General features: G+C 67.4%; 55 protein-coding genes, 1 tRNA gene and 1 other RNA gene (2 of these 57 only partly in view). 27 read left to right on the top strand and 30 right to left on the bottom strand.

The genetic code is table 11. The features are described from left to right. The 5 genes from ACMGRF_RS14850 to ACMGRF_RS14830 all read left to right on the top strand — a co-directional run. On the top strand, positions 1 to 631 hold the 3' portion of the coding sequence (locus ACMGRF_RS14850) for an ion channel (RefSeq protein ID WP_049439493.1). Its footprint begins 41 nt before the window's first position; the window shows 631 of its 672 coding nt (coding positions 42–672); its start codon lies beyond the left edge, outside the window; it ends in the stop codon at positions 629 to 631. 259 nt (positions 632 to 890) lie between these two features. Then, positions 891 to 3,209 carry a winged helix-turn-helix domain-containing protein gene (locus tag ACMGRF_RS14845; protein ID WP_414485358.1) on the top strand — a complete coding sequence of 773 codons (2,319 nt, stop codon included), beginning with the start codon at positions 891 to 893 and terminating at the stop codon, positions 3,207 to 3,209. A gap of 115 nt (positions 3,210 to 3,324) precedes the next feature. Beyond that, positions 3,325 to 4,224, top strand: coding sequence for a helix-turn-helix transcriptional regulator (locus ACMGRF_RS14840; protein ID WP_049435641.1), 900 nt, complete (start codon positions 3,325 to 3,327; stop codon positions 4,222 to 4,224). A 49-nt stretch (positions 4,225 to 4,273) separates the two neighbouring features. Beyond that, positions 4,274 to 7,120 carry a TonB-dependent receptor gene (locus ACMGRF_RS14835; RefSeq protein ID WP_049413682.1) on the top strand — a complete coding sequence of 949 codons (2,847 nt, stop codon included), beginning with the start codon at positions 4,274 to 4,276 and terminating at the stop codon, positions 7,118 to 7,120. A 169-nt stretch (positions 7,121 to 7,289) separates the two neighbouring features. After that, a complete protein-coding gene (locus ACMGRF_RS14830; protein ID WP_049413684.1) occupies positions 7,290 to 7,499 on the top strand; it encodes a hypothetical protein in 210 nt (69 codons plus the stop codon). Positions 7,500 to 7,558: 59 nt separating this feature from the next. On the opposite strand, the gene ACMGRF_RS14825 is transcribed toward ACMGRF_RS14830, so the two are convergent. Next, entirely contained in the window at positions 7,559 to 8,680 is a 1,122-nt protein-coding gene (locus ACMGRF_RS14825) for an HDOD domain-containing protein (RefSeq protein WP_049413685.1), read from the bottom strand. A 152-nt stretch (positions 8,681 to 8,832) separates the two neighbouring features. Further along, positions 8,833 to 9,369, bottom strand: coding sequence for an inorganic diphosphatase (gene ppa, locus ACMGRF_RS14820; RefSeq protein ID WP_005410935.1), 537 nt, complete (start codon positions 9,367 to 9,369; stop codon positions 8,833 to 8,835). A 184-nt stretch (positions 9,370 to 9,553) separates the two neighbouring features. On the opposite strand from ppa, the gene ACMGRF_RS14815 reads away from it, so the two are divergent. From ACMGRF_RS14815 to ACMGRF_RS14795, 5 genes are all read left to right on the top strand, one after another. Then, on the top strand, positions 9,554 to 10,045 hold the full coding sequence (locus ACMGRF_RS14815; protein WP_049413686.1) for a hypothetical protein: 492 nt from the start codon (positions 9,554 to 9,556) through the stop codon (positions 10,043 to 10,045). Further along, positions 10,045 to 10,536, top strand: a complete 492-nt coding sequence (locus ACMGRF_RS14810) for a hypothetical protein (RefSeq protein ID WP_238378515.1) — start codon at positions 10,045 to 10,047, stop codon at positions 10,534 to 10,536. The genes ACMGRF_RS14815 and ACMGRF_RS14810 overlap by 1 nt, the downstream gene beginning before the upstream one ends. 84 nt (positions 10,537 to 10,620) lie before the next feature. After that, positions 10,621 to 11,121, top strand: coding sequence for an RNA polymerase sigma factor (locus ACMGRF_RS14805; RefSeq protein WP_049413688.1), 501 nt, complete (start codon positions 10,621 to 10,623; stop codon positions 11,119 to 11,121). A gap of 99 nt (positions 11,122 to 11,220) precedes the next feature. Then, positions 11,221 to 12,153 carry a FecR family protein gene (locus tag ACMGRF_RS14800; protein ID WP_111190961.1) on the top strand — a complete coding sequence of 311 codons (933 nt, stop codon included), beginning with the start codon at positions 11,221 to 11,223 and terminating at the stop codon, positions 12,151 to 12,153. A gap of 220 nt (positions 12,154 to 12,373) precedes the next feature. Beyond that, the gene (locus tag ACMGRF_RS14795; RefSeq protein WP_414485357.1) at positions 12,374 to 15,292 is read left to right on the top strand and encodes a TonB-dependent receptor domain-containing protein; all 2,919 of its coding nucleotides are present in this window, start codon (positions 12,374 to 12,376) and stop codon (positions 15,290 to 15,292) included. Positions 15,293 to 15,387: 95 nt separating this feature from the next. Here the strand turns inward: ACMGRF_RS14795 and ACMGRF_RS14790 are convergent, their stop codons facing one another. After that, positions 15,388 to 15,645: a DUF2789 domain-containing protein gene (locus ACMGRF_RS14790; protein ID WP_049413695.1), complete on the bottom strand. Its 258-nt coding sequence runs from the start codon at positions 15,643 to 15,645 to the stop codon at positions 15,388 to 15,390. A gap of 108 nt (positions 15,646 to 15,753) precedes the next feature. Between ACMGRF_RS14790 and ACMGRF_RS14785 the strand changes: the two genes are divergently transcribed. Both ACMGRF_RS14785 and ACMGRF_RS14780 read left to right on the top strand, forming a co-directional pair. Continuing rightward, the gene (locus tag ACMGRF_RS14785; protein WP_049438802.1) at positions 15,754 to 16,341 is read left to right on the top strand and encodes a biliverdin-producing heme oxygenase; all 588 of its coding nucleotides are present in this window, start codon (positions 15,754 to 15,756) and stop codon (positions 16,339 to 16,341) included. Positions 16,342 to 16,372: 31 nt separating this feature from the next. After that, on the top strand, positions 16,373 to 16,840 hold the full coding sequence (locus tag ACMGRF_RS14780) for a YbaN family protein (protein ID WP_049413699.1): 468 nt from the start codon (positions 16,373 to 16,375) through the stop codon (positions 16,838 to 16,840). Between the two features lie 96 nt (positions 16,841 to 16,936). Here the strand turns inward: ACMGRF_RS14780 and ACMGRF_RS14775 are convergent, their stop codons facing one another. After that, positions 16,937 to 18,964: a sodium-translocating pyrophosphatase gene (locus tag ACMGRF_RS14775; RefSeq protein WP_111096652.1), complete on the bottom strand. Its 2,028-nt coding sequence runs from the start codon at positions 18,962 to 18,964 to the stop codon at positions 16,937 to 16,939. A gap of 308 nt (positions 18,965 to 19,272) precedes the next feature. On the opposite strand from ACMGRF_RS14775, the gene ACMGRF_RS14770 reads away from it, so the two are divergent. Then, positions 19,273 to 19,776 (top strand): hypothetical protein, encoded by a 504-nt coding sequence (locus ACMGRF_RS14770; protein WP_049438804.1) that lies wholly within the window; start codon positions 19,273 to 19,275, stop codon positions 19,774 to 19,776. A 67-nt stretch (positions 19,777 to 19,843) separates the two neighbouring features. Here ACMGRF_RS14770 and ACMGRF_RS14765 read toward each other — a convergent pair whose 3' ends face one another. Together ACMGRF_RS14765 and ACMGRF_RS14760 are read right to left on the bottom strand one after the other, a co-directional pair. After that, entirely contained in the window at positions 19,844 to 20,233 is a 390-nt protein-coding gene (locus ACMGRF_RS14765) for a DUF488 domain-containing protein (RefSeq protein WP_049413703.1), read from the bottom strand. Between the two features lie 117 nt (positions 20,234 to 20,350). Next, complete coding sequence (locus tag ACMGRF_RS14760) at positions 20,351 to 21,607, bottom strand: 6-phosphofructokinase (RefSeq protein WP_262223004.1); 1,257 nt, start codon at positions 21,605 to 21,607, stop codon at positions 20,351 to 20,353. A gap of 136 nt (positions 21,608 to 21,743) precedes the next feature. Between ACMGRF_RS14760 and ACMGRF_RS14755 the strand changes: the two genes are divergently transcribed. The 3 genes from ACMGRF_RS14755 to ACMGRF_RS14745 all read left to right on the top strand — a co-directional run bounded on the left by ACMGRF_RS14755 (position 21,744) and on the right by ACMGRF_RS14745 (position 24,575). Beyond that, complete coding sequence (locus ACMGRF_RS14755; protein WP_005419045.1) at positions 21,744 to 22,307, top strand: adenylate kinase; 564 nt, start codon at positions 21,744 to 21,746, stop codon at positions 22,305 to 22,307. Positions 22,308 to 22,635: 328 nt separating this feature from the next. Continuing rightward, positions 22,636 to 24,000 carry a UDP-N-acetylmuramate:L-alanyl-gamma-D-glutamyl-meso-diaminopimelate ligase gene (gene mpl, locus ACMGRF_RS14750; protein WP_049413707.1) on the top strand — a complete coding sequence of 455 codons (1,365 nt, stop codon included), beginning with the start codon at positions 22,636 to 22,638 and terminating at the stop codon, positions 23,998 to 24,000. Then, positions 23,997 to 24,575: an LON peptidase substrate-binding domain-containing protein gene (locus ACMGRF_RS14745; RefSeq protein WP_005419042.1), complete on the top strand. Its 579-nt coding sequence runs from the start codon at positions 23,997 to 23,999 to the stop codon at positions 24,573 to 24,575. The genes mpl and ACMGRF_RS14745 overlap by 4 nt, the downstream gene beginning before the upstream one ends. A gap of 121 nt (positions 24,576 to 24,696) precedes the next feature. Here ACMGRF_RS14745 and ACMGRF_RS14740 read toward each other — a convergent pair whose 3' ends face one another. After that, the gene (locus ACMGRF_RS14740; protein WP_049413708.1) at positions 24,697 to 26,694 is read right to left on the bottom strand and encodes a bifunctional DedA family/phosphatase PAP2 family protein; all 1,998 of its coding nucleotides are present in this window, start codon (positions 26,692 to 26,694) and stop codon (positions 24,697 to 24,699) included. A gap of 85 nt (positions 26,695 to 26,779) precedes the next feature. Between ACMGRF_RS14740 and ACMGRF_RS14735 the strand changes: the two genes are divergently transcribed. Together ACMGRF_RS14735 and ACMGRF_RS14730 are read left to right on the top strand one after the other, a co-directional pair. After that, positions 26,780 to 27,442, top strand: coding sequence for a serine/threonine-protein kinase (locus tag ACMGRF_RS14735; protein WP_049413709.1), 663 nt, complete (start codon positions 26,780 to 26,782; stop codon positions 27,440 to 27,442). Further along, complete coding sequence (locus ACMGRF_RS14730) at positions 27,439 to 27,945, top strand: DUF2867 domain-containing protein (RefSeq protein ID WP_134709804.1); 507 nt, start codon at positions 27,439 to 27,441, stop codon at positions 27,943 to 27,945. Before ACMGRF_RS14735 ends, ACMGRF_RS14730 begins: the two co-directional genes overlap by 4 nt. Positions 27,946 to 27,996: 51 nt before the next feature. Here ACMGRF_RS14730 and ACMGRF_RS14725 read toward each other — a convergent pair whose 3' ends face one another. Further along, positions 27,997 to 28,680: a hypothetical protein gene (locus ACMGRF_RS14725; RefSeq protein WP_049413712.1), complete on the bottom strand. Its 684-nt coding sequence runs from the start codon at positions 28,678 to 28,680 to the stop codon at positions 27,997 to 27,999. 108 nt (positions 28,681 to 28,788) lie between these two features. Here ACMGRF_RS14725 and ACMGRF_RS14720 point away from each other — a divergent pair, with 108 nt between their 5' ends. From ACMGRF_RS14720 to ACMGRF_RS14710, 3 genes are all read left to right on the top strand, one after another. Then, entirely contained in the window at positions 28,789 to 29,607 is an 819-nt protein-coding gene (locus ACMGRF_RS14720) for an SDR family oxidoreductase (protein ID WP_049413715.1), read from the top strand. Positions 29,608 to 29,699: 92 nt separating this feature from the next. Then, on the top strand, positions 29,700 to 30,692 hold the full coding sequence (locus tag ACMGRF_RS14715; RefSeq protein WP_111096659.1) for a YiiG family protein: 993 nt from the start codon (positions 29,700 to 29,702) through the stop codon (positions 30,690 to 30,692). Between the two features lie 160 nt (positions 30,693 to 30,852). After that, positions 30,853 to 31,794, top strand: a complete 942-nt coding sequence (locus ACMGRF_RS14710) for a YiiG family protein (RefSeq protein ID WP_262257065.1) — start codon at positions 30,853 to 30,855, stop codon at positions 31,792 to 31,794. A 102-nt stretch (positions 31,795 to 31,896) separates the two neighbouring features. Here ACMGRF_RS14710 and ACMGRF_RS14705 read toward each other — a convergent pair whose 3' ends face one another. After that, the gene (locus tag ACMGRF_RS14705) at positions 31,897 to 32,769 is read right to left on the bottom strand and encodes an ion transporter (RefSeq protein WP_049413719.1); all 873 of its coding nucleotides are present in this window, start codon (positions 32,767 to 32,769) and stop codon (positions 31,897 to 31,899) included. 63 nt (positions 32,770 to 32,832) lie between these two features. Between ACMGRF_RS14705 and ACMGRF_RS14700 the strand changes: the two genes are divergently transcribed. Continuing rightward, positions 32,833 to 34,059, top strand: coding sequence for an acetylornithine transaminase (locus tag ACMGRF_RS14700; RefSeq protein WP_414485356.1), 1,227 nt, complete (start codon positions 32,833 to 32,835; stop codon positions 34,057 to 34,059). Between the two features lie 53 nt (positions 34,060 to 34,112). On the opposite strand, the gene ACMGRF_RS14695 is transcribed toward ACMGRF_RS14700, so the two are convergent. Beyond that, complete coding sequence (locus ACMGRF_RS14695; protein ID WP_049413721.1) at positions 34,113 to 34,715, bottom strand: HAD-IA family hydrolase; 603 nt, start codon at positions 34,713 to 34,715, stop codon at positions 34,113 to 34,115. A 122-nt stretch (positions 34,716 to 34,837) separates the two neighbouring features. Here ACMGRF_RS14695 and azu point away from each other — a divergent pair, with 122 nt between their 5' ends. After that, positions 34,838 to 35,287 (top strand): azurin, encoded by a 450-nt coding sequence (gene azu / locus ACMGRF_RS14690; protein WP_049413722.1) that lies wholly within the window; start codon positions 34,838 to 34,840, stop codon positions 35,285 to 35,287. Positions 35,288 to 35,360: 73 nt separating this feature from the next. Here azu and hemL read toward each other — a convergent pair whose 3' ends face one another. Continuing rightward, on the bottom strand, positions 35,361 to 36,650 hold the full coding sequence (gene hemL / locus ACMGRF_RS14685) for a glutamate-1-semialdehyde 2,1-aminomutase (protein WP_049417097.1): 1,290 nt from the start codon (positions 36,648 to 36,650) through the stop codon (positions 35,361 to 35,363). Between the two features lie 18 nt (positions 36,651 to 36,668). Then, positions 36,669 to 37,295, bottom strand: coding sequence for a thiamine phosphate synthase (gene thiE / locus ACMGRF_RS14680; protein WP_049440074.1), 627 nt, complete (start codon positions 37,293 to 37,295; stop codon positions 36,669 to 36,671). A gap of 34 nt (positions 37,296 to 37,329) precedes the next feature. On the opposite strand from thiE, the gene ACMGRF_RS14675 reads away from it, so the two are divergent. Beyond that, positions 37,330 to 37,554, top strand: coding sequence for a rubredoxin (locus tag ACMGRF_RS14675; RefSeq protein ID WP_014038358.1), 225 nt, complete (start codon positions 37,330 to 37,332; stop codon positions 37,552 to 37,554). Between the two features lie 59 nt (positions 37,555 to 37,613). On the opposite strand, the gene ACMGRF_RS14670 is transcribed toward ACMGRF_RS14675, so the two are convergent. From ACMGRF_RS14670 to ACMGRF_RS14635, 8 genes are all read right to left on the bottom strand, one after another. Next, positions 37,614 to 38,459, bottom strand: a complete 846-nt coding sequence (locus ACMGRF_RS14670) for a SirB1 family protein (RefSeq protein ID WP_005419007.1) — start codon at positions 38,457 to 38,459, stop codon at positions 37,614 to 37,616. Positions 38,460 to 38,603: 144 nt separating this feature from the next. Continuing rightward, positions 38,604 to 39,047, bottom strand: coding sequence for a DUF192 domain-containing protein (locus ACMGRF_RS14665; protein ID WP_099495440.1), 444 nt, complete (start codon positions 39,045 to 39,047; stop codon positions 38,604 to 38,606). A 21-nt stretch (positions 39,048 to 39,068) separates the two neighbouring features. After that, positions 39,069 to 39,716 (bottom strand): ribose-5-phosphate isomerase RpiA, encoded by a 648-nt coding sequence (gene rpiA, locus ACMGRF_RS14660; protein ID WP_014648291.1) that lies wholly within the window; start codon positions 39,714 to 39,716, stop codon positions 39,069 to 39,071. A 22-nt stretch (positions 39,717 to 39,738) separates the two neighbouring features. Next, entirely contained in the window at positions 39,739 to 40,218 is a 480-nt protein-coding gene (locus ACMGRF_RS14655; RefSeq protein WP_005419001.1) for an EVE domain-containing protein, read from the bottom strand. Beyond that, positions 40,215 to 40,808, bottom strand: coding sequence for a 5-formyltetrahydrofolate cyclo-ligase (locus tag ACMGRF_RS14650; RefSeq protein WP_049440069.1), 594 nt, complete (start codon positions 40,806 to 40,808; stop codon positions 40,215 to 40,217). Before ACMGRF_RS14650 ends, ACMGRF_RS14655 begins: the two co-directional genes overlap by 4 nt. Positions 40,809 to 40,891: 83 nt before the next feature. Beyond that, a non-coding RNA gene (ssrS, locus tag ACMGRF_RS14645) (6S RNA) lies at positions 40,892 to 41,077 on the bottom strand. Positions 41,078 to 41,230: 153 nt separating this feature from the next. Next, on the bottom strand, positions 41,231 to 41,527 hold the full coding sequence (locus tag ACMGRF_RS14640; RefSeq protein WP_049417102.1) for a cell division protein ZapA: 297 nt from the start codon (positions 41,525 to 41,527) through the stop codon (positions 41,231 to 41,233). Beyond that, on the bottom strand, positions 41,524 to 41,745 hold the full coding sequence (locus tag ACMGRF_RS14635; protein WP_005418996.1) for a TIGR02449 family protein: 222 nt from the start codon (positions 41,743 to 41,745) through the stop codon (positions 41,524 to 41,526). The genes ACMGRF_RS14640 and ACMGRF_RS14635 overlap by 4 nt, the downstream gene beginning before the upstream one ends. Before the next feature lie 154 nt (positions 41,746 to 41,899). Here ACMGRF_RS14635 and ACMGRF_RS14630 point away from each other — a divergent pair, with 154 nt between their 5' ends. Beyond that, on the top strand, positions 41,900 to 42,448 hold the full coding sequence (locus ACMGRF_RS14630) for a UPF0149 family protein (protein WP_049417103.1): 549 nt from the start codon (positions 41,900 to 41,902) through the stop codon (positions 42,446 to 42,448). A 5-nt stretch (positions 42,449 to 42,453) separates the two neighbouring features. After that, positions 42,454 to 43,776, top strand: a complete 1,323-nt coding sequence (locus ACMGRF_RS14625) for an aminopeptidase P N-terminal domain-containing protein (RefSeq protein WP_099486189.1) — start codon at positions 42,454 to 42,456, stop codon at positions 43,774 to 43,776. A 484-nt stretch (positions 43,777 to 44,260) separates the two neighbouring features. Here the strand turns inward: ACMGRF_RS14625 and pepQ are convergent, their stop codons facing one another. The 7 genes from pepQ to rph form a co-directional block, all read right to left on the bottom strand. Next, on the bottom strand, positions 44,261 to 45,592 hold the full coding sequence (gene pepQ, locus ACMGRF_RS14620; RefSeq protein WP_180881164.1) for a Xaa-Pro dipeptidase: 1,332 nt from the start codon (positions 45,590 to 45,592) through the stop codon (positions 44,261 to 44,263). A gap of 75 nt (positions 45,593 to 45,667) precedes the next feature. Then, the gene (locus ACMGRF_RS14615) at positions 45,668 to 46,042 is read right to left on the bottom strand and encodes a PilZ domain-containing protein (RefSeq protein WP_005418979.1); all 375 of its coding nucleotides are present in this window, start codon (positions 46,040 to 46,042) and stop codon (positions 45,668 to 45,670) included. After that, positions 46,039 to 48,318, bottom strand: a complete 2,280-nt coding sequence (locus tag ACMGRF_RS14610; protein WP_414485355.1) for a DUF1631 family protein — start codon at positions 48,316 to 48,318, stop codon at positions 46,039 to 46,041. Before ACMGRF_RS14610 ends, ACMGRF_RS14615 begins: the two co-directional genes overlap by 4 nt. Before the next feature lie 201 nt (positions 48,319 to 48,519). Continuing rightward, positions 48,520 to 49,746 carry a radical SAM family heme chaperone HemW gene (gene hemW, locus ACMGRF_RS14605; protein ID WP_258391384.1) on the bottom strand — a complete coding sequence of 409 codons (1,227 nt, stop codon included), beginning with the start codon at positions 49,744 to 49,746 and terminating at the stop codon, positions 48,520 to 48,522. 56 nt (positions 49,747 to 49,802) lie between these two features. Then, positions 49,803 to 50,399, bottom strand: coding sequence for an RdgB/HAM1 family non-canonical purine NTP pyrophosphatase (rdgB, locus tag ACMGRF_RS14600; RefSeq protein WP_134709396.1), 597 nt, complete (start codon positions 50,397 to 50,399; stop codon positions 49,803 to 49,805). Beyond that, a complete protein-coding gene (locus tag ACMGRF_RS14595; RefSeq protein WP_111191240.1) occupies positions 50,396 to 50,785 on the bottom strand; it encodes a VOC family protein in 390 nt (129 codons plus the stop codon). The genes rdgB and ACMGRF_RS14595 overlap by 4 nt, the downstream gene beginning before the upstream one ends. Beyond that, positions 50,782 to 51,507, bottom strand: coding sequence for a ribonuclease PH (gene rph / locus ACMGRF_RS14590; protein WP_111191241.1), 726 nt, complete (start codon positions 51,505 to 51,507; stop codon positions 50,782 to 50,784). Before rph ends, ACMGRF_RS14595 begins: the two co-directional genes overlap by 4 nt. 124 nt (positions 51,508 to 51,631) lie before the next feature. On the opposite strand from rph, the gene ACMGRF_RS14585 reads away from it, so the two are divergent. Further along, positions 51,632 to 52,492, top strand: a complete 861-nt coding sequence (locus tag ACMGRF_RS14585) for a YicC/YloC family endoribonuclease (RefSeq protein ID WP_111191242.1) — start codon at positions 51,632 to 51,634, stop codon at positions 52,490 to 52,492. Positions 52,493 to 52,549: 57 nt separating this feature from the next. Here the strand turns inward: ACMGRF_RS14585 and selD are convergent, their stop codons facing one another. The 3 genes from selD to selB form a co-directional block, all read right to left on the bottom strand. Next, a complete protein-coding gene (gene selD / locus ACMGRF_RS14580; protein WP_099486130.1) occupies positions 52,550 to 53,629 on the bottom strand; it encodes a selenide, water dikinase SelD in 1,080 nt (359 codons plus the stop codon). Positions 53,630 to 53,655: 26 nt separating this feature from the next. Beyond that, positions 53,656 to 53,751, bottom strand: a tRNA-Sec gene (locus tag ACMGRF_RS14575). Positions 53,752 to 53,775: 24 nt separating this feature from the next. Then, on the bottom strand, positions 53,776 to 54,708 hold the final stretch of the coding sequence (gene selB, locus ACMGRF_RS14570; protein ID WP_414485354.1) for a selenocysteine-specific translation elongation factor. 999 nt of this gene lie beyond the right edge of the window; 933 of the gene's 1,932 nt are visible here — the last part of the coding sequence; the start codon falls outside the window, past its right edge — the gene reads right to left on this strand; it ends in the stop codon at positions 53,776 to 53,778.

The following is a 54,708-nucleotide window of genomic DNA, read 5'->3' as shown; positions in this document are numbered from 1 at the left end:
CCGTCATCCTTCGGCCTGGCTGCTGGGCGCCCAGTTGATCGCGGTGCTGCTGTACCCCGCGCTGGATGACACCGCTGCCGGCCGCGCGGCGCTGGGCGTGTTCGGCATGGCGGTACTGGGCCTGGCGCTGTGGGTGGTGCAGCGCAGCCCGCTGGGCACCTGGCTGGCACTGGTGCTGGCCATCCCGTCGGTGGTGTTTTCGCTGGCCGGTGCGCTGCTCGACCGCACCACGCTGCTGACCACCGCGCAGTTGCTGGAAAGCCTGCTGTATTTCTATACGGCCGGCGCACTGATCGCCTACATGCTCCAGGACCACAAGGTCACCCGTGACGAGCTGTTCGCCGCCGGCGCGACATTCACCTTGCTTGCATGGGCATTCGCGTTCGCATTCTCGGTATGCCAGCAATGGTACCCGGGCAGCTTCCAGGGCACCGGCGGAGGCGCGCAGCGCAGTTGGATGGAGCTGCTTTATCTCAGCTTCAGCTTGCTCTCCGGCGTCGGTCTGAGTGACGTCGTGCCACTGCATCCGCAGGCACGCGCACTGGTGATGCTGGAGCAGTTTTCCGGCGTGATGTACGTGGCTTTGGTGGTTTCGCGGCTGGTCGGATTGACCATGTTGCGGCGCATGTGAAAATGAACGCCAGATAAAAATTTCGCGCCCGAAAGGGCGCGAATGATGTCGCAAATTATGTGAATGCGTCGGCGAGAGAGAGCCTGATGTCGACCACGCGATAGGCGAGGTAACTTGCATAGGCTAGTATTCGCGCGCTCAATTGTTTTTGCGGTATGCGCCGATGCTTTGTGCGGAGTCTGGCTTTTCGCTGTTCCCAGGACGGGGCGGTATCGAAGGCAAACACTGCCCGGGACCTGTCTCTACTGTGTAGCAGAAAATGAACAGCAGCGAAATCCAGCCCCCGGTATCCGATCGGATACGGATAGGAGAGTGCACCGTCACTCTGTCCTCGCGCGAAGTCGAGGTCGTCGGCGCGCGTCGCCCGCGCCGGCTGACGCCGAAGGCGCTGGGCGTGCTGCGCGTGCTGCTGCGGCAGCCGGGCCGCGTTGTCACCCGCGACGAGTTGTTCGCCGAGGTATGGCCGGACACGCTGCCGACCAACGATGTGCTGACCCAGGCCGTCACCCAGCTGCGCAAGGCGTTCAGCAACGACGACGACAACGGCCAGGCCTACATCGAAACCATCGCCAAGACCGGCTATCGGCTTCTGGTCCCGGTACAGGTGCTGGACGATGCCGAGCCCGTGGCCGCAGGCGTCCCTGACGACGAGGGCATGGCCGCGCAGCCGGTGACCACTGCTGCGTTGCCTGCGCATCCACAGGCGGCGCGCCGCCGCTGGCGCCATATCCGTCGGCGCGTGCTGCTGGCGTTGGGCGTGTTGATGCTGGCCACGCTGCTGGTGTTGACCACGCTGCTGCTGCGTCGTGCACCGGCCGGCAGTTCGCCGGTGGAGGCTGCCGTGGAGAACGGTACGCGGGTGATCGGCAGCCCGCAGCGGCCGTATCGGTTGATCACCGCGACCAGCGGCTTTGAAACCTATCCCACGCTGTCACCGGACGGTTCTCTGGTGGCCTATGAGGGCGCCAACGAGGATGGCAACGGCGGTGGCGCGATCAAGCTGCAGACCTCCGGCAACGCGCCGGCGCGCCAGTTGCTGGCGCCACCGGCCGGTGCCGTCGATCGCTTCCCGAACTGGTCGCCGGATGGTCGCGAAATCGCCTTCGCGCGGTTCTACGCCGACGGCGGCTGCCAGGTACTGATCGCCAGCGCCACCGGTGGCGCACTGCGCCAGGCCACACGCTGCGATGGCACGGAGCTGCTCAGTTTCGACTGGACGCCAGATGGGCGTGGCCTGGTGTTCGGCAGCATGGTCGGTCGCTACGCGCACCGTGGCATCCGTGTGCTGGACCTGGCCAGTGGCCAGTGGCGCGCGCTGGCCTACAGCGTCGATGAGGATGACTTCGACTACGCACCGCGGTATTCGCCCGATGGGCAATGGCTGGTGTTCGTGCGCAACCCGCAGCTGGGTGATCTGTGGCGGGTGCCGGCCGCAGGCGGTACGCCCGAGCAGTTGACCGATGAAGCGGCAGAGCTGCGCGGCTGGGCCTGGCTGGACGATGGCCGCACCATCGTCTTCGGTCGTCGTGTCGACAGCGAGGCGCGGCTCTATTACCTGGATGTCGAGCGGCACACGTTGCGCGATGCCGGCCTGGATGATGCGCAGTGGCCAGCAGTGTCGCGACGCGGTGGCATGCTGGCTTTCGTCCACCGGCGCGCGCAGTTCGGCGTGTTCAAGGTGCCGATGCAGGGCAGCGGCACGCCCGAGCGCCTGTTCGCCTCCAGTGGCCGCGATGGACAACCGATGGCAGCGCCTGATGGCCGCCAGCTGGTCTTCACCTCCGATCGTTCCGGCAGCTTCGCCCTGTGGTGGGCGGACATGCAGCGGCCGGATTCGCTGCGTCCCATCGAAGGGCTGCGGCCGGAGGCGCGGCAGGCACCGGACTGGTCGGCCGACAGCCGGCAATTGCTCGTGGTTGGCCGCGATGCGCATGGGCGCACGGTGGTCTATGAAATCGCGCCACGCGATGAACGCCTGCAACCCTTGCCGGTTCCGGCCGAACAGCCGTTGCAGGCACTGTATGGCGCCTCGCCGCAGCAGCTGTTTGTGGTCGAGCGCAATGCCGACCAGCGCACGCGGCTGAGCCTGTTCGATCGCAGCGTCCAGCCCTGGCGCCGCTTGGCCAGCATCGATGGGGTGTCGCAGGCGCGCTTCGACCGGAGCAGTGGCCGCGTGTTGTTCACCCGCTTGGCCGCCGGAGGCCTGTGGTCGGCGGATGCCGCGCTGTCTCCGGCCAGTGTGCAGCAGATCAGCGATGACCGGCCCAGCCGCTGGCGATACCGGGCCTGGACCGTGGCCGGCAACAGCGGCATCGGCTACCTCGGTACCTCGACCACGTGTGGCACCACCTTCGTGCGCATCCAGCCCGGCCGCGAGGAGCCGGAACGCTGCCTGGACGCCGAACGGCTCAGCGCCGGCAACGGGCTCAGTGCCAGCGCCGACGGAAAGGACCTGTTCGTGGCGATGGCGGTCAGCGATGGCGCTGACATCGGCGTGATGCGGTTGCCCGAGCGCCCGCCTGCGCTGTTCCCCGCATTCTCCAAGTTGTTGTTGTTCAAGGGAAATGGGCCTTCGTAATTTCTTCGTCGGGATCTCGTTGCGAATTCGTGGCGATCTCGTCGGACCTTCCTGACGCAGTGCCGCCTGATTTGGCAAAACGGAGTCCTGTACTAGGCAAATCCGTGGTGCCCCCATGCGTCAACTCTCGCTGGCCGATCGCGGCCAAACTGTTTCCCTGGACCGGTCGCTCGACGACGTCGCACCGACCTGCCTGGGCGTGGCCCGGCTGGGCAGCCTGCAGACCGCCGGCTCCAGCTTCACTGTCTGGATGCAGGTGCGTGGCAGCTCGTGGGTCGAGGCCAAGGAAGGGCGCTTCCGCTTGCGCCAGGGCGAGTGGATCGCCTTCGAGAAGGAATCGCGGCCGCTGGTGCAGGCCGGTCGCAACGGGTTGTGCGTCGGCCTGAACCTGAACATCGAAGCGCTTCGCGTGCTGACCGAGATGGCCGACTGCGGCCTGTATGCAGGTCGTGGCCGGATGAACCGCACTGATGCCCGCGTGGCGCTGCGCCTGTGGCGCGATGCGCTGGCCAGCGGCCAGCCGGCGCAGACCCTGCGCCCGCTGCTGCTGCACCTCGCGGGCCTGCAGCGCGGCCTGGCCGACAACGTGCAGCGCTGCCCGGGCCGCTCGCGCAGCCGCAAGCGCCAGGTGTTCGGCCGCATGCAGCGCGCGCGCCTCTATCTGGAAGGCAACAGCCACCGGGTGGTGCGCATCGGCGAACTGGCCGAGCTGACCAACTTCTCCAGCTGGTACCTGTCCAAGACCTTCCAGAGCCTGTACGAGGAAAGCCCGCAGTCGCTTTCGGCACGACTGCGCCTCGAACGCGCCGCTGATCTGCTGCGCGACACCGACATGATGGTGGGCGAGGTCGCTGCCGCCAGCGGTTTCGACAACTGCTGCAGCTTCGCGCGTGCGTTCCGCGCCCGCTACGGCCAGTCCGCATCGCGCTTCAGGGAGAACGGCGGCTTGCTCCCGCCACAATCCGCAAAGTCTCCGGTTGGTTCGCGCAAATACAGCGCTGCAACGCAATCGTAACGTGCTGGGGTGTTTTAACACGCTGCTAACACGTACCTTGGAGAGATAGATGAACGTTCGTAATCCCGCAGTGCGGTTCGGCCTGCTGCCGGCCGGCATTGCGCTGGCGCTGGCGCCGGCCTTTGCTTCCGCCCAGGAAGCAAAGGGCACCACCGACCTGGACCGCATTTCGGTCACCGGCTCGCGCATCCGCGGCGCTTCGGTGGAGACCCAGCAGCCGATCCTGACGATGACCCGCGAATCCCTGGAAAAGCAGGGCTTCTCGAGCGTCGCCGACGTGCTGAACAACCTGACCTCGGCCGGTTCCCCGGCCATTTCGCGTTCGGAGTCGCTGGCTTCGGGCGAGAACGTGGGCGGCTACTACGTCGACATCCGCAACCTGGGCGCCCAGCGCACCCTGGTGCTGATGAACGGCAAGCGCCTGGGCGCAACCACTGCCGGTTACCAAGATCTGAGCCAGATCCCGATGTCGGCCGTTGAGCGCATCGAAATCCTGAAGGACGGCGCCTCGTCGATCTACGGTTCCGACGCCATCGCCGGCGTGGTCAACGTGATCACCCGCAAGAACTTCGACGGCGGCGAAGCCAACGTCTACGTCGGCCAGTACGGCAAGGGCGACGGCGACACCGAAACCTATTCGATGACCCTCGGTGCCCGCGGCGAACGCGGCAGCCTGACCCTGTCGGCCGAGTACTCGAAGCAGGACCCGGTGTGGGCCAAGGACCGCTGGTACAGCCGTGACGGCTCGCTGGGTCCGAACTCGACCTCGGCCACCTGGAGCCCGATCAGCCAGAACGGCAGCTGGTGCAACCCGACCCAGGTCGACTGCGGCGACTCCAAGCAGGCTGTCTGGAAGACCCTGAACGCCGGCGGCAACCCGAAGAACCCGAATGACTACCACGTCATCACGGCAGACGAATTCGCCAACTCCAACGAGCAGATGACCCTGCTGACCGGTGTGAAGCGCAAGTCGGTCTACATCAACGGTACCTACGACTTCACCGATTCGATCAGCCTGAACACCGACGTGCTCTACAACGAGCGCCAGACGTTCCAGCAGATCGCCGGCTATCCGTTCCAGTCCAACTCCTTCGGCACCCCGCTGGAAGGTTCGAGCGCCTTCAACCCGGTCGGCCAGGACGTCAGCTTCCGTCGTCGCCTGTGGGAAGTGCCGCGTACCACTGACAGCCAGCTGAAGACCCTGCGCTTCGCTCCGACCCTGACCGGCTTCTTCGAGCTGGGCGGCAAGACCTTCGACTGGGATGTCGGCGCGCTGTGGAACCGCAACGAGTCGATCAAGAGCAACCGCGGCGACATGAGCCTGATCGCTGCAGGCCAGGCCCTGGGCCCGTCGTTCATCGACGCCGGCGGCATTGCCCGCTGCGGCACCTCGGCCAAGCCGATCCTGGGCGACTGCCGCCCGTGGAACCCGCTGCTGCCGTACGGCGTTGATGGCCAGGGTTCGCTGGCGAACCAGGAGCTGCAGGACTTCCTGTTCCCGACCTTCACCACCCGCGGCGTCACCAAGACCACCAGCTTCACCGCCAACCTGTCCGGTTCCATCGTGACCCTGCCGGCCGGCGACCTGGGCTTCGCGCTGGGTGTCGAGCACCGCAAGGAAGAAGGCAATTACGTGCCGGACGCCTTCGCGCAGTCGGGCCAGTCCACCGGCCTGGGCCAGAAGCCGACCCGCGGCCAGTACGATCTGAACGAGGTCTACCTCGAGCTGAACGTACCGCTGCTGGCCGACATGGCCTTCGCCAAGGAACTGACCCTGAACGTTGCCAGCCGTTACTCGGACTACAGCAACTTCGGTGGCACCACCAACAGCAAGTTCGGCCTGACCTGGCGTCCGCTGGATGAACTGCTGGTCCGCGGCACCTACGCCGAGGGCTTCCGCGCTCCGACCATCAGCGACCTGTACGGTGGCCTGAGCTCGAGCTTCGAGTCGTACATCGATCCGTGCGGCGTGAACGCCCCGGGCAGCGTTGCCGGCAATGCCGCGTGCACCGCCGCTGGCGCTCCGGCCAACTACGTGCAGCTGGGCCAGGGCAACCTGCCGTGCTCGACCCTGCCGTGCCAGTCGGGTGACCAGTTCGTCTCGGGTGCCAACCCGAACCTGAAGCCGGAAACCTCCAAGAGCACCACTTTCGGCCTGGTGTGGAGCCCGCGCTGGGTGCAGGGCCTGGACGTCTCGCTGGATTGGTACAAGTACGAAATCAGCGACATGATCATCGCTGACAGCGTCGACCGCATCCTGCGTGACTGCTACGTGCTGGGCAACTCCGAGCGTTGCTCGAGCGTGACCCGTGCGGCTGACGGCCACGTCAGTGCGATCACCTACGGCACCGCCAACCTCGGCAAGATGGAAACCGAAGGTTACGACCTGGGCATCAAGTACCGCCTGCCGGAACTGGCGATCGGTCAGTTCAGCATCGACTGGACCACCAGCTACACCGCCAAGTACGACGAGCAGGGCCAGAACAGCGCGGGTGACAACATCATGATCGGCCGCGTCGGCGAGCCGGGCCTGTTCCGCGTGCGTTCGAACCTGGGTGTCAACTGGCAGTACGGCGATTTCGGTGTGAACTACACCGCACGCTACTACTCCGGCATGAAGGAAAGCTGCATCTCGCTGGCTGACGGCTGGTGCGATGCGCCGAACCACATGGCCAATGGCGAGACCGATCCGCTGCGTCACACCGGCTCCAACACCTTCCACGACCTGCAGGTCAGCTGGAAGGCGCCGTGGGATGCGACGATCGCCCTGGGTGCGAACAACGTGTTCGACCACAAGGGTCCGCTGCAGTACTCGGCTCCGAACTCGGCGTTCGCCTACTACGGCGGCTTCGATGTGGGTCGCTTCCTGTACATGAAGTACACCCAGCGCTTCTGATCCATCGAAGTGCGGTAGCAACACGGGGAGGGCGGGCCGCAAGGTCCGCCCTCTTTTTTGTAGGGGAATTCCGGAAACTGTTGGAAGGTGAGCGCAGTCACGGTCCTGTCGTGTCGCAATCGACACAGTCAGGAGGTCCAATACCGGACGCTTGCATCTGGAGAGGGATATGAAGGACACGTTGCTGCGCCAGGCATCAGCCGCTGTACTGATCTATGCGACGCTGGTAGGCGCGGTGTTCGCGCAGGGCCTCGGGGTCTGTGGTGGCGGGCTTTATTGCGAAGCGTTCCGCCAGCAGTGCCTGGCCAGTGGCAAGTCACCGGTCATCTGCGAGTCGCAGTACCGGCGTTGCGTGCAGGATGCCTGCGGTACCCGCTGACATGGAAAGGGCGCACCGTGTGGGTGCGCCCTCTGTCGTCCGGACAACATCCAGCACGCTCAGGCGTCGCTGGGCACCAGTCCCATCAGTGCATTGGCGTGCTCGCGCCATTGCGGCAGTTTGTTCAGCACGCCTGCACGCTGCAGGTAGTCCTCGTCCACCGGATCGCCATTGACCAGCGCCAGGGCCACGTGCACCGCGCCGGTCACCCAGAAGCTGCGGGTGTTGGCGCGCTGCGGCTGCAGGTGGAAGGCCACCGCTTCGATGATCGGCATCGGCAGGCCCCACAGGCCCAGCAGGTAGGCGCCGGCCTCGGCATGGCCTGGGCGGGTATCGCCGGCCAGCGCGGGCTCGCTGCGCTCGTTGCGCACGCCGGGCAGCAGCAGGCCGATGTCGGCCAGCAGTGCGGCGGTCGCCCCCAGTTCGGCGCTGGACTCGGGCAGCAGGCGTGCGGCCAGCCGGGAGGCGAGCAGGGCGCGCTGCTGCAGTGAGTTGCGCTCGGCAGCCGACAGCGTCGGCGCGGAGAACACTTCGCTGGCCAGCACCAGGTCACGCAGCGTGGCCAGGCCCAGCCGGGTGACGGCGGTGCGCAGGTCGGCAATGGTGCGGCCCTGGCTGAAGAAAGCCGAGTTCGACAGCTGCAGCACCTTGGCCGCGATGGCCGGATCGGCGGCGACCAGCTTGGCCACATCGGCACTGTCGGTATCGTCGTCATGTTCCAGGGCCTGGGTCAGGCTCAGGTACAGGTGCGGTGGCGATGGCAGTTTCTCGATACGGCCGATGGCATCGCGCAGGCGCGGGCTGTCCAGCACTTCGCGCAGTTCTTCCAGGCTGGTCAATGCCTCCAGCAGCACTTCCGGCGCCAGCGGCAGCGGCAGGAAGCGGTGGGCGACACCGATCAGGCGCGCCGGCGGCGGGCGGTTGCCATGGTGCGCATCGACCAGCGCGATGCGGATGGTTTCCGGGCGCAGTGTCCGGATCTGGCCCAGCAGCGTGGTGGCATTGAGATCGGGCAACTGCGGGCAGACGATCACCGCGTCCACGCCCTGAGTGGCCACCGCGGTCATCGCGGTCTGACCATCGGCGGCGGTCAGCGGCTGCCAGTCTTCCCCAAGATCGGCAATGAATTCGGTCAGCTCAGCCGGCAGGCTGGCTGCATCCCCAACAAGCAGAATACGCACGACACGTTCCCCTGGCTGTCTCGACGATGGATGTCGATGACGTGTGAAGTGACGCAATTTACCTAATACGGCAGCAAGAGTGATGTGCCGTCGTCATGAAACGTGACCCGCATCGCTCCGGCAGGGTATCGCCGGAGCGATGCGGTTCAGGCTCAGGCCTTGCTGTCGAGATGGCGCTGGTGCGCCTCGATCAGGATCTGCTTGGCCTCAGCGGCGCCACCCCAACCGTCCAGCTTGACCCACTTGCCCTTCTCCAGGTCCTTGTAATGCTCGAAGAAGTGGCCAATGCGCTCCAGCCAGTGGCTCGAGACCTGGGCGATGTCTTCGACGTGGGCGTAGCCGCTGAAGATCTTCGAGACCGGCACGGCCAGGATCTTCTCGTCGCTGCCTGCCTCATCGCTCATCTTCAGCACGCCGACCGGACGGCAGCGCACGACCGAGCCCGGCACCAGCGGCAGCGGCAGCACCACCAGCACGTCGGCCGGATCGCCGTCGCCACACAGGGTGCTCGGCACGTAGCCGTAGTTGCACGGATAGCGCATCGGGGTGGACAGGATGCGGTCGACGAAGATCGCGCCGGTTTCCTTGTCCACTTCGTACTTCACCGGTTCCGAGTCCTTCGGGATCTCGATGATGACGTTGATTTCTTCCGGCGGGTTCTTGCCGGGCGAGACGAGTTCCAGGCCCATGGTGTGCTCCAGGTGGGGATATAGACGGATAGCTCACCATTTTATGCCTTTGCCGGGCGCTGTGCAGGGTAGGGCTGGACCGACCTGCGCGCCCGCCCCTGGCGGAGCGAATGGGGCGGGGTTTCCCGATGGGTTCCACCCGGTCCCCCCGGCAGGCTGGACGTACTTGCCAAGGAGACTTGCCATGAACTGGAACCGCTTGGGCTGTTGCGCCTTGTTGCTGCTGGCGCCGTTGCCTGCGCTTGCGCGCGGGGCGCATGTCAACCTGATCGACTATCCCTCCGACGAGGCCGGATGGGACCGGGCCTTTGCGCTGGAGGACGCGGTGGCCGGCGAATTCGCCGCATGGTGTGCCGACACCTTGTGTGAAGGTGATTACAGCAACTACCGGGTGATGGAGTTCCGCTGCGCCGTGCTTGCCCACCGCGGCACCGTGCAGCGCTGCGTCCTGGTGGTGGCGGCCAGCGAGCTGGAAGTGCATCCCGATACGGGCCAGGTGCGGGTCGACAACGGCAGCTGGGTCTGCCCGGTCGAATTTCAGCCCGGCGTGCCCGTCGAGGCGTTCTATGCCTCACTGGAAGCGCCGGGCGGCCTGACCGCGCCTTTGCCCGGGCTTGACCACGGCATCTTCGATGGGTTGCCTGAATGCCTGCGCACGCAGGGGAGGGTGGGCTGATGGGGAGCTTCTACAAATGCTGGCTGTTGTGTGGCGTGCTGTCTGTCAGCCTGCCGTGCGCCGGTGTCGCGCAGGCCGCGCCTGCGTTCGTCGATGCGCGGGATTACTCCGGCCCGGGGGGCGGCCACGAGCGTTTCCTTGCTGCCGAGCGGCAACTGGTGCGTGGCTTCGATGAGGTGTGTGGCGATACCTTCTGCGAGGGGCAGTACATCAATCTGTGGGCCATGCGCCTGCGCTGTTCCGTGGAACAGGTCACAGGGGTGGTTGTCCAGTGTGTATGGACCTTCGCCGGCAGCGACACCAGGGTAAAGCCCAGCGGCCTGATCAAGGTCAACCGCGGACGCTATGCCTGCGTGCTGCCGCTGGCAGCCGGGACACGCCTGGAAACCCTGCTGCAGGTGTGGGAAACGGGTGACGGATCCGATGCGTTGCACGCGCCGCTGCCCGGCACGACAGCCAATACCTACGACGCACTGGTTGATTGCCTGTAGTCGGGGTGTTTATAGGAATGTGACGTATTCGCATTAACGGAGTAGCATGCGCGGCGCCTTCCGTCTGTCGTCCCGGCTCCGCGCATGTCCTCCAATGCCGCCACGCTCACCGAACTGCTGATCCGCGAGCGGCCAGCGCTGCTGCGCCGGGTGCAGCGCATCCTCGGGGGTGACAGCGGCGCCGAGGACGTGATCCAGGCGGTGTGGTTCAAGGCCCGTGGGGTCGATGACAGCCAGGCGATCGACAATCCGCGGGCCTATCTGTATCGGCTGGCCGCCAACCTTGCCACTGACCACGGCCGCGAATCGAGCCGCCGCAACCGGCTGCTGGCCGACCACTACCTGTGGGGGGCCGACGAGGTGATCTCCACCGAGGAGCAGGCCATGGCACAGGATGAGCTGCAGCGGGTGCTCGATGCGGCGGGTCACCTGCCGGAGCCGACCCGCACCATCTTCCGGCTCAACCGCCTGCAGGGCCTCACCCAGGCCGAGATCGCACGCCGCCTGGGGGTGTCGGTGACCACCGTCGAGAATCATGTGCGCTCCGCGCTGCAGCGCCTGGCTTGGGCGCGCAGTGGCCGATGATCACGCCGGCTTGGGGTTGGCGCGCGCACAGACGTCTTGATCATTGACCGTGGATGCGGTCCAGTTCCCCCGCGCTTGAATGCGCCTGTCCGCCAGCCGATGCGCCCGCCGAACATGCTGCCCGCCGCCAATGACGATAACCTGGCCGAACAGGCCCGGGACTGGATCGCGTGGCTGGCCTCGGGTGACATCAGCGATGTACGCATGCAGGCGTTCGAGCACTGGCTGCAACAGCCGGGGCACCGCAGGGCCTTCGAGCACGAGCGCGCGCTGTGGCGCAGTGTCGGGCCGCGCCCGCAGGCCGGGTCCAGCGGACGGCGTCGGCCGCATCGACTGCGCTGGGCGATGGCAGCGGCGGCAATGCTGGCAATGCTGGTTGCATGGCCGGAGGCGTGGCTGCGCCTGCAGTCCGATCATCGCAGCACGCATCAGGTGCAGCACGTGCGGCTGCCCGATGGCAGTCGCGCGGTGCTGGATGCGGACAGTGCGATTGCCGTGCGCTTCAATGCGAACGCCCGCGAGGTCGAGCTGCTGCGCGGGCGCGCCTGGTTCGAGGTCAGCCCGGATGCACAGCGGCGTTTCAGCGTGCGCGCCGACAATGGCCTGATCGAGGACATCTCCACCGCGTTCACCGTCGCGCGTGGCGACGACGGGGTGGAAACCCAGGTGGGGCAGGGCAGGGTGCGCGTGGCCAGCCCGGCCGACGGTGGCTGGACCTACCTGCAGCAGGGGCAGCGTGCCGTCTACACTGAACATGGCGGAGTCATGCGACGGGCTGACGTGACCGCCGACAGCGTCGGCGCCTGGCGCCAGGGCGAGCTGCTGCTGGAGCAGGTCCCCGTTGCCGATGCGGTGCAGTGGGTCGGGCGCTATCGCGCGGGGCCGACCTTCGTGCGCGGCGATCTGTCACGTCTTCCTGCAGTGAGTGCTGCGTTGCGCATCGACCGCCCGGAACAGGCGCTGGACGCGCTGGCGGCAACGGCGGGTCTTCAGGTTACTCGTCTTCCCTTCGGCGTCGCCATCGTGCAGTAGCTCCACGCCACGCGTGGATGAGCGTCTCTGTGCCGACCAACGGTCGGCAACCACCGCGCACCGTCGGCATCCCCCGCGACCGCAAATCGCTCTTGGGGTTGTCGCGCGCCCAGCCGTCTTACCCGGCGAACGTACCCGCCGTCGCCACGTACGTCGCCGTGTCCGCCCGTGTTGCGGATGACGCCGCGTTCGCGGCACCGATTACCTGACAGGTTCCTCCATGTTCGACTCCCACCGCTCGGGCCACGTACTGCGCCCGTCCCGTCTGTGCATTGCGTTGCTTGCCGCCGGGCTGGCCAGCACGACGCCACCCGCACTGGCGCAGAGCGCCCGCAGCGACCACGCGGCCGTACTGCGCTTCGATATTCCTGCACAACCGCTGGATGAGGCGCTGCGCAGCTACATGCGCCAATCCGGCGTGCAGGTGGTGTACCCCGCATCGCTGGCACACGGCGTAACCTCCCACGCGGTCAGCGGCAGCCTGTCGGCCGACCAGGCGTTGCAGCACCTGCTGCAGGGCAGCGGCGTGGCGGTGCGCCGGGTCAGCGCCGATGCGGTCACTCTGGAGTCAGCAACGCCGGTGCAGGCCGACAGCGGTGTGATCGTCACCGGCACGCTGCGTGTAGCCGGCGACCGCGTCGACAGCGGTGCGAACAACGATGAAGCGCGCCTGCTCGACAGCTACCGCAGCGTGGGTTCGACCACCACGCTCGGCCGCGCGCATCTGGAACGCTTCCGCGGCACCTCCAACGGTGACATCGTCAAGGGTGTGGCCGGTGTCACCGCCGGTGATCCGCGCGTCGGCAATGGCTTCGACGTCAACATCCGTGGCATCCAGGGCCAGGGCCGCGTACCGGTGATCATCGACGGTGGCCAGTCCAGCATGGACACCTACCGCGGCTATGCGGGCCAGTCACAGCGCACCTACCTCGACCCCGACCTGATCTCCAGCCTGACCATCACCAAGGGCCCGAGCCTGCAGGCCAACGCCTCCGGTGGCATCGGCGGTATGGTAGAGATGGAGACGCTGAAGACCGGTGACGTGCTGCGCGAGGGGCGCGACTTCGGGGTGCGCGTGCGCGGTGGCCTGGCCAATGGCAGTGCCAACAACCTGCCGTCCTACAGTGCGACACCGCGCACCGATCGCAGCGCCACCGGCAGCCAGTTCTTCAACGTGGCCGCCGCCGGTCACTGGGACCGCTTCGATCTGGTCGCCGCCTACGCTTACCGGGACAACGGCAACTACTTCTCGGGCCGGCATGGCTACGATGATTTCCCGCAGGCCCGTCGCACGCTGGCGCCGCTGAATCCGCCGCGCAGCGAAGTGTTCAACACCTCCTCGCGTTCGAAGTCGGCGCTGCTCAAGGGCACCTGGCGCATCGACGACGCGCAGACGCTGGAGGCCGGTTACCGCCGTTACGAAGGCACCGCCGGCGAGATCATGGCCTCGCAGATCATCCGGGTGGATCGTGACCGCATCCCGCAGTGGGATCCGGGCCACGTCGACATGGACAGCTACAGCCTGCGCTACCGCTTCAACCCGGACAGTGAGCGGGTTGACCTGCGCATCAATGCCGCCTACACCGACACCGACAGCGTGATGTACAACAGCCTGACCGGCATCACCCCGTGGTACTTCGATCGCCGCACCGAGTGGTACGACGCGCCCAGCTTCAGTGGCGATCCCGGCTACAAGGATGCCTACCGGAACCCGCTGCGGCAGAAGCGCTTCAACCTGGATGCCAGCAACACCTCGACGTTCGACACACGCGCCGGTGCGTTCACGCTCGACTACGGCCTGTCCTACAGCGACGAAGACATCGCCCCGGGCAGCTCGGGCCCGATCAAGCACGACGACCTGGTCAACAACCGCTTCCTGCGCAACGCCGAGCGCAAGGAATACAGTGCCGTGGCCTCGCTGAAGTGGCAGCCCGACGAACACTGGGAGCTGCTGGCCGGCGGCCGCTGGAACCGGGTGGAGGTGCATGACCGAAACCGCCTGGCGACGCCTGATACGTATGAGGTGCAGGGCCAGTACCGCTACACCGAGCTGCTCAACGGCAACCCGGCACTGCCGTCGTGGCGTGCAAAGCGCATTGCGCTGCTGAACTGGTATCCGGATGCCAATGGCAATTTTACCCAGGAATCGCTGCTGGCCTCGCCGTACAAGAAGGGCACGGTGGGCGACATCGGTGGGTGGAACTTCTATGACGCCGGCAAGCCGCAGGATCTGGAAGTGCCGGTCAGCTGGACCTGGTCGCAGCCGATCCGCCGCCGCGACTCCGCGTTCTCGCCGACCGCCAGCGTGGCCTACCGCTTCAGCGAAGACACCCTGGTCTACGTGAAGTATGCCGAAGGCACCAAGCTGCCGAGCCTGTTCGAGACCACGCTGGGCCTGTTCACCGCCGCCAGGCCGGTGGGTGAGCTGAAGCCGGAGCGCGCGCGCAGCTGGGAAATCGGCGCCAGCACCCTCCGCTACGACCTGTTCACTGCCGGCGACCGCCTGGCGCTGAAGCTGGCGTATTTCGATACCCGTATCGACGACCTGATCACCCGTGACTACCGCACGCTGTCGGCCGGCCTGATCCGCAACGTCGATCAGTTCAAGGTCGCGGGCATGGAGTTCCAGTCCAGCTATGACAGCGGCAAGGTCTTCGCCGACCTGTCCGCGCACTACTACTTCAAAGCCAAGACCTGCGCGCCGGACATCGCCGCCGAGCGCCGGGCCTATGGCGCACAGCGCAGGAACGATGAGCTGGCCCACACGCCTAACTGCGTGGACGGCGGCTTCGAGGGGTCGTACACCAACACCCAGAACCCGCCGCGCTACATGGTCAACCTGACCCTGGGCTCGCGCCTGTTCGACGAGCGCCTGACCTTCGGCACCCGCGTGGTCCACAACGCCGGCCCGATCAGCACGCTGGACAAGGACTGGAACGTGGGCCTGTCGGCGATCCAGCAGCTGTACCGGCCAACCACGCTGGTGGATCTGTTCGCCAGCTGGCGCTTCAACGACCAGCTGTCGGTCGACGCCGGCGTCGACAACCTGACCGACCGCTACTATCTGGATCCGCTCGCCCTGGGTGTGATGCCGGCCCCGGGCCGCACCGCACGGCTGGCCTTGACCTGGAAGTACTGATCGGCGGGGTCGGATCCCTTTCCTGCGGAAAGGGCTCTGACCCAGGGTGAGGCGACGGTAGCGCCGGGCCTTGCCCAGCGCCTTCCGCCAGGCACTTAAAGCCCGGTCGCCGCCTTCACCGCATCTTCGTGCAGCGACTCGTTCAGCTCGTCCACCACGGTGGTCCATGCCGCATCAGCCTGCAGCGACTCGGACAGGAACTGGCGCTGGGCATCGTTCCAGTACGGCGCTTCGAACACTTCAACGTCGGTGGCCAGCTGGTGCTCGCGGATGAAGCGGGCGATGCCCTCGGCGCTGGCGTCCAGGCCCAGCTGCAGGAACAGGTTGGTCATGCGCGGTTCGGTGGTGATCATCATCGGTTCCGGGTGGAAGAAGGGGATGGCCCATTATCGGCGCACATGGGCTTGGGGAAACCCCTGCGGCGGACGTCTACAGCAGGACGACCCTCCTGGCATTCCCCCATGAACGCACACATCGCTCCCGAAGACAGCCGCAGCCTGCGGCTCAAGGCCGCCACACGCGACAGCCACGGTGCGCTGGACAAGCGCATCATGGCCGGTGACATCTTCGCCGACCGCAGCAACTTCGCCCGTTTCCTGCGCGTGCAGTATCGCTTCCACCGCAGCATCGATGCGCTGTATGCCAACCCTGCCCTGGACGCATTGCTGCCCGATCTCGGAGGGCGCCGGCGCCTGACACAGGTCGCACGCGACCTGCAGGACCTGGAGCAGACCCTGCCTGGCGCGGACATCGACGCGCTGCCCTCGGACCTCGCGCTGCCCACTGCGTTGGGTTGGCTGTACGTGGCTGAAGGTTCCAATCTCGGCGGCACCATTCTGTACAAGATGGCGGCCACGCTCGGCCTGCACCGTGATTTCGGCGCTCGCCACCTGGCCGCCCATCCCGATGGCGCAGCGCGCCACTGGCGCGAGTTCACCGCCGCGCTGGACGCGGTGCCGCTGAGTGGCGAGCAGGAGCAGCAGGTGATCGATGCGGCCGACGCCGCGTTCCGCAGCGTGCACGGCCACGTCGAAGTGGAATTCGCCTGATGCCCGGCGCGCGCCCACAGGTGCAGCGCTGATGCGCTGGCTCTGGTTCGCGCTGGGCTGGGCGATGGTCGGCCTCGGCGTGATCGGCGCGTTGCTGCCGGTGATGCCGACCACCATCTTCCTGATCCTTGCGGTGGGCTGCTTCGCACGCAGCTCGCCGACGTTCGAGCAGCGCCTGCTGGCGCATCCACGCTACGGCCCGTCGCTGCGGCTGTGGCGCGAGCAGGGTGCCGTGTCGGGCAAGGGCAAGGCGTTTGCCAGTGCAGGCATGGCGGTGGGCTTTGCCCTGTTCTGCTGGGGTGCGCATCCGTCGTGGCGCCTGTTGCTCGGCGTGGGCCTGTTCTTTGCCGCCAGCGCCGGTTACGTGCTCAGCCGGCCGGCACCGCGACTGGAGCCCAATCCGGTCGTGGAAGTGGACGACGCCAACGATCCTCGCGCGGCCCGCCGCCGCACCGCATCCCCCGATACCGCTGGAACCCGAGACGATGCTGCCTGCTGACCGGGCCCGGGCGGTGATCGCCAGCGGGGTGGGATCCCTTTTCCGCAGGAAAGGGATCCCACCCGGTCAAGCCTGCCATCCGCGCGTCGCGTGGCTCTACAGCAGCGGCACCAGCAGCAGCGCCACGATGTTGATGATCTTGATCAGCGGGTTGATCGCCGGGCCGGCGGTGTCCTTGTACGGGTCACCAACGGTATCGCCGGTCACCGCGGCCTTGTGCGCTTCGCTGCCCTTGCCACCGAAGTGGCCATCCTCGATGTACTTCTTGGCGTTGTCCCAGGCGCCGCCGCCTGTGGTCATCGAAATGGCCACGAACAGGCCGGTGACGATCGTGCCGATCAGCAGGCCGCCCAGTGCGCGCGGCCCCAGCAGCAGGCCGACCACCACCGGCACGGCGACCGGCAACAGCGAGGGCACGATCATTTCGCGGATCGCCGAGCGGGTCAGCATGTCCACCGCCTTGTCGTACTGCGGCTTGCCGGTGCCCTGCATGATGCCGGGGATCTCGCGGAACTGGCGGCGCACTTCTTCCACCACTGCACCTGCCGCGCGGCCGACCGCTTCCATCGCCATCGCACCGAACAGGTAGGGAATCAGGCCGCCGATCAACAGGCCGATGATCACCGTGTGGTCGCTGAGATCGAAGCGGAACTCCTGGCCGGGATGGGCTGCCTGCAGGTTGTGGGTGTAGTCGGCGAACAGCACCAGTGCCGCCAGCGCCGCCGAGCCGATCGCATAGCCCTTGGTCACGGCCTTGGTGGTGTTGCCCACCGCATCCAGCGGATCGGTGATGTCGCGGATCTCCGAAGGCAGCTCGGCCATTTCGGCGATGCCACCGGCGTTGTCGGTGATCGGGCCGTAGGCATCGAGGGCGACGATCATGCCGGCCATCGACAGCATGGCGGTCGCGGCGATGGCGATGCCGTACAGGCCGCCCAGTGCGAACGCACCCCAGATCGCCGCACACACCGCCACCACCGGCAGCGCGGTGGATTTCATCGAGATGCCGAGTCCGGCGATGATGTTGGTGCCGTGGCCGGTGGTCGAGGCCTGTGCTACGTGTTGCACCGGCTTGTACTGGGTGCCGGTGTAGTACTCGGTGATCCACACGATCAGGCCGGTCAGGACCAGGCCGATCAGCGCGCAGCCATACAGCGCCATCGGTCCATGCACGTTGTCGGACATCAGTCCGGTGGTGATCGGGTAGAAGGCGATGGCGGCCAGCACGCCGGAAACGATCACGCCCTTGTACAGCGCACCCATGATCGAGCCGCCTGGCTTCACCTTGACGAACAGCGCGCCGATGATCGAAGCGATGATCGACACGCCGCCCAGTACCAGCGGATACAGCACGGCATTGGCACCGGCTTCGGCCAGCATCAGGCTGCCCAGCAGCATGGTGGCGATGACGGTGACTGCATAGGTTTCAAAGAGGTCGGCCGCCATGCCGGCGCAGTCGCCGACGTTGTCACCGACGTTGTCGGCGATCACCGCCGGGTTGCGCGGATCGTCTTCGGGAATGCCGGCTTCGACCTTGCCGACCAGATCGGCGCCGACGTCGGCGCCCTTGGTGAAGATGCCACCCCCCAGCCGCGCGAAAATCGAGATCAGCGAGGAGCCGAAGGCCAGGCCGACCAGCGCATGCAGCGCCTGTTCCATCGGCAGCCCCATCTGCAACAGCAGTGCGTAGTAGCCGGCCACGCCCAGCAGGCCCAGCCCGACCACCAGCATGCCGGTGATCGCGCCGCCGCGGAAGGCGACGTCCATCGCCGCGCTGATGCCGTTGCGCGCCGCCTCTGCGGTACGCACGTTGGCGCGTACCGACACGTTCATGCCGATGTAGCCGGCGGCGCCGGACAGCACCGCGCCGACTGCAAAACCAATCGCGGTGTACCAGCTGAGGAAGATGCCGACCAGCACGAACAGCACCACGCCGGCGATGCCGATGGTCAGGTACTGGCGGTTGAGATAGGCACGCGCACCTTCCTGGATCGCGGTGGCGATCGCGACCATGCGTGCATTGCCGGTGGGTTGGCGCAGGATCCAGCGCGCCGAGACGATTCCGAACAGGATCGCGAGAATGGCGCAGCCCAGCGCCAGTGACAGCCCGTGACGTTCCAGCATTAGACCCCTCCGCAGAATGGATGTAGGCATCCAGTGGCGATGAACGGCACCACGAGGGGGACGACGGGCTGCAGCCTGGAACCAACCCGTACCGACCTTGGCGGTCGTCCGACGTATGGCGGTGTTCAGCATTCCCTGGTGCCCGCAGTATGCGTGCCGCCACTTGCAGAGTCGAGCCATGCTCGACTGGCTCCTCGGAGCCGCGGCGCATGCCGTCGGGCCATGGGCATGATTCGCGAGCCAACGGCCTTTGCACCCCGTTAAGCCAGTCTCTGCAAGCCTGCGCACAGTCCCGTAGGAGATCCCCCATGCGCCTGTCCCTGTTGATGCTTGCCGCCCTGGTCCCGGCCGTGCCGGCCTTCGCCGCGGAAACCCCGGAACTGCAGCGTGCCGTGGGCGCGCCGCAGGCGGTGGGTGCGGTGCATACGTTGCGCCAGATCCCCGAGGCCTGCGCGCGGCTGGAAGGTGCGTTCACCGGCGACGCCGCCGCGCCCTACCGCTTCTCCGCCGTGCGTACCAGCGAACAGTGCCAGCCACGCGCGCGCTTCGTCGATTACACCAAGGCGCAGCCAAGTGCGGACAAGGGCTGGAAACTCAACGATGTGATCCGCGTGCCGAACGCGGCGTGCCCAGCCCAGCAGGCAGTGGTGCGGGTGTGGCGTCTGCCGTCGAGCAACAAGGTTGAGCTGGACGGCCAGGGCCAGTCGCGCATTTACCTGGAGGAGGCGAAGAAGCAGGCCGCCGCCGGCCAGATTCCGCAGGTGACGATGTTCGCCGCGCAACTGCAGATGGAAGGCAAGGCCTGCAATTGAGATGGCGCCGGCGCTGCGCCCAGGCATCCACGGGGGTAGTGCCGGCCGCTGGCCGGCAACCGGCTGATCAATCCGCCAGCATTGCTCCCCGCGCCACCAGAAGCTCGCGCAATGCCTTGCGGTGGCAGTGCGCTTCATCCTCGCAGTAGCAGCCCACGCTGATGTCGCTGTGGTGCGACATCGCGGCCAGAAGGTCCAGCGCGTGGGCAGCATCGGCCGCCTTCATCTCGGCCTTGTAATGGCGGAAGAAGGCGGTCCAGTCGGCCGCCGTCGTTGCCTCATGCGCCCGCTTCACCAGCTCCGCGCTGGGGGACAGAGTCGGAAACCAGACGTCGTACCAGTCCTGTCGGGCGAACTCGCTGCGCGGCACGCCGCGCGGTGGGCGCCGAACGGTGCCGATGCGCAGCCCCTCGCCGGGTTGGCGCGGCGTACCGAGTCGAACAACACGCAGTGCCATGATGATCTCCATGAAAAGGGGACGGAGGGGATTAAGTCGTATCCGACCCACTGCTGATGCTGTTGGAGATGACAGAGGGGCGTATGCGACTTAATCCCCTCCGTCCCCTTTTTCAGGTCAGCCTTCGAAGGCCGGTAGTTTCTGCTTCACCGCCACGTTCTTCAGGGTGACGTACTTCGGCAGGCCATCGGTGCCATAGGGAAGCGGTGCTTCGCCCCTGATCAGTGGTGACAGGTAGGCGCGCGCCCTGGCCGTGATGCCGAAGCCATCGCGGCGGATGAAACCGGCCGGCATCTTCTTCTCGTGGTTGGCGATCTTCGACAACGGCGCGGCTTCGATCTTCCAGCGATACGGTGCATCGCTGCTGCGCACGATCACCGGCATCACGCCATTCTGGCCCTTCAGTGCCAGCTGCACCGCGGCCTTGCCCACCGCCTGCGCCTGCTCCCAGTCGGTCCTGCTGGCCAGGTGGCGGGCCGAGCGCTGCAGGTAATCGGGCAGGGCCCAGTGCACCTTCAGGCCCAGCTGATCCTTGACCCGGCCGGCCAGGTGCGCGGCCACGCCGCCCAGCTGCGCGTGCCCGAACGAATCCTTGCCACCGCCGGCATCGGCAACGAAGCGGCCATCAGCGGTGGCGATGCCTTCCGACGCCACCACCACGCAGTAGCCGACACGCTCGACCACCGCCTTCACCTTGGCCAGGAAGGCGCCCTCGTCGTAGGCGCGCTCGGGCAGCAGGATGATGTGCGGCGCTTCGTCATCACCGTTGCCGGCCAGGCCCGCGGCGGCGGCCAGCCAGCCGGCGTGGCGGCCCATCGCCTCGTAGATGAAGACACGGGTGGAGGTTTCGGCCATCGCCGCCACGTCCAGTGCCGCCTCGCGCACCGAGACCGCGGTGTACTTGGCCGCTGATCCGAAGCCGGGGCAGGTGTCGGTCACCGCCAGATCGTTGTCGATGGTCTTGGGCACGCCGATACAGGTCAGGTCGTAGCCGGAGGCTTTGGCCAGCTGCGAGACCTTCAGCGCGGTATCGGCCGAGTCGTTGCCACCGTTGTAGAGGAACCAGCGCACGTCATGCGCGCGCAGCACCTCCAGCAGGCGGTCATAGCGGGCGCGGTCGGCGTCCAGCGACTTCAGCTTGACCCGGCACGAACCGAAGGCCCCGCCCGGGGTATGGGCGAGGGCGCGGATCGCGGCCGCACTCTCTCTGCTGGTGTCGATCAGCTCCTCGCGCAGGGCGCCGAGGATGCCGTTGCGGGCGGCCAGGACCTTGATGCCCTTGGCCCGGGCCTGCTCGATCACCGCTGCCGCCGTGGCATTGATGACGGCGGTGACACCGCCGGACTGGGCATAAAGGAGGGTACCGTTGCGCATGCTTCTACCTGTTCGGGGGAAGGGACATTGCAGGGACATTACCCGGATGCGGTAAAGTGGCGCTATTGCGGTGCAGCGATACCGGACCGTCCGGGACGCGAACCTTCTTTGTTTTCAACACGTTGGAGTCAGGTCAATGCGATTGGTTCTGTTGGGACCGCCCGGTTCGGGCAAGGGGACACAGGCGACGCGCCTGAAGGAAAAGCTGGGGATCGCCCACATTTCGACCGGTGACATGCTGCGCGCGGAAATCGCCGCCGGCACCGAGCTGGGCAAGCAGGCCAAGACGGTGATGGATGCCGGCAACCTGGTGTCGGACGACATCCTGCTGGGCATGCTGGAGTCGCGCCTGACCCAGGCTGATGTCGCCAAGGGCTTCATCCTCGATGGCTACCCGCGCAACGTGGCCCAGGCCAATGCGATGGATGGCCTGCTGGCCAAGATCGGCCAGCCGCTGGACGCAGTGGTGCAGCTGGATGTGCCCACCGAGCTGCTGGTCGACCGCATCGCCGGCCGCGCCAAGGAGCAGGGCCGCGCCGATGACAACCCGGAAGCGGTGCGCCAGCGCCTGCAGGTCTACAACGACCAGACCGCCCCGGTGGTCGATTTCTACGCCGGCCGTGGCACCCTGGCCCGCGTCGATGGCGTCGGTGAGCTGGACGAGATCGAAGCCCGCATCCTGGCAGCGATCAAGGCCTGATCCGGCGGGGCCGGCATGCTTCCGGTCCTTCGGGCGCAAAAAACACAGGCCTGGTCCGCGAGGATCAGGCCTGTGTCGTTTGATAGGCGCCAGCGAAGGGCTTGCTCAGGGCCCCGCAGCATGAGCTCCCTTGGGGATGGCCTCTTGGGGAGTAGGACCGGTTCGGGTACTGCGGCTGGCAGTTCGAATTGTGTCCGGGTTCACAGAACATCGCTATCGGGAATTCCCTGACAGCTCATTGGAGTTTTCTCACATCCCGTGTAGGGGTTGTCTTACCCGATAGCGGACATTGGCCCTATACAGCCGTCATCGGTCACAATCCTCGGTCATGAGCAGCGTACATATCCTTGCAATTGCCGGCACCTTCATGGGCGGCGTGGCCGCCCTGGCGCGGGAACTCGGGCATTCCGTCAGCGGCAGCGACCAGGCCATCTACCCGCCGATGTCGACCCAGCTCGAACAGCTGGGCATCATCCTGGACCAGGGCTACCGTGCCGACAGCGTGCCGGCCGGCACCGACGAGGTGGTGATCGGCAACGCACTGTCGCGCGGCAATGCCGCCGTGGAAGCCGTGCTCGATGCCGGCCAGCGCTATATCTCCGGCGCGCAGTGGCTGTCCGAGCAGGTGCTGCCGGGGCGCGACACGCTGGCCGTGGCTGGTACCCACGGCAAGACCACCACCACCACCATCCTCACCTGGCTGCTGGAAAGTGCAGGGCGCTCGCCGGGCTTCCTGATCGGCGGTGTCGCCGAGGATTTCGGTGTCTCCGCCCGCGTGGGCCAGGGCCGCGAGTTCGTGGTCGAGGCCGATGAGTACGACACGGCCTTCTTCGACAAGCGCAGCAAGTTCGTGCACTACCGGCCGCTGGTGGCCATCCTCAACAACCTTGAATACGACCACGCCGACATCTTCCCGGACGTGGCCGCGATCCAGCGCCAGTTCCACCATCTGGTGCGTACCGTACCCGCACGTGGGCGGCTTATCGTCAACGGCGAGGATCAGTACCTGGCCGAAGTGCTGGCGATGGGCTGCTGGACCCCGGTCGAGCGTTTCGGATTCGATCCGGCGCTGGAGTGGCATGCCGAGCTGCTGGCCGCCGATGGCAGCGCCTTCCGCGTGCACCATCGTGGGCAGGCGCTGGGCGACGTGCAATGGTCGCTGCTGGGCCGCCACAACGTGCTCAACGGGCTGGCCGCGCTGGCCGCCGCGCACGCAGTGGGCGTGGCGCCGGCCGAGGTGATCCCGGCGCTGGCACGCTTCCGCAGCGTCAAGCGCCGCATGGAAGTGATCGGCAGCCATGACGGCATCACCGTCTACGACGATTTCGCCCACCATCCGACCGCGATCGCCACCACGCTGGAGGGCCTGCGTTCCAAGGTGGGCGATGCGCGCATCGTGGTTGCGATGGAGCCACGCAGCAACTCGATGCGGCTGGGCGCACATGCGCAGGCGCTGGCTCCCTCGCTGGCGCTGGCCGATGAAGTGGTGTTCCTGCATCGCCCGGAACTGGCCTGGGATGCTGCGGCGGTGATCGCCGCGGTGCGTGGCCAGGCCCACGCGGTGCCCGATACCGACGCATTGCTGGCGCAGCTGCAGGCCAGCGCGCGCAGTGGCGACCACGTGGTATTCATGTCCAACGGTGGCTTCGACGGTGCCCCGCGACGCTTCCTCGCCGCGCTGCAGGCCCGATGAGCGGCGACGGCTCGCTGCCGCTGTTCCCGCTGCACACCGCGCTGGTACCGGGTGCAGCGGTGGGCCTGCGCGTGTTCGAGCGGCGCTATCTGGACCTGGTCCGCGACAGCGGCCGCAGTGGTGAGGGATTTGGTGTCTGCCTGATCCTCGAGGGCGAGGAGGTCGGCGCACCGGCGACACCGGCTGCCTTTGGCGTGCAGGTACGCATCGAAGACTTCGATGTCGGCGCCGACGGCGTGCTGCAGCTGCGCCTGCGCGGCACCCGTCGCTTCCATGTCGAGCGCACCCGCGTGCGCGACAACGGCCTGGTGGTGGCTGATGTGCGCTGGTGCGAGGAAGACCCCGATGACGAACTGCGGCCGCAGCATGCACTGCTGGCCACGGTGCTGGGGCACATCATCGAGCAGGCCGGCGAGGCCTATGCGCCGGCCAATCCGGCGCTGCTGGACCAGGCCAGCTGGGTCGGCTGGCGGCTGGCCGAACTGCTGCCGCTGAGCGAGCAGCAGCGCCTGCAGCTGCTACAGATGGACGACCCGCACCAGCGATTGCAGCAGTTGCTGGGCTGGATGCCGTAGCAGCCATCCACGCATGGCGTGGATCTACTGTAGCGCCGAGCCCATGCTCGGCGTGTTGGATCGTGCGAAGCGCAGGCGGGCATGGGCCGGCGCGACAGTGGGTGATCGCGCACCGTCCCCCTTAGGGCGTAGTGGTCTTCAACCGCAGCACCGGCAACCCGGTTTCGCTGTGCACGTCCTCGCGCTGCGGCAGGTCCTGCACGGCGTCCTTCACGGCATTCAATGCCGGGTCGACGCCACGCAGCGGGTGCCACATGCCGATCCACTCGAAATGGCGTTCGTAGCGCAGGGTCTGCGCACTGCCCAGCCACAGCGGCGTGTTGCCCGGCTGCAACTGCGCAGGGGCCGGCCACAGGCGCAGTACGTAGCGCTCATCACGGTGTGTACCCGTGCGTACCATCAGCAGCGCCTCGACGCGGGTGTCCAGCGTCGCCGGCAGCACCGGCAGTTCATCAGCGCCGGTGTTCTTGTCCAGCATCAGCAGCGCCTGCTGCCAGCCGGCCTGCTCCTGCCGCTTCCAGCCGCGCGCTTCCAGTTGTGCCTGCAGCGGTGCCAGCGGACCGGCCACCTGCACGTCCAGCGGCCAGCGCTGGTCGTCGTCGAACTCGTTGCGGCGCGCCGGCAGTGTCGCCCAGTCGTGCTGCCACCAGGCCTGCGTGTCCATTGCCTGCGGGGCCGGCAAGGTCGGCTCGAAGCGTTCCAGCTTCACCGGGATATTGCGCGGTGCGTACCACATCGCGGCGACGGCGAAGACGCCGTAGAACAGCCATGCCACCGGCTTCACCCAGAACGAGCGGTTGAAGCGGCGGCGGTAGGCGATGCCCAGCACCAGCAGCCAGAACGTGCCGAACAACATGCCGCCGATCACGTCGCTCAGCCAATGCGCGCCCAGGTACAGGCGCGAGAAACCGATCAGGCTGACCACGATGCCCGACACCAGGTACGGCCAGACGCGGGTGCGGCCGGGCATCTCGCGGGCGATCAGCACCGCGAAGAAGCCGAAGGTGATGGTGGCCATCGTCACCGACACCGACGGGAAGCCGAAGCCACTGCTGGCGTCGACCGGGCGCACCACATCGACGGTGGCACCGAGCAGCATGGTCAATGCGAGGCCGAAGGCAAGCGCGGCCAGCCAGTGTGCGGCCGCCATCCAGCGCCGGCGCCAGACCAGGTAGCCCATCGCCGCCGCAGTGGCCGGCAGCAGCACCTGCCAGGCGCCCAGCGACGCCAGCGCGGCCATCGGGTAATCGGCCAGCGGGTTGCGCAGGGCCAGCATGGCCTGGTGTACCAGCAGGTCGATCGCCAGTGGCTCGCCATGCGCGACCACCACGGTCAGCAGCGCGAACCAGCCCCAGCCCAGCACCAGCAGCATCAGCGCCAGCATCGCCAGCGGCACCGACTCGCGCCGCTTCGGGTCCAGCACACCGACGGTGTAGCGGCCCAGCGTCGGATGGCGGTTGGACCAGTCAAGCAGGCGTGCCAGCCAGTTGTCCATGCGCGCGGCCGACCAGCGGTAGCCGTACAGCACAATGGCCCAGACCAGGCCGAGGATCACCGCCAGCAGGCCGACCACCACCACCAGCCGACCGGCTACCGCGGCCACCGCGTCATAGGCCTCGCCAAGAATCCAGCCCGGGGCCAGGAACAGCACCGCCCATGAAATGCTGGCGATACCACTGGCCTGCACATAGCGGCTCGCTGGCATCTTCATCATGCCTGCGATGGCGGGCACGAACGGCCGGATCGCGCCGACGTAGCGTGCCACCAGGATGCTCTTGAAGGCATTGCGGCGGAACAGGTTTTCGCCGCGGTCGAGCAGCTGCGGGTAACGGCTGAAGGGCCACACGCCACGCAGGCGGTCACCCCAGCGGCGCCCGATCCAGTAACTGATGCCATCACCGGCGAACGCGCCCAGTGCGGCTGCGGCCACCGCGTACGGCCCGGAGATCTGGCCCAGTCCGATGAACACGCCCACCGCGAACAGCAGCGGCAGGGCCGGCACGATGGCACCGAGAATGATCACCGCATCGCAGAAGGCGATGAGGAAGATAACGGCACCCGCCAGCACGGGGTGAGCGGCAATCCACGCGAGCGTGGCGTCGATCCATGAAGAGTCCATTGCCCGATTATAGGGGCGTGAAGGTGACTGGTTCCCAGCCGCTTGGTGACCGTTTGCAACCGGCGCCATCGCCTAGAATGGGCCCATGCCGCATACGCCAGACACGCCACCGCATGCTTTGAAGGCCGACAGCTTCGGTCGCATCCTCCGTGTGGAAGGGCCGGCCGGCCCCTTCGTACGCCGTGACCTGGGCGCCACACCACTGTGGTTGCGGCTGCCGGCCTGGTGGCTGGCCCGCCGCGAAGCGCGCGCGCTGCGCCATATCCACGGCATGGCCGATGTGCCGCAGCTGCTGGCGTGGAATGGGCATCATCTCGACCGCAGTTTCATGGCCGGCGACGCCATGTACCAGCGCCCACCGCGTGGCGACCTGGCCTGGTTCCGCGCCGCGCGTCGCCTGCTGCAGCAGCTGCATCGGCGCGGCGTGGCCCACAACGATCTGGCCAAGGAAGCCAACTGGCTGGTGACCGAGGACGGCCGCCCGGCATTGATCGACTTCCAGCTGGCGGTGATCGGCAACCCGCGCTCGCGCTGGATGCGCCTGCTGGCCCGCGAGGACCTGCGCCACCTGCTCAAGCACAAGCGCATGTATTGCCGCGAGTCGCTCACCCCGGTGGAGAAGCGGGTGCTCAAGCGCACCTCGTGGGTGCGCGAACTGTGGTTCGCCACCGGCAAGCCGGTCTACCGCTTCGTCACCCGCCGCATCCTGCATTGGGAAGACAACGAGGGGCAGGGGCCCAAGCCGTGAGTCCACTGCAGGTAGTGACCGGCCCGCCGAGCGTGGGCAGTGTCCTGCGCCCACAGCTGGCCGGCGCCGACTTCGTGCATGCCTGCCAGGCAACGACCCATCGTGATGGGCGTTCGGCCTTGCAGGCCTATCGCGATATGGCCGCGACCATTCCCGGCTGGTTCGATGGGCTGATGGCGCTGCGCAATCGCGGCATGCGCCTGCTCGGCATGAAGCACCTGGGCTCGTTGTGCGCGGTGCAGGACATCGCGCAGCCGCATCCGGGGCAACGGCTGGGCATCTTCACCCTGCAGTCGTTGGATGACGATGCCATCGTGCTGGAAGACGACGACCGCCACCTGCGTGTGCAGCTGGCCCTGCAGTGGCAGGGCGACGTGCTGGAAGTGGCGACCGTGGTGCATACGCACAACGCGTTCGGGCGCGTGTACATGCTGCCGGTTGCACCGGTGCATCGGCTGATCGTGCCGCATCTGCTGAGGAAGCAGGTGCAGGGGTACCGGTGATTCGACACTGCGCTCGCCGGGCCATGCCCGGCGACACGCGGCGTTTCCAGGTTACGGCGTCGCCGGCACCACCTGCTGGCCGATGAAGTTGCGCTTGGCATCGAAGTCGTAGGCGATCTGCAGCTGGCCCACATCCGGGCAGGCGTGGCAGTCGCGCAGCGGCGTGCGGTACAGCAGGCGGATGCCGCCGTTCTCCAGCGGCGTGGCCCCGGCCGACTGCGCCGGTGCGAACGGCGTGGCCTGCGGGTGGTCCTTCAGCAGGGCCTGCACGGTGGGGTCGGCACGCAGGGTGTCGTCCAGCTGCACGGCATCCACATCGATGCGCTTGCCGCTGGCGTCGACCAGACGGGTGCCCTCGTTGGTGTTGGCGCGGAACGGATACTCGACCGTGGCAATGCCCAGGCCTTCGTTCTCGTGCCAGGCCGTCACGTAGGCCAGCTCGCCGCCGGTGGACAGCTGTTCGGCGGCGGTGATCGCATCGGCGCTGGCGCCGCCGGCGCGCATCGCATCGCGCAGGCAATCACGCGTAGCCGCATTCTCGCCCTGGCGGCAGGCGTTGAGGTCGCCATCCCACACCACTGCCTCGCTCCAGCGCAGCTTGCCGTCGGCGGCGGCCTTCTCTGCGCTGGGGGTATCACCGGCAGGCGGCTCCTTGCCGGGTTCCGGCGAACGGCCCTGGCAGGCAGTCAGCAGGGCAAGGCCCAGGGCAGGCAGCAACAGGCGGGAACGGCGCATGGCGTGAACCTCGTGCGTTGACTGGAGGCCCAAGTATCGTCAAGGCCGGGTGAACTCCACGTCGGCGCGGCATACTAGCGGCTCATTGCATACGCTGGAGTGTGGAACGTGGGCAGTCTGCAGGGCAAAACGCTTTTCATCACTGGTGCCTCGCGTGGCATCGGCCTGGCCATCGCACTGCGCGCTGCGCGTGACGGCGCCAACGTGGCGATTGTGGCCAAGTCGGCGGTGCCGAACCCAAAGCTGCCGGGCACCATCCATACCGCAGCCGAAGCCGTTACCGCGGCCGGCGGCCAGGGGCTGGCGCTGAAGTGCGATATCCGCGAGGAAGAGCAGGTGCAGGCGGCGGTTGCCGCCACGGTCGACGCCTTTGGTGGCATCGACATCCTGGTCAACAATGCCAGCGCGATCTGGCTGCGTGGCACGCTGGATACGCCGATGAAACGCTTCGACCTGATGCAGCAGGTCAATTCGCGCGGCAGTTTCCTGTGCGCGCAGGCCTGCCTGCCGTACCTGCTGCAGGCGCCGAATCCGCACATCCTGACCCTGGCGCCGCCGCCCAGCCTGGAACCGAAGTGGTGGGGCGCGCATACCGGCTACACGCTGGCGAAGATGGGCATGAGCTTCGTCACGCTCGGCCTGGCCGCGGAATTCGGCCCGCAGGGTGTGGCGGTGAACGCGCTGTGGCCGCGCACGGTGATCGCCACCGATGCGATCAACATGATTCCGGGCGTCGATGCGGCCGGCTGCCGCACGCCGCAGATCATGGCCGATGCAGCGCACGCGGTGCTGGTGCGCGAGGCGGCGGGTTTCCACGGCCAGTTCCTGATCGACGATGAAGTGCTGGCACAGGCCGGCGTCAGCGATCTGTCCGGCTATGCCGTGGACCCGTCGCGGTCGTTGTTGCCGGATCTGTTCCTGGACTGAGTGCTACGTTGCGCAAGGGCCGAGGGCTGCGGCCCTCGGCCTGCTGCGCTAGAATGCAGGGCTGTAATCGTTTTCAACAGGGATGTGGACACATGACACGTACGCTTTCCATCGCGGCGCTGGCCGCTTCGCTGTCGCTTGTCCTGGCCGCCTGCGGTGGCAAGGCCCCTGCAACCGCTGGCGACGCCGGCGCCGCAGGCACGCCGGAGGTCAACACGGTGCCGTCGGACGCACAGCAGCAGTTGACTGCGAAGCTCAACGCCTACATCGGCTGCTTCAACGCGCTTGATTCGAAGACGCACGACAGCCTCCAGTCCTACACGCGCTGGATCAAGGACGTCGAGGCCGGCCCGAGCGGGCGCGAGACACAGGTGTACGGTCCGTTCGAGATCAGCGATTACGACATGAAGCAGTGCGATGGCCCGGTGACCGAGGCGATGGCTGCCAAGCCGGCGCTGGCCGAACTCGATGCTGCTGCCAGCCATTATCAGCAGGCGCTGAAGGCGCTGGTGCCGGTCAGCAAGGAGGCGCACGACTACTATGATCGCCAGGACTACGAAGACGACCAGTTTGCCAAGGGCAAGCAGCTGCACGCGCCCTTGATGGCCGCATTCAAGGACTTCGTGGTTGCCAGCGAAACGTTCAACGCCGAGCTGGAGCGCCAGAATGACGCTGCCCAGCGCGAGCAGCTCAAGGTATTGGAACAGGCCGAGGGGCGAACGCGCGAGTACTACCGTCTGGCGATGATGCTGGAAGCCAAGGCGATCGTGGAGCTGATGAGCGAGGACGACTTTGATCCGGCCCAAGCCCGTGAACGACTCGACGCCTTCAACCGTATTTCCGACGAGGCGCATGCCAAGGTGGCCGATCAGGAGCCGGGCAAGCTGGACTGGAACAGCTTCGAGCGCGAAGCCGAGAACTTCCGTCGGGAAGGCAAGGAGCGGCTGCAGCGGGTCAGCAGCAAGACGCCCTACAGCGATTTCGAACGGCGCATGCTGGATTCGCCCTCGATGGCGCCGCGCGGCTCGGCCAGCAAGCTGATGCAGGAATACAACTCGCTGGTTTTCCAGAGCAACCGCCAGTAAGCGGGAAGCTCAGCGCGTCATTTTTGTCGCGATTGAGCAGGTTGATTGCGGCATGACACACCCCGCAGCCCCGAATGCCAGCACCTTGCCGAGGTGCTGGAGCGCGCGCTCGCGCCATGCAGGACGATGGCTGCAGTTTTCACTTGTGCAAGGAACTGACTTGAACGCATCCACACGCCTGATTCCTGTTCTCCTGCTCGGCGCGCTGGCCGGCTGCAACAAACCGGCGGGGCTGGCGGTCGCCGACCCCGGGCTGGAGAAGGTGAACGCCTACATCGAGTGCTACAACGGCGTCGAACAGCCCATCCACGATGGCTTCCAGACCTACACGGGCTGGATGAAGGATCCCGAGGCCGGCCCGACCGGCAAGGAAGCGCAGCCGCGTTCACCCGGCAAGCTGTTGTCGCACCGGGTCGACTACTGCGGCCAGCCGGTGACCGATGCGCTGGCAAAGACCCCTGCCACGCCGCTGGATGCACCCGCACGACAGTACCAGCGGGCATTCCAGGCACTGAACACCCTGATCGAGCGTGCCGATGGGTACTTCACCCGCGAGGACTATCGTCGCGACGGTGGCGATGGGATGCGCAGCCAGCATGCCCCGCTGATGCAGGCCTATGCTGATTTCTTCAAGGCCAGCGAAGCGATGGATGCGGCGCTGGAAAAGAACGAGAACGATCGCCGCGCCGCCCAGCTGAAGCAGATCGAGGAAAGCGAAGGCCGCTCGCTGGCCTATTACCACCTGCGCCTTGTCGGCGATGGCAAGCAGCTGGCGATGGCGTTCCAGAGCGACGCGCCGGACGTTGCGGCGTTGCGCGGCCAGCTGGCCGACTATCAGGCGCTGGTGACGGAAATCCAGAACAGTGGTGTCGGCAAGGACGACCCGATGTGGGGCCATGTGCAGCGTTCGGCCGACAAGCTGGTGCGTACCGCCGGGCGCGGAGTCGAGCGCCTGGAACAGGGCAAGCCGATCACCGCCGATGCGCTGGCCGCCGAGCGCAAGGCGTCGGGCAGCTGGCTCACCACTGACCCTGAAGGCGCACAGTCGACGATTCTGGATGCCTACAACGACCTGGTGACCACCAGCAACCGCATGCGCTGAGGGCGATCCACGCAGCGCGTGGATCTGCCCACGGTAGCGCCGGGCCATGCCCGGCGCGCACCCTGTTGGTCCGGTAGTGCCGGCCGCTGGCCGGCATCTGCCTCAATGGCTGAATGCATCCGGCAGTTCACCGCCACATTTGCGGCAGTGCCGTGCATCCGGCTCGTGGCCTTCCAGCCCGCAGTGCGGGCAGCCGCGGGCATCCCGGCGCGCCGCCAGCTCGGCTTCGCGCATGGTGCTGGCCAGTTCGGCGGTGTAGATGCCGGTGGGCACGGCGATGATGCTGTAGCCGATCAGGATCAGCACCGAGGTGACGAAGCGGCCCAGCACGGTCTGCGGCACGATGTCGCCGAAGCCGACCGTGGCCATGGTCACCACCGCCCAGTACATGCTGGCCGGGATGTTGGTGAAGCCGTGTTCGGGGCCCTCGATCACGTACATCAGCGCCCCGGCGATGATGGTGATGGTGATCACCGTGAACAGGAACACCAGCACCTTGCGCCGGCTGCGCCACAGCGACGTCATCAGGACGCCGCTTTCCTCGATGTAGCGGGTCAGCTTGAGGATGCGGAACACCCGCAGGATGCGCAGCGCACGCACCACCAGCAGGCTCTGCGCGCCCGGGATGAACATCGACAGGTAGGCGGGCAGGATCGACAGCAGGTCGATGATGCCCCAGATGCTCACCGCGTAACGCAGCGGGCGCTTGACCACCGCCAGGCGCAGCAGGTACTCGGCGGTGAAGATGATCGTGAAGCCCCATTCCAGGATGTACAGGCCGGTGGACCATTCGGCATGCAGGTGCTGCACGCTGTCGATCATCACCACCAGGATGCTGGCAACGATCGCCACCACCAGGATCAGGTCGAAATTGCGCGAGGGCCGCGAGTCATGGCGGTAGATGATGTCGAACCACCGACGGCGCCAGCCGGTCTCGGTGGCGGGGTTGAGCTGGGGGGCGGAAAACGGTCGCATGGGCGCATTGTGCCGCAGGGGTTCCGGCGCGAGAATGGGCATTCCTGAACCCTGCCGACTGCCATGACTGCCGCGACCGATCCGCTGATCTCCCTTTCGCACTACTACCTGCCGGTCTACAAGCCCCGCCAGGTGGTGCTGGAGCGAGGGCAGGGCGCCCGCGTGTGGGACAGCCAGGGCCGTGAGTTCATCGACCTGGCCGCCGGCATCGCCGTGTGCGGCCTGGGCCACAACGATCCGGACCTGGTGGCCGCGCTGGTCGAGCAGGCCGGCAAGCTCTGGCACACCAGCAACGTGTTCTACAGCGCGCCGCCGCTGCACCTGGCCGAGGAGCTGGTGAAGGCCAGCCGCTTCGCCGAGCGCGTGTTCCTGTGCAATTCCGGCGCCGAAGCCAACGAAGTGGCGATCAAGATGGTCCGCAAGTGGACCTCCAGCCAGGGCCGCCCGGCCGACAAGCGGGTGATCATCACTTTCCGTGGCAGCTTCCACGGCCGCACGATGGGCGCGGTGACCGCTACGGCCCAGCCGAAGTACCAGGAAGGCTACGAGCCGCTGCCTGGCGGCTTCCGCTACATCGATTTCAACGATGAGGTACAGCTGGAAACCGCGATGGCCGCCGGCGACGTGGCGGCGGTGATGCTGGAGCCCATCCAGGGCGAGGGTGGCGTGATGCCGGCCAAGTCCGGTTTCCTCAAGCGCGTGCGCGAACTGTGCGACCAGCACAACGCACTGCTGGTGCTGGACGAGATCCAGGCCGGCATGGGCCGCACCGGCACGCTGTTCGCGCACTGGCAGGATGATGTGGTGCCGGACATGGTCACCCTGGCCAAGGCGCTCGGCGGCGGCTTCCCGATCGGCGCGATGCTGGCCGGCCCGAAGGTGGCCGAGACCATGCAGTTCGGCGCGCACGGCACCACCTTCGGCGGCAACCCGCTGGCCGCTGCGGTGGCCCGCGTGGCACTGCGCAAGCTGGCCTCGGCGGAGATCGCCGCGAACGTCAGCCGCCAGTCCAAGGCGCTGCGCGATGGCTTCGCCCGCATCAACGACGAGTTCGGTGTGTTCAGCGACGTGCGCGGCCGCGGCCTGATGCTGGGCGCGGTGCTGGGCAAGGACTTCGCCGGCCAGGCCGGGGCGATCCTCGACCATGCCGCCGAGCACGGCCTGCTGACCCTGCAGGCCGGCCCGGACGTGCTGCGCTTCGTGCCGTCGCTGAACATCACCGACGAAGAAGTGGCCGAAGGCCTCAAGCGCCTGCGCGCGGCAATTGCCGCGTTCATCGCTGCGCGCTGAAGCCAGGGTGCCGGGGTCGGATCCCTCTCCCGCGGAGAGGGCTCTGACCCCAATCAGCTCACCGCGTAACGCTTCAACACCTTGCCCAATCCACGGCCATCGCGCACGGTTTCCGCGTGCAGGCCGGCGGCGCGTGCGCCGCGCACATTGGCGAACAGGTCATCGACGAACAGCGTGCGCGAAGGCGCCACGCCCAGTACGTCGAGTGTGCGCAGGAATACTGCGGGCTCAGGTTTGCGCAGGCCGAAATCGGCGCTGCAGAACACGCGTCCCTGCAGTGCAGGGAACAGTTCGGGCAGCAGGGTGGGCAGCGCCTGCACCATCAGCGCGCCATTGTTGGTCAGTACCGCCAGTGGCAGCTGCAGGACCTGCAGCCGCTGCAGCACCGCGTGCTGCGGATGGCTGGCCGCCTGGCGTGCGGCGATCCAGCTGGGTACATCGACGGTCCTGCCCAGGCACGCCCCCAGCCGCGCCAGATAGGCCGGACCCTGCAGCGTGCCGTTGTCATGCGCCGCTTCCAGTCCGCTGTCGAACAGCGCCGCCTGCACTGCGGCAGGGGTAACATCCAGTGCCTGCGCCAGGTGCAGCACGCGCTGCGCGCGCTGGTACTGCACCAGCACGCCGTCCACATCCAGCAGCAACAGGTCGATCCGCATCGGTCGAGCATGCCATTGCAGTGAGTGCGCGGGAAACCCTGGAGTGGGCATGCGACAGACGGTCGCAGACGCGGCCGCAGGGGCCTGCCTAGAATGGTGCTTGAACCGCAGGAGAGGCAACGATGAAGGCTTGGTGGGTGGCAGTGGGACTGGGCGCGCTGATGCTGGCGCCGTCGGCGATGGCGCGGGTGTGTGCGGTGAGCATCGACAGCACCGACCAGATGAGCTTCAGCAGTCGCGAGATCAAGGTCGCCGCTGATTGCACCGCCGTGGATCTGACCCTGCGCCATACCGGCAAGCTGGCCGCTACCGCGATGGGCCATAACTGGGTGCTGACCCGCACGGCCGATTACCAGCCGGTGGCACTGGCGGGCATGCGCATGACCCTGGCCGACAGCTACCTGCCGAAGGCCGACAAGCGCGTGCTGGCGCACACCAAAGTGATTGGTGGTGGCGAGACCACGCGCGTGCGCTTTTCCACCCAGGGCCTGCAGAAGGGCGGCGACTACACCTTCTTCTGCTCGTTCCCCGGCCACTTCGCGATGATGAAGGGCAAGTTCGTCTTCGGTTAGAAAAAAAAGGGGACGGAGGGGATTAAGTCGTTTGTGCACAAACGACTTAATCCCCTCCGTCCCCTTTTTGCGATCAGCCCTTGGTGGCCTTGAACGCCACGCGTGCAGCGGCGAGGGTGGCCTCGATCACCGCATCGTCGTGCGCGCTGGACAGGAAACCGGCCTCATACGCCGACGGTGCCAGGAACACGCCCTGGTCCAGCATCGCGTGGAAGAAGCGGTTGAACGCCGGAATATCACAGGCCGTGGCCTGCGCATAGGTCTCCACCTTTTCGTCGGTGAAGAACAGACCGAACATCGCGCCCACGCGGGTGGTGGTCACCGCCACGCCGGCTTCGGCGGCGGCCGCTTCCAGGCCGGCGCACAGGCGTGCGGTGCGTTCGGCGAGGTCGTCGTGGAAACCCGGCTGCTGGATCAGCTCCAGCATCGCCAGCCCAGCGGCCATCGCCACCGGGTTGCCGCTCAGCGTGCCAGCCTGGTAGATCGGGCCGGCCGGGGCGATCTGCTGCATCAGCTCGCGGCGACCGCCGTACGCACCCACCGGCATGCCGCCGCCGATGATCTTGCCGAACGTGGTCAGGTCCGGGGTGATGCCGTAGTGCGCCTGCGCACCGCCGAGGGCGACGCGGAAGCCGGTCATCACTTCGTCGAAGATCAGCAGCGCGCCGTGTTTCGTACACAGTTCGCGCAGGTGCTGCAGGTAGCCCTCGCGCGGCGGGATGCAGTTGGCGTTGCCGACCACCGGTTCGATGATCAGGCCGGCGATGTCATCGCCCTGCTGCTCGAACAGCGCAGTGGCCGCTTCGAAGTCGTTGTAGGGCAGGGTCAGGGTCAGTTCGCTCAGCCCGGCCGGGACGCCCGGCGAGGTCGGCACGCCCAGGGTCAGCATGCCGCTGCCGGCCTTGACCAGGAACGAGTCGCCGTGGCCGTGATAGCAGCCTTCGAACTTGACGATGCGGTTGCGGCCGGTGGCGCCACGCGCCAGGCGGATCGCCGACAGGGTGGCCTCGGTGCCGGAGTTGACCATGCGCACCATCTCGCACGAGGGCACCAGGCGGGTGATGGTCTCGGCCATGGTCACTTCGGCCGCGCATGGCGCGCCGAACGACAGGCCGTTGTCGATCGCCTTCTTCACCGCCTGGCGTACCGCCGGGTGGTTGTGGCCGACGATCATCGGGCCCCAGGAGCCGACGTAGTCGATGTAGCGGTTGCCGTCGACGTCGTACAGGTAGGCGCCGTCGGCGCGCTCGACGAAGAACGGTTCGCCGCCGACCGACTTGAACGCGCGCACCGGCGAATTGACGCCGCCCGGCAACAGCTGCTGGGCGCGGGAGAACAGGGCGTGGGACTGGTCGTGGTTCATGGGGGAATATCCTGGGCGTTACGCGAACTGGGCGAGGAAGGCGCGCTGGGTCGCGACCGGATCTTCGGCGGCGAACACGCTGCTGACCACGGCGACCAGATCGGCACCGGCGTCGATGATGGGACCGACATTGTCCGGCGTCAGCCCGCCGATCGCCACCCGTGGCACGCCCAGTGCGGCGCTTTGCCGCAGCAGGTCGGCATGGGCGCGGCTGGTGGTGATCTTGGTGGTGGTCGGGAAAAACGCGCCGAAGGCCACGTAGCTGGCGCCGGCGGCCACGGACCTCTCGGCATTGGCCAGCTGGTCATAGCAGGAGGCGCCGATGATGGCCTCGGGGCCGAGCAGGGCGCGCGCGCTGGGGATGTCGCCGTCGGTGCCGCCCAGGTGCACGCCCGCCGCGCCCACGGCCTTGGCCAGCGCCGGGTCATCGTTGACGATCAGCGGCACGCCGTGGTCCGCACACAGTGCCTGCAGCGCGGTGGCCTGCTCCCGCCGCAGCGCGTCGCTTGCGGTCTTGTTGCGGTACTGCAGCCAGGTGGCGCCGGCGGCCAGCAAGGGTGCGGTACGGGCCAGCAGGCGTGCGGTATCGGGCTCGTCCGGGGTGATCAGGTAGACGCCGCGGGGCGCCGGGGAAGCAGAAGTCATCGATGGCTACCGGTGAGTGGACCGCGATGGGACAATGGCGGCCCGTGAATCCAGTCCTGATTATCCGATGAGCGACGCCACCCCCACCACCTTGCGCACCTGGATGTGCGTGGTCTGCGGCTTCCTGTACAGCGAAGCGGAAGGCTTGCCGGAGGAAGGCATCGCGCCAGGGACGCGCTGGGAGGACATTCCCGAGACCTGGACCTGCCCGGATTGCGGGGTGACCAAGGCCGATTTCGAGATGGTCGAGGTCGATTGACTGGAGGGCCATCCGGCCCATCCGGTGGGTGTGGACCGTTGGTCCACACACCGACTCCCTCAATGCAGCCGCGGCATCGGCCCGCCGAGGTCGATCAGCTTCTCGCGCAGCCACTGCGCATCGCTGGCTTCCGGGTTGCGCTTCAGGTACTGGCCCAGATCGTGGCGGGCACCGGCCAGGTACTCCAGCTGCAGATAGGCCAGGCCGCGATCGCGCAGCGCATCGTCCTGCTCCGGGGCCAGCTTCAGCAGGCGGTCGGCACTGCGCGCGGCGCGGTCCCACTCGCCGGCTTCGGCATACACGCCGTGCAGGTTGCGCAGCATGCGCATCAGGATCGCGCGCGCGGGCGCCGGGTCGAGGATCTGCGCCAGCACCTGGTCGTCGGGCATCTGCCCGCCCAGGTGTGACTTGGCCCGCTCGCGCAGTTCGTCCACGTCCAGCGGCCGGCCACCGTTGAACGGGTCCATCACCAGCACGCCGTCGTCCACCGGCAGGCGCACCAGGAAGTGGCCGGGGAAGGACACGCCATCGAGCGGAATACCCAGCCGGCGCGCGACTTCCATCTGCACCAGCGCCAGCGAGATCGGGTTGCCCAGGCGGCGCTCGAACACCTGGTTGAGGTAGCTGTTGCGCGGGTCGTAGTACTCGTCGTGGTCGCCGCTGTAGCCCAGCTCGTCGAACAGGTGGCGGTTGATCGCCGCCATCTTCAGCGGGCTGTTGTCGATGCTCTCCACTTCCGAGCGGAGGTGCTCGACATGGCTCTGGATCAGCGCGTCGTAGGTGGACGGCTGCAGATCGGGGTATTCATCGCGCGCGATCAGCAGCGCGGTCGGCAACAGTGGCAGCGCCTCGTCTTCGAGGTCGGCCAAGGCATCCCAGTCGGGGAGTGTGATCCGGTCCTGCATGGCCACAGACTGGCGTCATTCGCAGGCGGATTCAAGCGGTGTCGCGTGAAAAATTCAGGGGTCAGATGCCTTTCGCGAGCGAATGGGATCTGACCCCTGTGGGGTTGCCGGCCAGCGGCCGGCACTACCGCGGGCAGAACCCTGTTACTCGATGCCCGGGCCGAATTTCAGCTCCGTGCCGTCCTTGAGCTGCAGCTTCTCGGCCTGGCCGGCGTTGAGTTCCAGTACATAACGCGCCGGGCCGCCGCTGGGATAGGGCGGGCACATGTCGCCGGCCGAGCACGGCGGTACGTCGCGCTGCTGGCTGACCAGCCTGCGCTGGCTGTCGAAGTAAAGGATGTCCAGCGCGATCCTGGTGTTCTTCATCCAGTACGCCTGCATTTCCTCGCGGTCGTGGATGAACAGCATGCCGTGGTCGGTCGCCATCTGGTCGCGGAACATCAGCCCGCGCGCGCGGGTTTCATCGTTGGTGGCCAGCTCGACCTGGTAGCGGGCGCCGTCCAGCTCGACCCAATGGCGGGCCGCATCGGTGGCGCAGCCGGCCAGGGCCAGCAGCGGAAGCATCAGCAGCGAACGCAACAGCGACATCGTCAGGCTCCTTCGGAAGGGTCAGAGCACGACCGGCGGCTCGCCGCCGACGATCACCACATCGGCGCGACGGCGCGCGAACAGGCCGACGCAGACCACGCCCGGCAGCTGGTTGAGCTCGCGCTCCAGCTTCTCGGGATCGGTGATCTGCAGGTTGTGGATGTCCAGGATCTGGTTGCCGTTGTCGGTGACCACGCCCTCGCGCCAGGTCGGCTGGCCGCCGGTCATGTCGCGGATCTGGCGGGCGACCAGGCTGCGCGCCATCGGGATCACTTCCACCGGCAGCGGGAACCTGCCCAGCACCGGCACCTGCTTGCTCGGGTCGACGATGCAGATGAAGCGCTCGCTGGCCTCGGCGATGATCTTCTCGCGGGTCAGTGCGGCGCCGCCGCCCTTGATCAGGCACTTGTTCGGGTCGCACTCGTCGGCGCCATCGACGTACAGCGACAGGTTGCCGCTGTGGTTCAGCTCGATCACCTCGATGCCGTGCTGCTTCAGGCGCGCGGTGCTCTGCTCGGAGCTGGACACGGCACCCTTGATGCGGTGCTGGATGCGGGCCAGGGCATCGATGAAATAGGCCACGGTGGAACCGGTGCCGACACCGACGATCATGCCGTCTTCTACGTACTCGATGGCTTTCTCGGCGGCCAGGCGCTTGGCTTCGGACATGGGAGAACTCTCAGGCAGGGAATCAGGATTTCTTTTCCAGCGACAGCAGCAGCTTCCACTGCGCGGCGGTCACCGGGAACACCGACAGGCGATTGCCCTTGGCAACCAGCGGGAAGCCCTCGCCCAGCTCGTCAGCGTGCAACTTGATCTCGTCCAGCGCGATCACCTGCTTGAGCTTGCGGTCGAAGGCCACGTCCACCAGCATCCAGCGCGGGTTTTCGCGTGTGCTCTTGGGGTCGTGGTAGTCGGATTTCGGGTCGAACTGGGTGTCGTCCGGGTAGGCTGGGCTGGCGACGGTGGCCAGGCCGACGATCCCAGGCACCTTGGTGTTGGAGTGGTAGAACAGGATGCCGTCGCCCACCTGCATGCCGTCGCGCATGAAATTGCGCGCCTGGTAGTTGCGCACCCCGTTCCAGGGTTCGACCTTGACCTTGGCCAGGTCATCGATGGAGAAGGCGTCCGGTTCGGACTTCATCAGCCAGTAGCGCTTGCGGGCGGTCATGCGTTCACGGGGGCAGCGGAGGGGAACAGGGTGCCGTCTTCGGTGCAGATCGCATCCACCGGCACGTCCCACGACGCCACCGGCAAGGACTCGACCTGCTGCACCGCGAACGCAGCACCGACCAGCCAGGGCGGCGCCGGCCGGTCGTGGCGGAAGGCGAAGCTGCGATCATACCAGCCGCCCCCCATGCCCAGCCGGCGGCACTGTGCGTCGAAACCCACCAATGGGGTCACGACCAGCGCCATCCGTTCCGGTTCCAGGGTGTCTTCCACGGCCACGTCCGGCTCGGGGATGCCATAGCGGTTGCTGGTCAGCGGCTGCCCGGGCCGCCATGGTGCGAAGCGCAGCATGTCGCCGGCCAGCACCGGCAGGCAGTAGGTGAGTCCTTCGGGCAGTTGCAGCTGCCAGCGGTGCAGGGCGATTTCGCCATCCAGCGCCCAGTAGCCGGCCACCGCGCCTTCGCGCGGGGCAAACGGCAGGGCGAGCAGGGCATCGGCAAGCGATTCGGCGGCGGCGATGCGCTCACCAGCGTTAAGGTCACGGCGGCGTTGCCGCAGGTCGTGGCGCAAGGCCTGGCGCGGGTCGGTCATGGCAGCGAGCGGCAAGGATCAGCCGTCATTGTGCCGGAAAGAACAAGGGCGACGCCCGAAGACGCCGCCCTTGCTGGAATATTGCATTCTCCGCAATGTCGATGCATGCGAAACGACCTTGAACCCGGGGGCTCAAGTGGGAACGCTGGAGAACCATCGGGCTTCCCGCTACAAGGCGGACCTGCACTCCCGGCGCTGTCGCGCTCCCGGTGTCGTTCTTAAGGGACAAGGCGAATGTTTGCACATGCCGTCGAGTACCGCAGAGAACGCGTGGCCATTATAGCCAGCACGCAGGATCTGGATAGGCCGTTCGTCGGCAACAGTCCGTGCCAATTCAGATACGCGAAAAGGGGACGGAGGGAATTAAGACGTTTCCAGCACGGAAGGGGCGAATGCGCCTTAATTCCCTCCGTCCCCTTTTTCTATGGGGTGCCGTCGATCGCGCGGTCCAGGCGCCGGTTCAGGTCGGCCAGGGTCTGCTGCAGCGCCACGGCCTGGCGGGCGTTCTCGTCGCGCAGCAGCTGCAGTTCGTGGGCCAGGTTCAGCGCGGCCAGCACGGCGACGCGGTCGACGGCGGCCATGCGGTTGCTGCCGCGGATCTCGCGCATGCGCGCATCGAGCAGGCGCGCAGCCGCCATCAGGCTGTCGCGTTCGTCGGCGCCGACGCCCACGGTGTATTCACGATCGAGGATGCGGACGCTGACCGGTTCGGCGCTCATGTGTGCTGCTCCAGGGATTTGAGCCGGCTGATCATCGCTTCCACCCGCGAGCGCGCCTGCTCGTTCTTGGCCAGCAGCGTCGAGCGCTCGGCCACCAGCTGTTCCTGCTGGTGGCGCAGGCTGCGGTTCTCCTCGGCCAGGCGCTGGTTGCGTTCAAGCAACGCGTCCACGCGGGCGGCAAAGTCCTGCAGCTGGGCAAGGGGATCGGCGGGTTCCATGCAGGCACGATAGGCAAGCCGGGTGAGGGCGGTCAAGCGCTGTCGCAGCAAGGCCGGACGGCCACGAGAGGATGCCGCAGGGTTGCTACACTACGGGGTCTCACGGGCGCGCGCGTGCGCACCCCGCGTTTCCTATTTCCGAACGAGCCGCACGATGACCGAACTTCCCTCCGTCGACGACGTTACCCGCGCCAGCCAGGCGCTGGGCCTGGGCGCTACCGCTGCCGAGCTGCACGGTGCGCTGTGCGGCTGGCTGGCCGCCGGCGGCGCCCCCGGCAACGATTGGCCGGCGCGCGTGCTGGCCGACGACAACCTGCCGCCGGTGGCCGCTGACAGCGTGCTGGGGCAACTGCTGCAGGCCACCATCAAGCAGCTGGAAGACCGCGACTTCGCCTTCGAACTGCTGCTCGCCGACAGCGACGACGTGTCCGCGCAGGCCGATGCCATGTTCAGCTGGACCCGCTCGTTCCTGGGCGGCTTCGGCCTGGGCAGCGGCGGCCGCCGCCCGGCCCTGTCCGAAGAGGGCGAAGAAGCGCTGACCGACATGGCCAGCCTGGCGCGTGCGTCCAGTGAGGATTTCGAGGCCGGCGGCGATGACGACGACGAAGCCCTGTCGGAGATCGAGGAGTTCATCCGCGTGGCGGTGCTGCTGCTGCACGGCGACGTGGTGCTGGCCGCGCGCCATCGGCAGCGCCTGAACTGATGGATATCAAGCAGCGCACCGGCATCGCTGCCGGCGAATACAAGCGTCGCCGCCGCCAGCTGATGGACATGGCTGGCGAGGACGCGATCCTGGTGCTGCCGGCCGCAGCCGAGAAGGTGCGCAGCCTCGATACCCATTATCCGTTCCGCCAGGATTCGGATTTCCAGTACCTGAGCGGCTTCCCGGAACCGGAGGCGGTGCTGGTGCTGATTCCGGGCCGCCGCCACGGCGAGGCCATCCTGTTCTGCCGCGAGCGCGATGCCGAGCGCGAGGCATGGGACGGCAGCCGCGCCGGCCAGGAAGGCGCGGTAGCGCAGTACGGCATGGACGATGCCTACCCGATCGATGATCTGGACGACATCCTGCCGGGCCTGCTGGAAGGGCGCTCGCGCGTCTACTACCACTTCGGCCGCGACGCCGACTTCGATCTGAAGCTGATCGGCTGGGTCAACCGCGTGCGCTCGCAGGTACGCCATGGCGCGCAGCCGCCGCACGAGTTCCTGGAACTGGGCCACCTGCTGCACGAGCAGCGCCTGTTCAAATCCGGCGCCGAAGTGGCACTGATGCACCACGCCGCACAGATCAGCGTGCGTGCGCATCTGGCGGCGATGAAGGCCGCCAGGGCCGGCATCCACGAGTACGAACTGCAGGCCGAGCTGGAACGCGTGTTCCGCGCCAGCGATGCAGTGCCTGCGTATTGCAGCATCGTCGGTGCCGGCCGCAACGGCTGCATCCTGCACTACCGGGACAACAACGCGCGGTCGCGCGATGGCGAGCTGGTGCTGATCGACGCCGGCGCCGAGTACCGCGGCTACGCCAGCGACATCACCCGCACCTTCCCGGTGAACGGCCGCTTCAGTGCCGAGCAGCGCGCGCTGCACGACCTGGTCGGCGAGGCGCAGGCGGCGGCGCTGGCCCAGGCCAAGCCGGGCGTGCCGTACGAGGCCGGTCACCTGGCCGCAGTGCAGACCTTGACCGAGGGCCTGCTGCGGCTGGGCCTGCTGAAGGGCACGCTGGAAAAGAATCTGTCCGAAGGTCTGTACCAGCGCTTCTACCGGCACAAGACCGGCCACTGGATCGGATTGGACGTGCACGATGTGGGCGATTACCGCCTGGCCGGTGATTCACGCCTTCTGGAGCCGGGCATGGCGTTCACCATCGAGCCGGGGCTGTACATCGGCGTGGACGACACGACAGTGGAACCGCGTTGGCGCGGTATCGGCATCCGCACTGAAGACGATGTGCTGATCACCGATGACGGCCATCGCGTGCTGACCGAAGGCCTGGCGCGCAGCGCCGACGAGATCGAAGCCGTGATGGCGGGGTAGGGGTTTTCGGCAGGGCTTGCAGCCCTGCACCTGCAGAGGCCACAGCAACAGCAACCGCAACAGCGGCATTCCGTGGGATGGCGGGGTACTGTGGGTTTGCGGGGCCGCCGCAAGTACGTCCTTGTAGGCTTGGTCGCCGCATCCATGCGGCTCACACCCCGCAAACCCACAGTGCCCCGCCTTCGACAGGTTCACGCGGCTGTTGGTAACGGCGGTTGTTGGTTCGCGCGGCTGTTGGTAGGTGTCGACCTTGGTCGACACAGAGCGAGCGCAGCAAGCGACCCGCTTTTGCTTTTCTTTTTTCTTTTCCGTGGTTGGACGCGCGCAGGAAACTGTCAAAGGTGGGGCGGGTGGGCCATGCAGGGGCGTTGGCGCCATGGATGGCGCCATCGAGCTTACAGGGACGTACTTGCAGCGTCCCCTGCATGGCCCACCCCGCCCCGCCAAGCGCGGCTATTGCTCCAAGCAGCCAACCACGAGGGGCTCAGCCGTTCGCCGCCGCAAACTCCGGCCGCGTCAGGTTGTCCGCCTCGCCATCAGTGCACAGCACTTCGTCTTCGATGCGGATGCCGCCATACGGACGGAAGAAGTCCACGCGGTCCCAGTTGATCGCATCACCGTGGCCAGCGTCCTTCACTTCATTCAACAGCATGTCGATGAAGTACAGGCCCGGTTCGACGGTCACCACCATGCCCGGCTCCAGCACGCGGGTCAGGCGCAGGTACGGGTGGCCGGCCGGGCGCTCGATGCGGCCGCCTTCGTCGCTGGCCGCGAAACCGGCCACGTCGTGCACCTGCAGGCCGATCAGGTGGCCGATACCATGCGGGAAGAACGCGGCGCTGACGCCGGTCTCCAGCGCGGTCTGCGGCGACACCTTGATCACGCCGAAGTCCTTCAGCACGCCCATCAGCGAAAGGTGCGCATCCACGTGCAGCTGCTTGTAGTCAAAGCCCGGGCGCACCGCTGCGCACATCCGCTGCTGGGCAGCGTCGACGGCGGCGATCATCGCCGCAAACTCGTCGTGGCCCTGCGCGGCGTAGGTACGGGTGATGTCGCTGGCGTAGCCGTGGGCACTGGCGCCGGCATCGATCAGGAAGCTGCGCAGCGGCTGCGGTGCCTTGCGACCCAGCTCGGTGTAATGCAGCACGGCGGCATGTTCATTCAGCGCCACGATGTTGCCGTACGGCAGCTCGTTGGCATCCTGGCCGACCGCCTGGCAGTACGCCATGTGGATGCTGAACTCGTCGGCGCCATTGCGGAATGCGGCCTCGGCAGCGCGGTGGCCGCGCACGCCCAGCACCTGGGCCTGGCGCATCAGGGCGATCTCATACGGTGTCTTGCTGCCGCGGTGCCATTCCAGGTAGTTCACCACCGGGGCCGGGTTGTTCGGCACGTAGCTGCCCAGCGCGCTCTGCGGCTCGCCGAGGATCGCGCAGCGCGATGGATCGGCCGGCAGCAGCGCCAGCGCGTCTTCCGGCTTGCGGATGATGTGGATGTCGAAGTGATCCACCCACCAGCCGCTGGGGGCATCCGGCACCACGTGCCAGTAGTCGAAGGGCTGGTGGAAGATCACCGCCGGGCGCTTGCCGGGGGTGAACACGATCCAGCTGTTGGGCACGCGGGTCAGCGGCAACCAGGCCTTGAACTGCGGATTGACCGCGTACGGGTAGTCGCGATCATCGAACACCTGGTAGTGCAGGGTGCCACTGGGCACCACCAGGTGATCGAAGCCGCCGCGGGCCAGCGCCTGTTCGGCACGTCGGCACAGCACGGCCAGGTGGTCGGAATACAGGGCGCCGGGGTCTTGCTGGATCATTGCGGTGGCTCGACACGGAAAACGGCCCTAGATTCTGCCGCATACCGGGAAAAACCGCTGTGCTGGAACCGGCACTCAGGCCGTCGAAACCGGCCCCTCGTCGCTGTCTTCGCCCACCCACTGGCGCAGCAGCTGCCGATGCTCGCGCGACAGGGTCAGGAAGCGGAAGCCGGTCCAGCTCTGTCCGGGGGCGTGTGCGGGTTCGCTCCACAGCAGGTGCACGCCCACGTCGATGTCCTGGTGGCGGCCGTCGCCCAGCGGCAGGGGGAAGCGCAACTGGTACAGCGCATCCTCGCGCAACGGTGCGCTGGCCAGCATCAGCATGCCGGTTTCGGAGATATTGCCGAGCCGGCCCACCACGCTTTCGCGCATCTGGTCGGTGACCGGTACCAGGTCCGAGACCTGGCGGCGCGGCGCGCGGCGGGTGTCCTGCGGCGGTTGGGTGATCATGCGGAAGTCTCCTGCGTATGGCCGGCCGCCAGTGCACGCAATGCGCCAAGGCTGGCCTCCCAGGCACGGTCAACCAGCCGGGCCTTGTCCTCAGTGACCAGCTGCGCCTGGCCGGCACTGATCTGCCGGGCCAGCGTATCCAGGTCGGTATCGGCGATCTTCTGCCCGCGCGGATTGACCAGCAGGGCGTGGCCGGTCAGCAGGCTGTACCAGGACAGGCGCTGGCGGCGCAGTGTGCCATCGCCGGTATCGATGTCGAACCAGCTGCCGAAGGGCAGGGAGGACAGCTGCTGGTAAGCGGCTTCTTCGGCACTGCTGCGCGGTGTGGCGGGCGTCGTGCCGGCGGCCGTACCGGCGTGCTCGCCCAGGCGCGCGCGTGCCTTCAGGCGGGCACTGAGTTCGGTACGCGAGGTGCTCTCGTCCTCGCCGCCAGGCGTGGCCAGCCTGCGTGCGACGGCGGCGGCTTCCTCGGCGTGGTAGCCGACCTGCAGCAGGGCGGCCTCGACTTCGGCAGCAAGCGTTGCATCGGTGCCGCCGGGCGCATCAACGGGTTGCGCGGTGACGGCGGCGATGCGTTGGGTCTGCTGCAGGCGTTCCTGCCACTGCGGTGAATCGTCGCCGTGGCGCAGGCGGGTCAGGGTGAGGGCATCGGCCCAGGCCTGGCGCAGCAGGGTCTGCACGAAGCGGGGCGGCTCCTGCGCGTCGCAGCACTGGTCGATCTGTGCGCTGGCCTGGCGCCGGGCCAGTTCCAGCCGCTCCTTGCCGCGGGCGGCTTCCACATGGCGGCGCTCGGCCAGCTCGGCGCGATGCGCTGCGGCGCGCTGATGCTGCTGCACGTCCTCGTTCGCGCTGGCGAAGGCCTCCGGCGCCCGCGCATCCTGGCCCAGCAGGCCCTGCACGCTCTGTGCCATGCGCTGCAGCAACTGCGGGTCGACATCATCGTCGCCCAGCCAGTTGGCGCCGACTTCGGCAATCTGGTTGAGCAGTTCGCGCGCGGGGTGCTCGTCGCGCACGAAGAAGCCGGGGTCGGCCATTGCCGCACGTGCCAGCGGTACCTGCAGGCGCGCCAGCAGGGCGGCCGGCACCGGGTCCGGACGCTGCTGCTGCTGCACCTGCTGCATCAGCATGCGCAGCAGGTCGAGGCTGTCACGGTCGTGGCTGCCCAGCTGGGCCTGCGTGCCATGCTCGCTGCGCAGTTGCGCCACCACGGCCGCCTGCAGGTCGGCTACGCCGGTGGCGGCGCTGGACTGCGCCTGCAGGCGTGCGAGGACCGCATCCACGGCCGCGCTCGGCACAGCATCGCGATCCGCAGGTGCTGCGCTGGCATGGCGTGCCTGCTGCAGCAGCGCATGCAGCGCGCTGCCCGTGGAGGTGGTCAGGCCCGGCAAGGCCGCGCCGGCCGTGCTGTCATCCTGGAAAGCGTCCTGCACCAGGCTCGACCAGGAGCCGGCCGGTGCCGATCCGTTCCAGCCGGTCAGTGGCGCGGCGGCACGCTTTGCCGGCTGCGTGGTGCGACCACCGCCCACCGACTGGGTGATGATCCGCCGGGTGCTCGATGAACGCGCCAGATAGGGGGTGTAGACCAGGCCGGGCAGCACGCCGTGCTGGGCCAACAGGGCATTGGCACGGTCGAGGATGTCGCCCAGGCGTTCCAGCACCTGGCGTTCGAAGCTGCGGTACAGCGCCAGCTGAACGTCGACAGCGAGCGAATCCTGTTCGGCAATCCGGCGCAGCATGACGCACAGTGCCTGCGGTGCCAGCGGCAGGGTGTCGGCCTCGAAGGCCGGTGCTGCCGCCAGTACGCCCAGGCGTTGGCCCAGCAGGTTCAGCGTGTTGGTCGAACGCAGCGTCTCCCGCCGCACCATCTCGGTCAGCAGCAGGTCGCGGTCCACTTCATGTTCATCGACCAGCGACAGCCCGAGCATTCCGGGAAGCGGCGGCGGCGTGGAACCGGTGCTGAAGTGGGCCGTGGGTTCGCGCAGCCGTATCAGCGCATCGGCCACGGCATCAAGCATGCGGTCAGCGAAATGACCGGAAAAGGCATGCAACTGGCCGCGCTGGGCCATCAACTCCGCCTGCAGCTGCGGATTGCGCGCGCGATCCGCGTCGTGCAGCAGCGTCTGCTCCAACGCTTCGACGGTCAGGATCAGCGGCGCGGCCAGCGTTTGCCGGCACAGGCCGATCAACGCGCCCAGCAGCTCACGCACCCGCGGTGGCAGGTCGCTGGCGGCCAGGCGGGTTTTGTCGGCAGAGGTAATGGAAAAGACAGCTGACATCGGCGAGCGGTACCCGGATTCCCGCGGATCGATCTTGTGAATCTACCGTGTCGGCCGCAGTCGGCGCTACTTTAGGGTGAACGTGTCTCACGTCCGCTGGGGAGGGACGACGGATGAACGGTGGTGCCGGTCGCTGGCCGGCAGCGCTGTCTCCACCGGAGTACCGGCCAGCGGCCGGCGCTACCCGCTACGGCGGAAGGTTTAGTCCTCCAGGAACAGGCTCACCACGTCGTTGGTGAACCGGCGGCCCAGCTCGGTCGGCTGCACGTGGCCCTCCGCCACGTCCAGCCAGCCGCGCTGCACGGCCTCGGCCAGCGGCGCGTCCAGCACGCTGCGCGGCAGCCCGGTGCGCGACTCGAAATCGCGCAGGCCGAAACCTTCGTGCAGGCGCAGCAGGTTGAGCATGTACTCGAACGGCAGGCGCTCGGCTGCGATCACATCGTCACCACCGAACGAGGCCGGCGTGCCGGCGCTGTCCAGGTAGGCCTGCGGATGCTTCAGCTTCCAGCGGCGCAGCACGTGTTCTTCGGCGCCCGAGCTGATCTTGCCGTGCGCACCGGCACCGATGCCCAGATAGTCACCGAAACGCCAGTAGTTCAGGTTGTGCGCGCTCTGCCGGCCAGGGCGCGCGTAGGCGCTGACCTCGTACTGGCCGAAACCGGCCTGCGCCAGCAGCGCCTGGCAGTGTTCCTGCATGTCCCAGGCGTTGTCTTCGTCGGGAATGCCCTGCGGCGGCCGCGCGAAGAACACCGTGTTCGGTTCCAGGGTCAGCTGGTAGTGCGAGATATGGGCCGGCTGCAGCGCGAACGCACGCTCCAGGTCGGCCTCGGCGCCGGCCAGGGTCTGTTCCGGCAGCGCATACATCAGGTCGATGTTGACGTTGTCGTAGCCCGCGTCCTGCGCCATCTTCACCGCGCGCTCGGCTTCGCCACTGTCGTGGATGCGGCCCAGGCGCTTGAGCATTGCATCGTCGAAACTCTGGATGCCGAAGCTGAGGCGGTTCACGCCGGCCGCGCGGTAGCGGTCGAAGCGGCCATGCTCGGCGGTGCCCGGGTTGGTCTCCAGGGTGATCTCGGCATTGGGTGCGAAGCGCAGGCGCGCGCTGGCCTGCTGCAGGAAACGATCGATCGCTTCCGGCGGGAACAGGCTGGGCGTACCGCCGCCGAAGAACACGCTGTGCACCACCCGGCCCCAGACCAGCGGCAGATCCTGGTCGAGATCGCGCAGCAGCGCATCGATGTAGGCATCGAACGGCAGCTCACCCTTGGCCTGGTGCGAGTTGAAATCGCAGTAGGGGCATTTGCGCACGCACCACGGCAGGTGCACGTACAGCGACAGCGGCGGCGGCACCAGTCGCGGCGGGCTGTCGTGGTCAGCGGAGCAGGCTTCGCCCGGCAGGTGGTTGCAGTGGTCGTGGTCGTGCGGCATGGGCTTCTTCGGTAGTGCCGGCCGCTGGCCGGCTTCCCTGGTTCGATCGGGTGGCGTCAGTACAGCGTCGCCAGCTGCTGCTTGAGCTGCTGCAGGGCAATGGCACGGTGGCTGATGGCGTTCTTCAGCGCCGGCTCCATTTCCGCGGCGGTCAGGCCGTGGGTGGTGTCCAGGAACACCGGGTTGTAGCCGAAACCATTCGTGCCACGCAGCTCACGGATGATCTGCCCTTCCCAGCGGCCTTCGCAGATCAGCGGCTGCGGATCGGTGGCGTGGCGCAGCAGCACGATCACCGCGTAGAAGCGGGCGCTGCGCTGGCCGTCGGGAATGTCGGCCATCGCGTCCAGCAGCTTGGCGTTGTTGGCCGCCGCATTGGTTGGGTGGCCGGCATAGCGCGCGCTGTACAGGCCGGGCGCGCCGCCGAGTGCGTCGACGATCAGGCCCGAATCATCCGCCAGTGCCGGCAGGCCGGTCGCTTCGCAGGCCGCGCGTGCCTTCAGCAGCGCGTTCTCGACGAAGGTCAGGCCGGTCTCTTCCACGTCGCCCAGGCCCAGTTCGGCGGCCGAGGTGATCTGCAGCGGCAGGTCGGCGAGGATCTCCTGCATCTCCACCAGCTTGCCGGCGTTGTGGCTGGCCAGTACCAGTTTGTTCATTGACGGGGCTCCAACAGGTCCCAGGTGTTGCCATACAGGTCGCGGAATACCGCGACCGTTGCATAGGGTTCTTCGCGCGGTGCTTCCAGGAACTCGACGCCGGCGGCCAGCATCGCTGCGTGGTCGCGGTGGAAGTCGTCGGTGTTGAGGAAGAAGGCAACGCGGCCACCGGTCTGGTTGCCGATGCGGCTGCGCTGTTCCTCGTCGCTGGCGCGTGCCAGCAGCAGGGCGGCGGCGCTGCCGTCGGTTGGGCCGACCACCACCCAGCGCTTGTGGCCCTGGTCGATGTCTTCCAGCAGTGCGAAGCCGAGCTTGTCGGTGTACCAGGCAATGGCTTCGTCATAGTCGGCCACCACCAGGGTGGTCAGGGCAAGGCGCCGGTTCATGCCGACAGCGCCGCCTGCTGCGCGGCCAGCAGCTCGCGCACGCCCTTTTCGGCCAGGCCCAGCAGCGCGTCCAGCTCGTCGCGACGGAAGGCATGGCCTTCGGCGGTGCCCTGCAGCTCGATGAAGCCGCCACCGTCGTTCATCACCACGTTCATGTCGGTGTCGCAGTCGCTGTCTTCGGCGTAGTCCAGGTCCAGCACCGGGGTGCCGCGGTACACGCCTACCGACACTGCTGCAACTGCGCCCAGGACCGGGTTGCGCTTGATGTCGCCGCGCTTCATCAGCACGTTCACTGCATCGACCAGGGCCACGTAGGCGCCGGTGATGGCGGCGGTGCGGGTGCCACCGTCGGCCTGCAGCACGTCGCAGTCGAGGGTGATGGTGCGTTCGCCCAGCGCGTTGCGGTCCACGCAGGCACGCAGGCTGCGGCCGATCAGGCGCTGGATCTCCAGCGTGCGACCGCCCTGCTTGCCACGGGCCGCTTCGCGGTCGCTGCGGGTATGGGTGGCGCGCGGCAGCATGCCGTACTCGGCGGTGACCCAGCCTTCGCCCTTGCCGCGCAGGAAGCCCGGCACGCGGTTCTCGACGCTGGCGGTGCACAGCACGCGGGTTTCGCCGAAGCACACCAGCACCGAACCTTCGGCGTGGCGGGTGAAGCCGCGTTGGATGACGACCGGGCGGAGCTGGTCGGGCTGGCGGCCGCTGGGGCGGGAATCGGACATGGTGCGGGTTCCGTAATGGCAAGGGAGTACGCCGCCACGCCCGCGGCCTTCACGGGGCGGGCAAGGGGGCTCTGGTGAGGGCGCTAGGGTACCATTCCCCCTTTGCACGCACCGGACACATTCCATGATTCGAAGCATGACCGCCTATGCCGGCGGCGAGCGGGTCACCCCGTGGGGCACGCTGGGCTGCGAGCTGCGCTCGGTCAACCACCGCTTCCTGGAGGTCGGCACCCGCCTGCCCGAGGAACTGCGGGCGCTGGAACCGCAGCTGCGCGAGCGCATCGCCGCGCGCCTGAGCCGCGGCAAGCTGGATCTGGTGATGCGCCTGCGTGCGCCGGAAGCCGCCGCCAACCTGCAGGTGGACGAGGCCCTGCTGGGCCAGCTGGGCCGCCTGGCGCACCGGCTGGCCTCCGATTTCCCCAACCTGCAGGTCAGCTTCACCGACCTGCTGCAGCTGCCGGGCGTGACCCGCGGCGAGGCCACCGATGCCGCCGCCCTGCAGGTCGAGGCGCTGGCCCTGCTCGACCAGGTACTGGACGGCTTCGTCGAGGCGCGTGAACGCGAAGGCGGCAAGTTGTCGGCGGCCATCAGTGAGCGCGTGGACGGCATCGAACGCATTGCCACCGAAGTGCGCACCTTGATTCCGGCCATTCGCGACGGCCAGCGCGCCAAGCTGGCCGCCCGCCTGGCTGACCTGCCGCACCCGGTCGACCCTGGTCGTGCCGAACAGGAGCTGGTGCTGTGGCTGCAGAAGCTGGACGTGGATGAGGAGCTGGATCGCCTCGGCAGCCACATCGTCGAGATCCGCCGCGTGCTCAAGCAGCGCGAGCCGGTCGGCCGCCGCCTGGACTTCCTGTTGCAGGAGTTCAACCGCGAAGCCAATACGCTGGGCTCGAAGTCGGTGGACAGCCGTACGTCCAATGCGGCGGTCGAGCTGAAGGTGCTGATCGACCAGATCCGCGAGCAGGTGCAGAACATCGAGTGATGTTGCATCCGGCAACAGCGCAGGGGCGCCTCCGGGCGCCCTTGTCGTTTCAACGCATCAGCGCACGCTGACGCCCGGCGCGCCTTCGGCCAACCGTCCCACCACGGTCGCCTGGCCGAACCCGGCGTCGTGGAAGCAGGCCAGCACCGCATCCACTGCCTCCGGGGCACAGGACACCAAGAGCCCGCCACTGGTCTGCGGATCGGTCAGCAGTGGCTGCCAGTGGGCGGCCAAGCCCTCGGCGAAGTGAACTTCGGCGCCATACGAGGCCCAGTTGCGATTGGAGGCGCCGGTTACGCAGCCGCGTTGCAGCAGGTCCAGGGACTGCGGCAGCAGCGGGATCTGCGCGCTGTCCACTTCGGCGGCAACGCCACTGGCGCGACACACTTCCAGCAGGTGGCCGAGCAGGCCGAAACCGGTGACGTCGGTCATCGCGTGCACACCGTCCAGCGCGGCCAGCGGCACGCCCACGGTATTCAGGCGGGTGGTCGACGCGATCATCTGCTGGTAGCCCTCGGCATCCAGCACTTCTTTCTTCAGCGCCGACGAATACACGCCCACGCCCAGGGGCTTGCCCAGCACCAGCACATCACCGGCGCGGGCATCGGCATTGCGCCTGAGCCGCTGCGGGTCGAGCACGCCGATCGCGGCCAGGCCATAGATGGGTTCCACCGAATCGATGCTGTGGCCTCCAGCGACCACGATGCCGGCATCGGCGCAGGCACGCTCGCCGCCCTGCAGGATGCCGCGGATGGTCTCCTGCGGCAGCGTGTTGATCGGCATGCCGACGATGGCCAGCGCGAACAATGGTCGTGCGCCCATCGCGTACAGGTCCGACAGCGCGTTGGTGGCGGCGATGCGGCCGAAGTCGAACGGGTCGTCCACAATCGGCATGAAGAAATCGGTGGTGGCGACGATTGCCTGGCGATCATCGAGGCGGTACACCGCGGCGTCGTCGCTGGTCTCGCGGCCGACCAGCAGTTCGGCCGGCGCAGCAAGCGCGGGAACGCCGCGCAGCAGTTCGCTCAGCACGCCCGGCGCGATCTTGCAGCCGCAGCCGCCGCCATGTGCCAGCGAGGTCAGTCGTTGCGGGGCATCGGCCGTTGAAGGGGCGGGGGACTGCACGTGCGTGGCCATGCCGACATCTCCTGCGGAAACACCAATGGCGGAAGGCAGCAGGAGTCGAACCTACCAGGGAACGATCGACGCCCCCTACTGGGTTTGAAGCCCAGCCGCATGCCCGGATGCGCATGCCTTCCGAAAGTACGGCGGCACCGGTGGCCTCAGTCGCGGGCTGCGTTCCACTGCAGGTCGCCGCGCGGCCGATGCTGGTCACCGACGCGTCGAGTGTAGCCAACGTGGTTGAAGAACTCCAAGATCTGGATGCTGCGCTTGCGGCCCAGGCCGATGGCATCGCGGAAGGTGGCCGCATCCACCGTGCCGGTGGCCTGCGACAGCTGCGCGACGATCGCGGCCAGCTCGGCAATGCGGGCCGGTGCGTAGAACAGGTCCGGCACCACCTGGAACAGTTCGCCACGCGCGGTGGCGCGGCGCAGGACGGCGCGGACCTCGTCTTCGGCCAGGCCGAAGTCGGTGGCCAGGGTACGCACCCACGGCGGATCGAAACCTCCGGCGTGCAGCTGCGGCAGCGCGCGTTCCAGCAGCAGGCGTTCACGCTCCGGCGGCGCGTGGTCGTGACCGGGCAGGCGCCACCACGCGCCCACGCGCTGCAGCGTGCCGTCGGCCAGCAGGTCCTGCAGCAGCGCATTCCAGAGCCCCGTCGCAAGCGTGGGCAGGGTGCTGCGTTGCAGGCGCCCGCTGTCGACACCAGGTTCGTCCGGTCGTCGCTCGTGCCAGCTGCGCAGTGAGGCAGTTACCTGCTCGCGCAGCGCCTGCCAGTGCGAGGCGAGGATGACCACCGTGTCTTCGCGGGTGACGATGCGTCGTGTGTCCGCAGGAAGATCGATCCGGTCGGCCGCGCGCCGGCAGTAGCGTTGCAGGGCGGCCATGGCTATGCCGAAGGAAGCCTGCCGCAACAGCGGGCCGATTCCCGCCCCTGCCGCCAGCTGCTCCAGTGCGCCCAGCCAGGCGAGCCGTGCCGGGCTGCGCCGGCGCCGCTGTGGCGGGTCCGGATCGAGCACGATGCCACCGCCCAGCGTGCGGATCGCCGCTGAATCACGGGCGATGAAGCGATCACCACACATCGCGCAGACCGG

Source organism: Stenotrophomonas sp. EMP41 (genome assembly GCF_047495535.1).
GTDB classification, from domain to species: domain Bacteria; phylum Pseudomonadota; class Gammaproteobacteria; order Xanthomonadales; family Xanthomonadaceae; genus Stenotrophomonas; species Stenotrophomonas sepilia.
Note: the sequence above shows the minus strand (reverse complement) of the source record. Positions and strands in the feature narration are given on the sequence as shown.

Coding starts and splice junctions, on each gene's coding strand:
- ACMGRF_RS14760 (WP_262223004.1), bottom strand. CDS start 21,607: ATGCGCAACGGTACCCTCCTTTATGCCCAGTCCGGCGGTGTCACCGCC.
- ACMGRF_RS14780 (WP_049413699.1), top strand. CDS start 16,373: ATGCGCTGGCTCTGGTTCGCGCTGGGCTGGGCGATGGTCGGCCTCGGC.
- ACMGRF_RS14695 (WP_049413721.1), bottom strand. CDS start 34,715: ATGCGGATCGACCTGTTGCTGCTGGATGTGGACGGCGTGCTGGTGCAG.
- selD (WP_099486130.1), bottom strand. CDS start 53,629: ATGGCCACGCACGTGCAGTCCCCCGCCCCTTCAACGGCCGATGCCCCG.
- ACMGRF_RS14595 (WP_111191240.1), bottom strand. CDS start 50,785: ATGAACCGGCGCCTTGCCCTGACCACCCTGGTGGTGGCCGACTATGAC.
- azu (WP_049413722.1), top strand. CDS start 34,838: ATGAAGGCTTGGTGGGTGGCAGTGGGACTGGGCGCGCTGATGCTGGCG.
- ACMGRF_RS14770 (WP_049438804.1), top strand. CDS start 19,273: ATGCGCCTGTCCCTGTTGATGCTTGCCGCCCTGGTCCCGGCCGTGCCG.
- ACMGRF_RS14615 (WP_005418979.1), bottom strand. CDS start 46,042: ATGATCACCCAACCGCCGCAGGACACCCGCCGCGCGCCGCGCCGCCAG.
- pepQ (WP_180881164.1), bottom strand. CDS start 45,592: ATGATCCAGCAAGACCCCGGCGCCCTGTATTCCGACCACCTGGCCGTG.
- ACMGRF_RS14815 (WP_049413686.1), top strand. CDS start 9,554: ATGAACTGGAACCGCTTGGGCTGTTGCGCCTTGTTGCTGCTGGCGCCG.
- ACMGRF_RS14840 (WP_049435641.1), top strand. CDS start 3,325: ATGCGTCAACTCTCGCTGGCCGATCGCGGCCAAACTGTTTCCCTGGAC.
- ACMGRF_RS14675 (WP_014038358.1), top strand. CDS start 37,330: ATGGCGGCCCGTGAATCCAGTCCTGATTATCCGATGAGCGACGCCACC.
- ACMGRF_RS14745 (WP_005419042.1), top strand. CDS start 23,997: ATGAGCGGCGACGGCTCGCTGCCGCTGTTCCCGCTGCACACCGCGCTG.
- ACMGRF_RS14810 (WP_238378515.1), top strand. CDS start 10,045: ATGGGGAGCTTCTACAAATGCTGGCTGTTGTGTGGCGTGCTGTCTGTC.
- ACMGRF_RS14655 (WP_005419001.1), bottom strand. CDS start 40,218: ATGACCGCCCGCAAGCGCTACTGGCTGATGAAGTCCGAACCGGACGCC.
- mpl (WP_049413707.1), top strand. CDS start 22,636: ATGAGCAGCGTACATATCCTTGCAATTGCCGGCACCTTCATGGGCGGC.
- ACMGRF_RS14700 (WP_414485356.1), top strand. CDS start 32,833: ATGACTGCCGCGACCGATCCGCTGATCTCCCTTTCGCACTACTACCTG.
- ACMGRF_RS14650 (WP_049440069.1), bottom strand. CDS start 40,808: ATGACCGACCCGCGCCAGGCCTTGCGCCACGACCTGCGGCAACGCCGC.
- ppa (WP_005410935.1), bottom strand. CDS start 9,369: ATGGGCCTGGAACTCGTCTCGCCCGGCAAGAACCCGCCGGAAGAAATC.
- rdgB (WP_134709396.1), bottom strand. CDS start 50,399: ATGAACAAACTGGTACTGGCCAGCCACAACGCCGGCAAGCTGGTGGAG.
- ACMGRF_RS14585 (WP_111191242.1), top strand. CDS start 51,632: ATGATTCGAAGCATGACCGCCTATGCCGGCGGCGAGCGGGTCACCCCG.
- ACMGRF_RS14795 (WP_414485357.1), top strand. CDS start 12,374: ATGTTCGACTCCCACCGCTCGGGCCACGTACTGCGCCCGTCCCGTCTG.
- ACMGRF_RS14790 (WP_049413695.1), bottom strand. CDS start 15,645: ATGATCACCACCGAACCGCGCATGACCAACCTGTTCCTGCAGCTGGGC.
- ACMGRF_RS14670 (WP_005419007.1), bottom strand. CDS start 38,459: ATGCAGGACCGGATCACACTCCCCGACTGGGATGCCTTGGCCGACCTC.
- ACMGRF_RS14735 (WP_049413709.1), top strand. CDS start 26,780: ATGCCGCATACGCCAGACACGCCACCGCATGCTTTGAAGGCCGACAGC.
- ACMGRF_RS14755 (WP_005419045.1), top strand. CDS start 21,744: ATGCGATTGGTTCTGTTGGGACCGCCCGGTTCGGGCAAGGGGACACAG.
- ACMGRF_RS14725 (WP_049413712.1), bottom strand. CDS start 28,680: ATGCGCCGTTCCCGCCTGTTGCTGCCTGCCCTGGGCCTTGCCCTGCTG.
- ACMGRF_RS14785 (WP_049438802.1), top strand. CDS start 15,754: ATGAACGCACACATCGCTCCCGAAGACAGCCGCAGCCTGCGGCTCAAG.
- ACMGRF_RS14740 (WP_049413708.1), bottom strand. CDS start 26,694: ATGGACTCTTCATGGATCGACGCCACGCTCGCGTGGATTGCCGCTCAC.
- ACMGRF_RS14835 (WP_049413682.1), top strand. CDS start 4,274: ATGAACGTTCGTAATCCCGCAGTGCGGTTCGGCCTGCTGCCGGCCGGC.
- hemW (WP_258391384.1), bottom strand. CDS start 49,746: ATGCCGCACGACCACGACCACTGCAACCACCTGCCGGGCGAAGCCTGC.
- ACMGRF_RS14775 (WP_111096652.1), bottom strand. CDS start 18,964: ATGCTGGAACGTCACGGGCTGTCACTGGCGCTGGGCTGCGCCATTCTC.
- ACMGRF_RS14805 (WP_049413688.1), top strand. CDS start 10,621: ATGTCCTCCAATGCCGCCACGCTCACCGAACTGCTGATCCGCGAGCGG.
- rph (WP_111191241.1), bottom strand. CDS start 51,507: ATGTCCGATTCCCGCCCCAGCGGCCGCCAGCCCGACCAGCTCCGCCCG.
- hemL (WP_049417097.1), bottom strand. CDS start 36,650: ATGAACCACGACCAGTCCCACGCCCTGTTCTCCCGCGCCCAGCAGCTG.
- rpiA (WP_014648291.1), bottom strand. CDS start 39,716: ATGTCCGAAGCCAAGCGCCTGGCCGCCGAGAAAGCCATCGAGTACGTA.
- ACMGRF_RS14610 (WP_414485355.1), bottom strand. CDS start 48,318: ATGTCAGCTGTCTTTTCCATTACCTCTGCCGACAAAACCCGCCTGGCC.
- thiE (WP_049440074.1), bottom strand. CDS start 37,295: ATGACTTCTGCTTCCCCGGCGCCCCGCGGCGTCTACCTGATCACCCCG.
- ACMGRF_RS14830 (WP_049413684.1), top strand. CDS start 7,290: ATGAAGGACACGTTGCTGCGCCAGGCATCAGCCGCTGTACTGATCTAT.
- ACMGRF_RS14765 (WP_049413703.1), bottom strand. CDS start 20,233: ATGGCACTGCGTGTTGTTCGACTCGGTACGCCGCGCCAACCCGGCGAG.
- ACMGRF_RS14845 (WP_414485358.1), top strand. CDS start 891: ATGAACAGCAGCGAAATCCAGCCCCCGGTATCCGATCGGATACGGATA.
- ACMGRF_RS14630 (WP_049417103.1), top strand. CDS start 41,900: ATGACCGAACTTCCCTCCGTCGACGACGTTACCCGCGCCAGCCAGGCG.
- ACMGRF_RS14705 (WP_049413719.1), bottom strand. CDS start 32,769: ATGCGACCGTTTTCCGCCCCCCAGCTCAACCCCGCCACCGAGACCGGC.
- ACMGRF_RS14640 (WP_049417102.1), bottom strand. CDS start 41,527: ATGAGCGCCGAACCGGTCAGCGTCCGCATCCTCGATCGTGAATACACC.
- ACMGRF_RS14715 (WP_111096659.1), top strand. CDS start 29,700: ATGACACGTACGCTTTCCATCGCGGCGCTGGCCGCTTCGCTGTCGCTT.
- ACMGRF_RS14635 (WP_005418996.1), bottom strand. CDS start 41,745: ATGGAACCCGCCGATCCCCTTGCCCAGCTGCAGGACTTTGCCGCCCGC.
- ACMGRF_RS14665 (WP_099495440.1), bottom strand. CDS start 39,047: ATGTCGCTGTTGCGTTCGCTGCTGATGCTTCCGCTGCTGGCCCTGGCC.
- ACMGRF_RS14800 (WP_111190961.1), top strand. CDS start 11,221: ATGCGCCCGCCGAACATGCTGCCCGCCGCCAATGACGATAACCTGGCC.